This is a genomic window from Streptomyces deccanensis (genome assembly GCF_022385335.1).
Classification (GTDB): Bacteria; Actinomycetota; Actinomycetes; order Streptomycetales; family Streptomycetaceae; genus Streptomyces; species Streptomyces deccanensis.
The window spans coordinates 4,344,071-4,400,359 of the sequence record NZ_CP092431.1 but is presented as its reverse complement, the minus strand read 5'-3'; the positions used below and the strand labels follow the sequence as shown (position 1 = coordinate 4,400,359).

The 56,289-nt window shown below is 71.0% G+C and carries 53 protein-coding genes, 2 tRNA genes and 2 pseudogenes (2 of these 57 only partly in view); 32 read left to right on the top strand and 25 right to left on the bottom strand.

Annotation, left to right across the window (positions count from 1 at the left end; all coding sequences use genetic code 11):
• A protein-coding gene (locus tag L3078_RS19545) for a hypothetical protein (protein WP_239755183.1) crosses the window boundary here: on the top strand, positions 1–287 show its 3' portion. 64 nt of this gene lie to the left of the window's left edge; 287 of the gene's 351 nt are visible here — the last part of the coding sequence; its start codon lies off the left edge, out of view; the stop codon is at positions 285–287.
• A 109-nt stretch (positions 288–396) separates the two neighbouring features.
• Here the strand turns inward: L3078_RS19545 and L3078_RS19540 are convergent, their stop codons facing one another.
• On the bottom strand, positions 397–747 hold the full coding sequence (locus L3078_RS19540) for a helix-turn-helix domain-containing protein (RefSeq protein ID WP_239755182.1): 351 nt from the start codon (positions 745–747) through the stop codon (positions 397–399).
• Between the two features lie 945 nt (positions 748–1,692).
• Positions 1,693–1,896 (bottom strand): cold-shock protein, encoded by a 204-nt coding sequence (locus L3078_RS19535; RefSeq protein ID WP_028799214.1) that lies wholly within the window; start codon positions 1,894–1,896, stop codon positions 1,693–1,695.
• Between the two features lie 762 nt (positions 1,897–2,658).
• Here L3078_RS19535 and L3078_RS19530 point away from each other — a divergent pair.
• The 4 genes and pseudogenes from L3078_RS19530 to L3078_RS19515 all read left to right on the top strand — a co-directional run.
• A complete protein-coding gene (locus tag L3078_RS19530; RefSeq protein ID WP_239755181.1) occupies positions 2,659–3,681 on the top strand; it encodes a DNA-directed RNA polymerase subunit alpha in 1,023 nt (340 codons plus the stop codon).
• Positions 3,682–3,853: 172 nt separating this feature from the next.
• Entirely contained in the window at positions 3,854–4,135 is a 282-nt protein-coding gene (locus L3078_RS19525) for a DUF6959 family protein (RefSeq protein ID WP_239755180.1), read from the top strand.
• A 63-nt stretch (positions 4,136–4,198) separates the two neighbouring features.
• Complete coding sequence (locus L3078_RS19520; RefSeq protein ID WP_239755179.1) at positions 4,199–4,954, top strand: formylglycine-generating enzyme family protein; 756 nt, start codon at positions 4,199–4,201, stop codon at positions 4,952–4,954.
• Between the two features lie 40 nt (positions 4,955–4,994).
• Positions 4,995–5,258: pseudogene (locus L3078_RS19515) on the top strand (DUF234 domain-containing protein); the annotation flags it as partial.
• 165 nt (positions 5,259–5,423) lie between these two features.
• Here L3078_RS19515 and L3078_RS19510 read toward each other — a convergent pair.
• Positions 5,424–5,496: transfer RNA gene (locus tag L3078_RS19510), tRNA-Arg, on the bottom strand.
• 209 nt (positions 5,497–5,705) lie between these two features.
• Here L3078_RS19510 and L3078_RS19505 point away from each other — a divergent pair.
• The 3 genes from L3078_RS19505 to L3078_RS19495 all read left to right on the top strand — a co-directional run bounded on the left by L3078_RS19505 (position 5,706) and on the right by L3078_RS19495 (position 8,524).
• Entirely contained in the window at positions 5,706–6,815 is a 1,110-nt protein-coding gene (locus tag L3078_RS19505) for an ABC transporter ATP-binding protein (protein ID WP_239755175.1), read from the top strand.
• Positions 6,816–6,950: 135 nt separating this feature from the next.
• Positions 6,951–7,685 carry an ABC transporter permease gene (locus L3078_RS19500; RefSeq protein ID WP_239760384.1) on the top strand — a complete coding sequence of 245 codons (735 nt, stop codon included), beginning with the start codon at positions 6,951–6,953 and terminating at the stop codon, positions 7,683–7,685.
• Positions 7,686–7,687: 2 nt separating this feature from the next.
• A complete protein-coding gene (locus L3078_RS19495) occupies positions 7,688–8,524 on the top strand; it encodes an ABC transporter permease (protein WP_239755173.1) in 837 nt (278 codons plus the stop codon).
• A gap of 64 nt (positions 8,525–8,588) precedes the next feature.
• On the opposite strand, the gene L3078_RS19490 is transcribed toward L3078_RS19495, so the two are convergent.
• From L3078_RS19490 to L3078_RS19480, 3 genes are all read right to left on the bottom strand, one after another.
• The gene (locus tag L3078_RS19490; protein ID WP_239755172.1) at positions 8,589–9,329 is read right to left on the bottom strand and encodes a TetR/AcrR family transcriptional regulator; all 741 of its coding nucleotides are present in this window, start codon (positions 9,327–9,329) and stop codon (positions 8,589–8,591) included.
• Between the two features lie 122 nt (positions 9,330–9,451).
• Positions 9,452–11,188, bottom strand: coding sequence for an IclR family transcriptional regulator domain-containing protein (locus L3078_RS19485; protein WP_239755171.1), 1,737 nt, complete (start codon positions 11,186–11,188; stop codon positions 9,452–9,454).
• Positions 11,189–11,597: 409 nt separating this feature from the next.
• The gene (locus L3078_RS19480; RefSeq protein WP_239755170.1) at positions 11,598–12,929 is read right to left on the bottom strand and encodes a M6 family metalloprotease domain-containing protein; all 1,332 of its coding nucleotides are present in this window, start codon (positions 12,927–12,929) and stop codon (positions 11,598–11,600) included.
• Positions 12,930–13,221: 292 nt separating this feature from the next.
• Between L3078_RS19480 and L3078_RS19475 the strand changes: the two genes are divergently transcribed.
• Positions 13,222–13,881 carry a TetR/AcrR family transcriptional regulator gene (locus tag L3078_RS19475; RefSeq protein ID WP_239755169.1) on the top strand — a complete coding sequence of 220 codons (660 nt, stop codon included), beginning with the start codon at positions 13,222–13,224 and terminating at the stop codon, positions 13,879–13,881.
• 130 nt (positions 13,882–14,011) lie between these two features.
• Entirely contained in the window at positions 14,012–15,562 is a 1,551-nt protein-coding gene (locus tag L3078_RS19470; protein ID WP_239755168.1) for an MFS transporter, read from the top strand.
• 219 nt (positions 15,563–15,781) lie between these two features.
• Here the strand turns inward: L3078_RS19470 and L3078_RS19465 are convergent, their stop codons facing one another.
• Positions 15,782–16,288, bottom strand: a complete 507-nt coding sequence (locus tag L3078_RS19465; RefSeq protein WP_239755167.1) for a MarR family winged helix-turn-helix transcriptional regulator — start codon at positions 16,286–16,288, stop codon at positions 15,782–15,784.
• A 209-nt stretch (positions 16,289–16,497) separates the two neighbouring features.
• Between L3078_RS19465 and L3078_RS19460 the strand changes: the two genes are divergently transcribed.
• Complete coding sequence (locus L3078_RS19460) at positions 16,498–17,283, top strand: dioxygenase family protein (RefSeq protein WP_239755166.1); 786 nt, start codon at positions 16,498–16,500, stop codon at positions 17,281–17,283.
• A 113-nt stretch (positions 17,284–17,396) separates the two neighbouring features.
• Positions 17,397–17,747 (top strand): DUF1330 domain-containing protein, encoded by a 351-nt coding sequence (locus tag L3078_RS19455; protein ID WP_239755165.1) that lies wholly within the window; start codon positions 17,397–17,399, stop codon positions 17,745–17,747.
• 40 nt (positions 17,748–17,787) lie between these two features.
• Here L3078_RS19455 and L3078_RS19450 read toward each other — a convergent pair whose 3' ends face one another.
• Entirely contained in the window at positions 17,788–18,306 is a 519-nt protein-coding gene (locus L3078_RS19450; protein ID WP_239755164.1) for a GNAT family N-acetyltransferase, read from the bottom strand.
• 193 nt (positions 18,307–18,499) lie between these two features.
• On the opposite strand from L3078_RS19450, the gene L3078_RS19445 reads away from it, so the two are divergent.
• On the top strand, positions 18,500–19,498 hold the full coding sequence (locus tag L3078_RS19445; RefSeq protein WP_239755163.1) for a sigma-70 family RNA polymerase sigma factor: 999 nt from the start codon (positions 18,500–18,502) through the stop codon (positions 19,496–19,498).
• 661 nt (positions 19,499–20,159) lie between these two features.
• Here the strand turns inward: L3078_RS19445 and L3078_RS19440 are convergent.
• A complete protein-coding gene (locus L3078_RS19440; RefSeq protein ID WP_239755162.1) occupies positions 20,160–21,134 on the bottom strand; it encodes a helix-turn-helix transcriptional regulator in 975 nt (324 codons plus the stop codon).
• 62 nt (positions 21,135–21,196) lie between these two features.
• Between L3078_RS19440 and L3078_RS19435 the strand changes: the two genes are divergently transcribed.
• From L3078_RS19435 to L3078_RS19415, 5 genes are all read left to right on the top strand, one after another.
• Positions 21,197–22,807 carry an MFS transporter gene (locus L3078_RS19435; RefSeq protein ID WP_239755161.1) on the top strand — a complete coding sequence of 537 codons (1,611 nt, stop codon included), beginning with the start codon at positions 21,197–21,199 and terminating at the stop codon, positions 22,805–22,807.
• 195 nt (positions 22,808–23,002) lie between these two features.
• A complete protein-coding gene (locus L3078_RS19430; RefSeq protein WP_239755160.1) occupies positions 23,003–23,827 on the top strand; it encodes a DeoR/GlpR family DNA-binding transcription regulator in 825 nt (274 codons plus the stop codon).
• The gene (gene pfkB, locus L3078_RS19425) at positions 23,824–24,771 is read left to right on the top strand and encodes a 1-phosphofructokinase (protein WP_239755159.1); all 948 of its coding nucleotides are present in this window, start codon (positions 23,824–23,826) and stop codon (positions 24,769–24,771) included. The genes L3078_RS19430 and pfkB overlap by 4 nt, the downstream gene beginning before the upstream one ends.
• A 352-nt stretch (positions 24,772–25,123) precedes the next feature.
• Positions 25,124–27,220, top strand: coding sequence for a PTS fructose transporter subunit IIABC (locus L3078_RS19420; RefSeq protein WP_239755158.1), 2,097 nt, complete (start codon positions 25,124–25,126; stop codon positions 27,218–27,220).
• A gap of 179 nt (positions 27,221–27,399) precedes the next feature.
• Positions 27,400–27,678, top strand: coding sequence for a hypothetical protein (locus L3078_RS19415; RefSeq protein WP_239755157.1), 279 nt, complete (start codon positions 27,400–27,402; stop codon positions 27,676–27,678).
• Positions 27,679–27,733: 55 nt separating this feature from the next.
• On the opposite strand, the gene L3078_RS19410 is transcribed toward L3078_RS19415, so the two are convergent.
• The 5 genes and pseudogenes from L3078_RS19410 to L3078_RS19390 all read right to left on the bottom strand — a co-directional run bounded on the left by L3078_RS19410 (position 27,734) and on the right by L3078_RS19390 (position 32,901).
• The gene (locus L3078_RS19410; RefSeq protein ID WP_239755156.1) at positions 27,734–28,492 is read right to left on the bottom strand and encodes a DUF6227 family protein; all 759 of its coding nucleotides are present in this window, start codon (positions 28,490–28,492) and stop codon (positions 27,734–27,736) included.
• A gap of 157 nt (positions 28,493–28,649) precedes the next feature.
• Positions 28,650–29,867, bottom strand: a complete 1,218-nt coding sequence (locus tag L3078_RS19405; RefSeq protein WP_239760383.1) for a L,D-transpeptidase — start codon at positions 29,865–29,867, stop codon at positions 28,650–28,652.
• A gap of 110 nt (positions 29,868–29,977) precedes the next feature.
• Positions 29,978–30,499 (bottom strand): annotated as a pseudogene (locus L3078_RS19400) (hypothetical protein).
• 103 nt (positions 30,500–30,602) lie between these two features.
• Positions 30,603–31,634 (bottom strand): P1 family peptidase, encoded by a 1,032-nt coding sequence (locus L3078_RS19395; protein WP_239755155.1) that lies wholly within the window; start codon positions 31,632–31,634, stop codon positions 30,603–30,605.
• Positions 31,624–32,901, bottom strand: coding sequence for a low temperature requirement protein A (locus L3078_RS19390; protein ID WP_239755154.1), 1,278 nt, complete (start codon positions 32,899–32,901; stop codon positions 31,624–31,626). The genes L3078_RS19395 and L3078_RS19390 overlap by 11 nt, the downstream gene beginning before the upstream one ends.
• Before the next feature lie 163 nt (positions 32,902–33,064).
• Here L3078_RS19390 and L3078_RS19385 point away from each other — a divergent pair, with 163 nt between their 5' ends.
• Positions 33,065–33,259: a hypothetical protein gene (locus tag L3078_RS19385; RefSeq protein WP_239755153.1), complete on the top strand. Its 195-nt coding sequence runs from the start codon at positions 33,065–33,067 to the stop codon at positions 33,257–33,259.
• Positions 33,260–33,347: 88 nt separating this feature from the next.
• Here L3078_RS19385 and mscL read toward each other — a convergent pair whose 3' ends face one another.
• The 6 genes from mscL to L3078_RS19355 form a co-directional block, all read right to left on the bottom strand.
• Positions 33,348–33,824: a large conductance mechanosensitive channel protein MscL gene (gene mscL, locus L3078_RS19380; protein WP_239755152.1), complete on the bottom strand. Its 477-nt coding sequence runs from the start codon at positions 33,822–33,824 to the stop codon at positions 33,348–33,350.
• Positions 33,825–33,953: 129 nt separating this feature from the next.
• Positions 33,954–34,571 (bottom strand): hypothetical protein, encoded by a 618-nt coding sequence (locus L3078_RS19375; protein ID WP_239755151.1) that lies wholly within the window; start codon positions 34,569–34,571, stop codon positions 33,954–33,956.
• Positions 34,572–34,734: 163 nt separating this feature from the next.
• Positions 34,735–35,577 carry an S-methyl-5'-thioadenosine phosphorylase gene (locus L3078_RS19370; RefSeq protein ID WP_239755150.1) on the bottom strand — a complete coding sequence of 281 codons (843 nt, stop codon included), beginning with the start codon at positions 35,575–35,577 and terminating at the stop codon, positions 34,735–34,737.
• Between the two features lie 247 nt (positions 35,578–35,824).
• Positions 35,825–36,160 (bottom strand): FmdB family zinc ribbon protein, encoded by a 336-nt coding sequence (locus tag L3078_RS19365; protein WP_239755149.1) that lies wholly within the window; start codon positions 36,158–36,160, stop codon positions 35,825–35,827.
• Between the two features lie 69 nt (positions 36,161–36,229).
• The gene (locus tag L3078_RS19360) at positions 36,230–37,555 is read right to left on the bottom strand and encodes an MFS transporter (RefSeq protein ID WP_420864076.1); all 1,326 of its coding nucleotides are present in this window, start codon (positions 37,553–37,555) and stop codon (positions 36,230–36,232) included.
• 294 nt (positions 37,556–37,849) lie between these two features.
• On the bottom strand, positions 37,850–39,427 hold the full coding sequence (locus L3078_RS19355) for a potassium/proton antiporter (RefSeq protein WP_239755147.1): 1,578 nt from the start codon (positions 39,425–39,427) through the stop codon (positions 37,850–37,852).
• A gap of 262 nt (positions 39,428–39,689) precedes the next feature.
• On the opposite strand from L3078_RS19355, the gene L3078_RS19350 reads away from it, so the two are divergent.
• Positions 39,690–42,482, top strand: coding sequence for a penicillin acylase family protein (locus L3078_RS19350; protein ID WP_239755145.1), 2,793 nt, complete (start codon positions 39,690–39,692; stop codon positions 42,480–42,482).
• Positions 42,483–42,543: 61 nt separating this feature from the next.
• Here L3078_RS19350 and L3078_RS19345 read toward each other — a convergent pair whose 3' ends face one another.
• Positions 42,544–43,149 (bottom strand): 5-formyltetrahydrofolate cyclo-ligase, encoded by a 606-nt coding sequence (locus L3078_RS19345; RefSeq protein WP_239755144.1) that lies wholly within the window; start codon positions 43,147–43,149, stop codon positions 42,544–42,546.
• A 103-nt stretch (positions 43,150–43,252) separates the two neighbouring features.
• Between L3078_RS19345 and galU the strand changes: the two genes are divergently transcribed.
• From galU to L3078_RS19310, 7 genes are all read left to right on the top strand, one after another.
• Positions 43,253–44,155 carry a UTP--glucose-1-phosphate uridylyltransferase GalU gene (galU, locus tag L3078_RS19340; protein ID WP_239755143.1) on the top strand — a complete coding sequence of 301 codons (903 nt, stop codon included), beginning with the start codon at positions 43,253–43,255 and terminating at the stop codon, positions 44,153–44,155.
• A 5-nt stretch (positions 44,156–44,160) separates the two neighbouring features.
• A complete protein-coding gene (gene glp / locus L3078_RS19335; protein WP_239755142.1) occupies positions 44,161–45,483 on the top strand; it encodes a molybdotransferase-like divisome protein Glp in 1,323 nt (440 codons plus the stop codon).
• An 84-nt stretch (positions 45,484–45,567) separates the two neighbouring features.
• Positions 45,568–46,050: a cyclic pyranopterin monophosphate synthase MoaC gene (moaC, locus tag L3078_RS19330; protein WP_033531924.1), complete on the top strand. Its 483-nt coding sequence runs from the start codon at positions 45,568–45,570 to the stop codon at positions 46,048–46,050.
• The gene (locus tag L3078_RS19325) at positions 46,047–46,616 is read left to right on the top strand and encodes a MogA/MoaB family molybdenum cofactor biosynthesis protein (RefSeq protein WP_239755141.1); all 570 of its coding nucleotides are present in this window, start codon (positions 46,047–46,049) and stop codon (positions 46,614–46,616) included. The genes moaC and L3078_RS19325 overlap by 4 nt, the downstream gene beginning before the upstream one ends.
• 20 nt (positions 46,617–46,636) lie before the next feature.
• Positions 46,637–47,272, top strand: coding sequence for a GNAT family N-acetyltransferase (locus L3078_RS19320; protein WP_239755140.1), 636 nt, complete (start codon positions 46,637–46,639; stop codon positions 47,270–47,272).
• Positions 47,273–47,496: 224 nt separating this feature from the next.
• On the top strand, positions 47,497–48,834 hold the full coding sequence (gene sepX, locus L3078_RS19315; RefSeq protein ID WP_239755139.1) for a divisome protein SepX/GlpR: 1,338 nt from the start codon (positions 47,497–47,499) through the stop codon (positions 48,832–48,834).
• A 137-nt stretch (positions 48,835–48,971) separates the two neighbouring features.
• Positions 48,972–49,045 (top strand) — tRNA-Ala (locus L3078_RS19310).
• A 53-nt stretch (positions 49,046–49,098) separates the two neighbouring features.
• Here the strand turns inward: L3078_RS19310 and L3078_RS19305 are convergent.
• Both L3078_RS19305 and L3078_RS19300 read right to left on the bottom strand, forming a co-directional pair.
• Positions 49,099–49,488: a hypothetical protein gene (locus tag L3078_RS19305; RefSeq protein WP_239755138.1), complete on the bottom strand. Its 390-nt coding sequence runs from the start codon at positions 49,486–49,488 to the stop codon at positions 49,099–49,101.
• Positions 49,489–49,544: 56 nt separating this feature from the next.
• The gene (locus L3078_RS19300) at positions 49,545–50,027 is read right to left on the bottom strand and encodes a GNAT family N-acetyltransferase (RefSeq protein WP_239760381.1); all 483 of its coding nucleotides are present in this window, start codon (positions 50,025–50,027) and stop codon (positions 49,545–49,547) included.
• A 114-nt stretch (positions 50,028–50,141) separates the two neighbouring features.
• On the opposite strand from L3078_RS19300, the gene L3078_RS19295 reads away from it, so the two are divergent.
• Entirely contained in the window at positions 50,142–50,945 is an 804-nt protein-coding gene (locus L3078_RS19295; protein ID WP_239755137.1) for an exodeoxyribonuclease III, read from the top strand.
• Between the two features lie 35 nt (positions 50,946–50,980).
• On the opposite strand, the gene L3078_RS19290 is transcribed toward L3078_RS19295, so the two are convergent.
• A complete protein-coding gene (locus L3078_RS19290) occupies positions 50,981–51,625 on the bottom strand; it encodes a MerR family transcriptional regulator (protein ID WP_239760380.1) in 645 nt (214 codons plus the stop codon).
• 225 nt (positions 51,626–51,850) lie between these two features.
• Here L3078_RS19290 and L3078_RS19285 point away from each other — a divergent pair, with 225 nt between their 5' ends.
• From L3078_RS19285 to L3078_RS19270, 4 genes are all read left to right on the top strand, one after another.
• Complete coding sequence (locus L3078_RS19285) at positions 51,851–53,434, top strand: flavin-containing monooxygenase (RefSeq protein WP_239755135.1); 1,584 nt, start codon at positions 51,851–51,853, stop codon at positions 53,432–53,434.
• Positions 53,431–54,366 carry an alpha/beta fold hydrolase gene (locus tag L3078_RS19280; protein WP_239755133.1) on the top strand — a complete coding sequence of 312 codons (936 nt, stop codon included), beginning with the start codon at positions 53,431–53,433 and terminating at the stop codon, positions 54,364–54,366. Before L3078_RS19285 ends, L3078_RS19280 begins: the two co-directional genes overlap by 4 nt.
• Positions 54,363–55,259, top strand: a complete 897-nt coding sequence (locus L3078_RS19275; RefSeq protein ID WP_239755132.1) for an SDR family oxidoreductase — start codon at positions 54,363–54,365, stop codon at positions 55,257–55,259. Before L3078_RS19280 ends, L3078_RS19275 begins: the two co-directional genes overlap by 4 nt.
• Before the next feature lie 121 nt (positions 55,260–55,380).
• Entirely contained in the window at positions 55,381–55,701 is a 321-nt protein-coding gene (locus L3078_RS19270; RefSeq protein ID WP_239755130.1) for a hypothetical protein, read from the top strand.
• A 142-nt stretch (positions 55,702–55,843) separates the two neighbouring features.
• Here the strand turns inward: L3078_RS19270 and L3078_RS19265 are convergent, their stop codons facing one another.
• Positions 55,844–56,289, bottom strand: partial view of a S41 family peptidase gene (locus L3078_RS19265; RefSeq protein WP_239755129.1) — the end only. The gene runs 2,917 nt beyond the window's last position; only the last 446 of its 3,363 coding nucleotides appear in the window; its start codon lies off the right edge, out of view; its stop codon occupies positions 55,844–55,846.

The window sequence follows — 56,289 nt, the reverse complement described above, 5'->3', positions numbered from 1 at the left end:
AACCGGACAGATGGGGCCTGCGGGGTGACCCCCACCTGTGGCGGGCCATGCGCGACCACCTGTCGCACACCGAGATCCCGCCCTCGCCGGACGCCGCCATCGCCCTGCTGCGGGCGACGTTCGACGAGCTCACGGCCCTCGACCGCGCCGAGGCCGAGGCTTCGTCCGTCTACCGGGAGGCGTACGCCCACGGCGGGATGTCCAGCGGCATGATCGACCTCGACACCTGGCGCACACGCCTGCTGCCCCTGCTCACGGAGCGAGCGCAGGCCCTGCTCGGCGAGTGAGCGCGGCCGCGCCGCAGGCCGGACACTCGTGTCGGCGAGGCCGGCGTCGGGCCGACCGTGATCGCGACGCCGGCGGGACGACCTCGGCTGTCCGCGCCAGGCAAGGCGATCAGCTCGATGCGGGGCCCGAACTCTCGGACGCTTCGCTCGCGACCCGACGGTACTCGGCGTTGATGCGCTGAGCCTCCTCGAGCTGGTCCTCGAGGATGATGATGCGGCACGCGGCCTCGATCGGGGTTCCCCGGTCGACGAGCTCGCGGGCGCGAGCGGCGATCCGCAGTTGGTAGCGGGAGTACCGGCGATGTCCGCCCTCCGAGCGCAGCGGAGTGATCAGACGAGCCTCACCGATGGCTCGGAGGAAGGCCGGCGTGGTGCCGAGCATCTCGGCGGCCCGGCCCATGGTGTACGCGGGGTAGTCGTCGTCTTCCAGACGATTACTCAGTGGGGTATCTGCTGCCATGTCACCTCGTTGTTGCAACGCGTCGAGGGGCCCTGGCGCCGTACGGCACCAGGGCCCCGAAGGAAATGAAACACCATCTGTCGGCACTCGTGCTCTGCCGACCTTCTGTTTCCGCTACCCGGCCCGACTGGGGCAGGGGTGCGGGGATCGCGGCTGCGTGACCGGGGACCACCATCCATTCCGGGGTCTTGCGCGGTACCCGGACCGAGAGCTTCCCGGCCGGGCGATCCTGATGGCGTCTGCTCCTCCGTCCTTTCTCTTGACCTCTTGCTGAGCGGGAACTGCGGTACTGCTCGGTGATGCTCTTCAGCAGCCCCTCGTCCTGCGGGCTGCCCAGTGCGGCTCTCAGCCCCGTCACCGTCCTGCGAACACCATGGCTTCGGGACTCCAGAACCGCACCGACCTGCGAAATCACTCCTACTGCTACCCGCCAGTTCGTGTCTGCCGGGTCTCGCTCGACCGTGTCAACGAGAAGAAGACTAACCATGCCGGGAGCCAATGTCTACTCTGGCAAGAGTAGATTTTGCCGCGCGGGAGCGGGAGGTCTCCGGTGGCCACGGACGAGGGTACGCAGCGGACAACGGCCTCCCGGGCGGCAGCACCGTCGATGCCCGGACCCGCTGCTGCTGCCGTTGCCTGCGGTCCGGCGGGCTGGAGCGCGACCGAGGAGGGCTGCCGCGTCAATGGCGGCAGCTACTCCTTCCGTGAGCCGGCCAACGGATTCGCCTGGCCGGATGGACGTCAAGCCCGCGTGTCTGCCGTACTGACTCCCTGATCGAAAGACTCGTTTCCGCAGAGTCGGAAATTCCCGCAGCGGATGAGTGGACCGGGACTCGCGAGACCGATCTCAAAGACGATGTGTGCTGCGCCCGGAAAAACAACGAGCTGGGGCCCGCACCTCAAAGGTGCGGGCCCCAGCTGGGAAGTACGCGTCTTGCGCGGGTGTCAGGCGGGAACGATGTTCTCGGCCGTCGGGCCCTTCTGGCCCTGCGCGATGTCGAAGGACACCTTCTGGCCTTCCAGCAGCTCACGGAAGCCCTGGGTGGCGATGTTCGAGTAGTGGGCGAAGACGTCGGCGCCGCCGCCGTCCTGCTCGATGAAGCCGAAGCCCTTTTCCGCGTTGAACCACTTCACGGTGCCAGTAGCCATGTTTTTTCTCCTTCGGAGACGGTGTCAGGAATTCGCCCTGTGCGAATTCCGTGTCGCCGTGATGATTACCCCGTCGGAAATGAACCTTCTGGCAACCACACCTGCAACTGAGATCGACAGTAGCACGGTGCGACCGACCGTGCGCGATCAATGATTTCACCCCGCTTGAAATTCGAGGAATACTCACCGCGCCCCGCACCCTATTTCTCATGTCGCAAACACAGATATTGCCCTCCGGGGGACCGTCGTTTCCTGTCGTGCGCTTCCCCCCGACCCCCGTGACCTCCGCCGAAGGGACTCGCGCCACCGCCACCGTCGCCGCCGGATCGCACCGTGCCGAACGCGCCGAGACTCCACCCTCGCGACGAAGGTCACATCCCTGCCGAGGCCCCGTACGGGGCGTCGGTCGCCCTGGGCGTTGCCCGCGCGGACCGACGGTTTGCCCTCCATGCCGTACCTTCTGGGAGCGGTGGCGTTGAGCACATATGCGCCCACCATCCGAAAGACCCTGAAGCACCCTGAAGCACCCTGAAGCACCCGGAGCATCGGGAACGTCCGGCACCGGGCGCCTATGTGCTTCGCATACGCCCGTTTCCACATCCGAGTCATCCGAGGCAGTACCGGCGGCGTGCGTCGGCCCGGTCTCGGAGGCCCGGCCCCGATACAGAGGGGCGGTTCGGCCTCGTGGTAGGCCGAACCACCCTTACGTTTGGTGTACACGGCGTCACATAGCGGGCGCCGAACCATTGGAGGCAATACCTCGTGCTGATCGCTCAGCGTCCCTCGTTGACCGAAGAGGTCGTCGACGAGTTCCGCTCCCGGTTCGTGATCGAGCCGCTGGAGCCGGGCTTCGGCTACACCCTCGGCAACTCCCTGCGTCGTACGCTCCTGTCGTCGATCCCCGGTGCGGCTGTCACCAGCATCCGCGTCGACGGTGTCCTGCACGAGTTCACCACCGTGCCGGGTGTCAAGGAGGACGTCACCGACCTGATCCTCAACATCAAGCAGCTGGTCGTCTCCTCGGAGCACGACGAGCCGGTCGTGATGTACCTGCGCAAGCAGGGTCCGGGTCTGGTCACCGCCGCCGACATCGCGCCGCCGGCCGGTGTCGAGGTGCACAACCCCGACCTGGTCCTGGCCACGCTCAACGGCAAGGGCAAGCTGGAGATGGAGCTGACGGTCGAGCGTGGCCGCGGTTATGTCTCCGCCGTGCAGAACAAGCAGGTCGGTCAGGAGATCGGGCGTATCCCGGTCGACTCGATCTACTCGCCGGTGCTGAAGGTCACGTACAAGGTCGAGGCCACGCGTGTCGAGCAGCGCACCGACTTCGACAAGCTGATCGTCGACGTCGAGACCAAGCAGGCGATGCGTCCGCGTGACGCCATGGCGTCGGCCGGTAAGACGCTGGTCGAGCTGTTCGGTCTCGCCCGCGAGCTGAACGTCGACGCCGAGGGCATCGACATGGGCCCGTCCCCCACGGACGCCGCCCTCGCCGCCGACCTGGCGCTGCCGATCGAGGAGCTGGAGCTCACGGTCCGCTCCTACAACTGCCTCAAGCGTGAGGGCGTCCACTTCGTGGGTGAGCTTCTGGCGCGTTCCGAGGCGGACCTGCTCGACATCCGCAACTTCGGTGCGAAGTCGATCGACGAGGTCAAGGCGAAGCTGGCCGGCATGGGCCTGGCCCTCAAGGACAGCCCGCCCGGGTTCGACCCGACCACCGCGGCGGACGCGTTCGGCGCGGACGACAACGGGGACGCGGGCTTCATGGAGACCGAGCGCTACTGAACCGCACACCGGTTCGACGTGTCGCCCGTACTCCCGGCACCTGACTCAGCCGATCAGGGCAGCGGCCCCGTGCGCATTGCCCGGGGCCGCCACCCCGCTGACCCACCATGCCAACCGTGCCCCCGGCAGGATGCGAACCCGCGCCACCTGCCTCAGGGGGTTGAATGGCCCGATGGAGCGCATTGAGGCGGAGCGTATTGAGGCCGAGCTGTTCACAGATGGTGGCAACGACGCCGTGGTGCGCCTGCCCGGCAGACGGTTCCCCGGGGTCCTGGTGCAGGGCGACTCTCTTCGCATCCTCCGCAGCGACGTGGCCGAGGTGGCGGAGGCATGCGAGCGAGGCGACGTGGACGAAGCCCGGGACGTCGCCGGCCTCCTTCTGGCGAACCTGGACGCTCTGCTCGCGCGGTACGAGGCAGCGTTGAGCGACCACGGGATTCCGCGGCCGTACTGAGCTGGGCTGCCTTCCCGGTCCTCCTCCCTCGTCCCCGATGCCCGGCTGCTAGCGTCCGGCAGCATGTGGGCTCAAGAGATCGTGGCCGGTCGACCGGCGTGGCGGCACACCCCGTCCGGAGTGGTCTTCCGGGCTGTCCCCGGTGGGACGTTCCTGATGGGCCTGTCGGACGCGGAACTGGACGCGGTGCGTGCCATTGAGCAGTCCGACGAGGCCGATGACGACCTCGAAGCGTTCTTCGCCGGTGCCGTCCAGGCCCGGCCGGTACGAGAAGTGCGGGTCGAGCCGTTCTTGATCGCCCGACATCCGCTCACGGTGGCGCAAGCACGGCACTGGCTGCCCGAGTACGAGGACAGCTTCGCCGAAGCGGACTCGAACACGGCCCGCTTCGAGGACGACCTGGACGACCTGCTCGGGGTGTTGCCCTTCCGGCTGCCCAGCGAGGCGGAGTGGGAGTACGCGGCCCGGGCAGGGACGACCACTCTGACCTTCCGCGGGGACGGGAAGCCGGACGAGAACGACATACTCGACGACTTCGCCGACGACGAGCGCACCGCGGCGGCTGAGAACGCCTTCGGGCTGGCGGCGATGGGATCGGCGAACGAGATCTGCGCGGACGTGTGGATCCCGCACTACAAGGACGCGCCGGCCGACGCCCGCCCCCGCACCGGCGACGGACCGCGGGTGGTGCGCGGAGGCGGCGGCGACCTCTCTCCATGGCAGGGCTGCGACGAGTGGCTCCTGTTGCTCTCCGCCACCCGCGACGAGACCCAGGACTTCACCGCGGTCCGCCCGGCCGCGCCCATGCCAACCAGGTAGAGAATGGCGGACCGTGCTGGGCCACGGAATGGAGGGCTGATTGACGCTGCGGCGCATCCGCGAGAACTGGACCGGCTGGCGTGGCAGGGCCGTTGAACCTCTGGTGCGCGAGGCGCTGACACGACTGCTGCCCGACGCGAACCTACCCGCCGCTCCCGCCATCGGTGGTTACTGGACCCGTACCAACGATGTGGAGATCGACGTCGTGGGAGCGGACCGCGCACCGATCGCCAAGGAGCTGTTGTTCGTCGGCTCGGTGAAGTGGCTCGGCCCGGCGGAACTCCTCGCAGCGTGGTCCTCCTGAGCACGCCGGGAGACCTGTCAGGCCGGGAGCGTACGGCCTGCCGGCCGAACCAGGGTCGCTCTCGGGGATGTCCTTCCACTCACGCAAACGGCCCCGGACAACGAGTCCGAGGCCGAACAGAACGCTCCCTGGGAAGAAACCCCAGGAGAGCGGCGTCATGCGCTGTGCCCCCGGCAGGATTCGAACCTGCGACACCGGCTTTAGGAGAGCCGTGCTCTATCCCCTGAGCTACGAAGGCTAGGTGCCCGGTCAGTGTAGCGGGTGGTGGGCGGGTGGGGTGTGGGCGTTCGGGGTGGGTGGGGTGGGTAGGTCGGGGCCGGGGGGAAATCGGTTTCCCGAGGCTGGGTGGGGGCCTAGCATGCCGCAGTCGTTCCGAATGGTGTTCGGGATGCCGGACGCGAGGGTCGGGCGACACGTCGAGCGGGTGTGTGAAGGGGAGTGGTGCCGTTGTCTGCGGTGATCGAGGCGCGTGGGCTGTCCAAGGTGTTCCGGACGACCGTGCGGCAACCCGGTTTCGCGGGGGCGCTCAGGTCGCTCGTCAGTCCGCGGCGCGTGGACAAGGTCGCGGTCCGGGACGTCGACTTCAGCGTCGGCAGAGGGGAGTTGCTCGCACTGCTCGGCCCCAACGGCGCCGGCAAGTCCACCACCATCAAGATGCTCACCGGCATCCTCACGCCCACCTCGGGCGAGGCCCTCGTCGCCGGGGTCGTCCCGCACCAGGACCGGGAGCGCAACGCCCACAACATCGGGGCCGTGTTCGGGCAGCGGACGCAGTTGTGGTGGGACCTGCCCGCCCGGGAGTCGTTCGAGATCCTGCGCGACATCTACGGGGTGCCCGAAGGGCAGTTCCGGGAGCGGATGGAGGAGTTCGACGGGCTGCTCGAACTCTCCGAGTTCTGGGACACCCGCGTCCGGCATCTGTCCCTCGGGCAGCGAGTGCGCTGCGACCTCGCCGCCTCGCTGCTGCACGATCCACCCGTCGTCTTCCTCGACGAACCCACCATCGGCATGGACGTGGTGGTGAAGGAGCAGGTACGGCGGTTCCTGCGGCACCAGGTCGAGGAGCGCGACCGTACCGTCCTGCTCACCACGCACGACATGACCGAGGTGGAACGCCTCGCCGAGCGCGTCGTGCTCATCAACCACGGCCGGATCGTCCTCGACGGCTCCCTCCAGGAGATCCGGCGGCGCTTCGGCGGCACCTGGCAGGTCCGGGCCACACTCGCCGATCCCGCCGACGTCGAGGCCGTCGAGCAGGGGGAAGGGGGCGGCGGCCCCGTTCCGTTGCCCGGGTTCGCCGGTATCGGTGTGCTGCGGCGGGAAGGGCCGCGGGTCGTCTTCGGACCGGTCGGGGAGGACGCGCCCACCGTCCACGACGCCCTCAAGGTGATCATCGGGCGGTTCAGGGTCGCGGACCTCTCACTGGAGGAGAACGACCTGGAGGACGTCATGCGCGCCGCCTATCTCAGCGACGTACCGCCTCAGGAGGCCCAGCACCTGGCCACCACCGTCCCCTCCACCAACTCCGACTCCACCTCCACCCCCCAGGGCGGCTGAACCATGGCCGCCACCTCCCCTTCCGCTCCCACCCCCACCTCCTCCACCACACCCGGCACGTTCACCGCCGCCCTCTCCCGCGCCCGTCGCGTCTCCTGGATCACCCCGCGCGGTGAACTGCTCGCCCCGCCCCGGATGACCGCCACCGCCGTACGGCTGTTCGTCCAGGTCTGCCTGGTCGTCTACCTCTGGCGCGGGCTGTACGCGAACACCGAGTCCAGCGCCGGGCTGGACGAGACGCAGGCCGTCGGCTACGCCGTACTCGCCGTGCTCGCCAACCGCATCCGCGGCCTCGACCGCAGCGCGGGCCGCGACATGGTGATCCAGCATCTGCGCTTCGGCACGATCGTCTACTGGTACCTGCGGCCGATGAGACCCCGGCGCTACTACGCGCTGCGCGCCCTCGGCGACCAGCTCTACGGCTTCGGCTGGGTGTTCACCGGATACCTGCTGTGCCTCGCCGTCGGAGTCGTCCCCCCGCCCGCCTCCCCCTCGGTGGCCGGGGTGTTCGCCGTCAGCATGCTGCTCGGACAACTCGTCCTCTACTACGTGATGATGCTGGTCGACCTGATGTGCTTCTGGACCCTGCGCAACGAGGCGGCCCTGCTGATCCTCGTCTTCGCGCAGAACCTGCTCTCCGGTGTGTACGCCCCGCTCTGGTACTTCCCGGACTGGTTCATCACGCTCAGCGCGTTCCTGCCGTTCCAGGCGACGCTCGGCGTACCGCTCTCCATCTACGTCGGCCGCATCGGCCTCGGCGACGCTTTCGGGCAGATGGTGATCCAGGCCGTCTGGATCGTGCTGCTCGCGCTGCTCACCCGCCGGCTCTGGGACCTGGCCGGCCGACGCGTCGTGTCCCAGGGAGGCTGACCATGACGACTCCGCACCACACCGTCCCCCATGGGCCGGCCCACGCCTGGCGCGTCGTCTGGCGGATCACCAAGCTCAACTTCAAGGCTCGTCTCGAATTTCGGGGCGAGTTCCTGATGAACGTCTCCGTCGGCGCGATCTGGCAGGTCTCGATCGTCGTCTTCGCCTCCGTCCTGCTCACCCGGTTCCCAGGACTCGGCGGCTGGTCCAGCTCCGACGTGCTGCTCATCGCCAGCATGCGCATGCTCGCCCACGGGTTGTACGTGCTGTTCCTCGGCCGGGTCCAGTACATGAACGTCCTGGTCCAGGAAGGAATCGTCGACCCCTGCCTGATCCGCCCGATGCCGGTCTACCGCCAGGTCCAGCTGGCGTTCTTCCCGGTCAACGCCCTCGGTGACCTGGTCGTCGCGGCCGGTCTGTTCGTCGCCGCCCTGCAACGCAGTTCGCTCGACTGGACGGCGGGCCGGATCGCCTACGTGGTGGCCGGGGTCCTCGGCGGCATGCTGGTGGAGGCCGCGCTCTTCACGGCCCTGGCCGCCGCCGCGTTCCACTTCCCGGCCACGTCGTACTGGAGCCAGTGGCTGGAGGAGCTGATGGGCACCTTCGGCAGCTACCCGCTGAGCATCCTCCCGAAGGCCGCGTCCGCCGCGTTCACCTTCGTCGTACCGCTCGCGTTCATCGCCTACTTCCCGGCCGGCGTACTGACCGGCCACGGAGACGCGATGGGCGTACCGGAGGCGCTCGCGTTCGCCTCGCCCTTCATCGGCCTCACCGCGTTCGTCCTGTCACGGCTGCTGTGGAACTGGAGTCTCAGCAAGTACACGGGCGTCAACGGGTAGGGAGGGGGCGGGAGTTGGGGAAGGGGTGTCGGCGGGCGGCGCCGGCCGAGGGTGGTCCCCGGTGTCACTTCAGTCGCGTCGCCAGGCCGTCCAGCACCCGGTCGAGGCCGTACTGGAACCCTTCCTCCCGGGCCGCCCGGGGATCCGTGCCGCGCTGTTCGGCGTACCCCTCGCGCAGCAGCGGATAGTCCTGGGCGGCCTCCTCGGCGGCGGGCCACAGCTGTTCGACCATGCTCTGCTCGTCCTGGCCGCTGCGGGCCAGGACGTTGAGCCAGGCGGCCTCGGTGGTGGCCGTGCCGGTGACGTACGCGACGACCGTGGTGAGCGCCCGGTCGGCCTCGTCGGCCGGGAACCCGGCGGTCGTCAGCAGCCTCAGCATGGCCTCGGAGACCCGCATCCAGTTCGGACCGAGATAGGACATGCCCAACTCGCCGAGCACCGAGGCGAGCCACGGGTGGCGCAGGATCGTGGTACGCAGGTTGTGGGCGCAACTCGCCGTGTCGGTACGCCAGTTCGCCGGGTCCGGGGTGCCGGTCACCTCGATCTCGCCGTAGATCTCGTCGACGGCCAGCTCCAGCAGCTCGTCCTTGTTGGCGACGTGGCGGTAGAGGGAGGTCGCGCCGGCCCCGAGGCGGGCGCCGAGCTTGCGCATGCTCAGCGCGTCGATGCCCTCCTCGTCGAGCAGCCGCAGCGCCTCGGCGACGATCTGCTCCCGGCTCAGCGCGGGCTGCTCCCGCCCGGTCCGGGGCCGGGTCCAGACCGACTGGAACCCCTCCTGCTTCCTGACCGGCTTCTCGGCTGCCATGGGGTCGCGTCTCCTTGCTTCCTGTGTCTGCTCGGCGGCCGACCACCGACCGCCGACTGCCGACCGCTGTGCGCTGTCCGCGTACGGCTGACGCGGCCAGCGTACGGTGTTCGCGGTGGGACTCAGACCTCCGGTACGCGCCGGAACATCCCCGCCACCGCGAGCTCCCCCTCGATCCGCCCCACCGCCGCCCGCAGCTCGGGCAGCACCTCCGCCACGCACTCCTCGACCGACCGCCGACTGCTGTGCATCGCGACGTTCACCGCGGCGACGACCCGTCCGCCCCGCTCCCGCACGGGTACGGCGATGGACCGCAGCCCCTCCTCCAACTCCCCGTCGACCAGGGCGTATCCGGCGCCCCGCACCCCTTCCAGGAGGGTCAGCAGCTCCCGCCGGTCGGTGACCGTGTACGGGGTCAGCGGGGCGAGAGGCTCCGGCAGGGGGACCTCGGGGAGCAGATCGGCGAGCATCACCCGACCCAGGGACGTCGCGTACGCCGGCAGCCGCGTCCCGAGGGTGATGTTGACGCTCATGATGCGGCTGGTGGCGACCCGCGCCGTGTACTGCACCTCCTCCGCGCCCCCGGTGAGGACCGCGAGGGACGCCGAGTCGTGGACGCGCGCGGAGAGTTCGGCCAGGTGCGGCGCGGCGATCGCGGGGAGGGGCAGCATCGACAGGGGCGGGAAGCCCAGGCCCAGCACCCGGGGGGTCAGGCGGAAGACCCGGTCGTACGACTCGACGTACCCGAGGTGTTCGAGGGTGATCAGCGCGCGCCGGGCCGTCGCCCGGGCGAGCCCGGTGGCCTGCGCGACCTCGGTGAGGGTGAGTGCGGCCCGGCCCTCGCCGAACGAGGTGATCACGGTGAGCCCCCGGGCCAGCGACTCTACGAACTCCCGGCCCAGCTCCTGCTTGGACGCACCCGTCCAGGCGGCGAGCCCGAGGGCCCCCGACCCCTCCGTCAGCTCGCCCGACCCGGTCAGCTCCCTCGACCGGGGCAGTCTCGCCGGTCGGGGAGGTTCCGTCGATCTGGGGAGTCTCGTCGACTCCCGCAGCTCCCGTTCCATCTCCGCCACCGTCGCCCGCAGCCGGGGCAGCAGCGTCGAGCGCAGTGAATCCGTGGTGTGCCGGCTCGTGTGGCTGACGACGCTCGCCACACACGCGACCCGGCCCGTACGCGGATCCCGTACGGGTACGGACACCGCGACCAGCCCCGGTTCGATCAACTGGTCGTCCAGCGCCCACCCCTGGGCGCCCGCCTCAGCCGTACGGTCCTCGAAGTCGTCGTAGGCACCGCCTCGCGGGGGGACCGCCGGGAAGCCGCGGCCCTCGGGGTCGGCCGTGCGGCGGGCGCGCCACCGGGCCCAGTCGGCCGGCTCCCACTCGGTGGCGAACAGCGGGCCAGGTGCGGTGCGTTCGGCCGGGAGGAGGTCGCCGATGCGGAAGCTGAGGGACATCGCGCGGCGGCGGGTGGCCTGGTGGATGAAGCGGACGCCGTCCTGGTCGCGGACCGCCAGGGACACGGACTCGTCGAGTTCGTCGGCGAGGGCGTCCGCGTGGGCGTCCAGGAGGCGGGGGAGGCGGATGGCGGCGAGATAGGCGTTGCCCAGCTCCATCAGCCGGGGGGCGAGGACGGCGTCACGGCCGTCCAGCCGTACGTAGCCCATGCGGGCCAGCGTCGCCGTGATCCGGTCCACGGTGGAACGTGCGAGGCCGGTCGCCTTCTCCAGCGCACTCGGGCTCAGCGTTCCGTCCGCTTCGGTGAGCCGGCGCAGCACGGTGATCCCCCGCATCAGGGGTGCGACGGCTTCGGCGGGCGCGGGCGCGGAGGCGGCGGCCGCGCCGGGGGCGTTCGGGAGCATGGGTTCACGGTAATGCGGCCTGGCTGCGCCGCTACGCCGGGCGCCTGATAGCTCGGGGGTTCGGGTGCGTTGGCGGGTGCGGGTGCGTGGGGCTTCTCGCGCAGTTCCCCGCGCCCCTGAAAAGCGGGGGCTGCGCCCCGCGCTTTTCAGGCCCGCAGGACCGTGGTCTTTCAGGCCCGCAGGACCGTGGTCTTTCAGGCCCGCAGGACCGTGGTCTTTCAGGCCCGCAGGACCGTGGTCTTTCAGGCCCGCAGGACCGTGGTCTGTCAGGCCCGCGGGGCCCTGGTCTTTCAGGCCCGCAGGGCCTGGTCTTTTAGGGGCGCGGGGAACTGCGCGAGCAACCCCCACCCACCCGCACCCGAAAACGCACCCCAACCACCCAACCACCCACCCCGCCGCCCCCAACCCGTCACCTCCGACTCACCACCACCCGATGGTTCCCCCCGACATCCACCCCCGCCACAGCGATCTCCACCCCCGCCCGCGCGTCCTTGAACGTCTCGCCGACGGCGAGCGGCGCGTCGGAGAGCTCCGCGTGGACGTTGGGGCTGCGCGTGCACCCCCCGCTGTCCCGCCGCGCATCGTGGACCTTGATCGGCCCGTTCCCGGTGTCGACGGCCGCGTCGACCCGGTAGACGAGCACCCCCGGCCGGCACACCACCGCGTCGTTGCCCGCCCGCGTCCGCAACTCCGCCACGTACGCCGTACGGGAACTGAGCGGCACGACGATCAGCTTCGCCCCGCCCTCGGAGGCGAGCGGCGTCAGCAGGTACTCCGCCGAACCGACGTGCGCCACACACGCCACCTGCGTCTCGTCGAGCCACCCGAGCTTCCACTTGTGCCAGCCCAGCAGATCGTTGTCGACGCCCCAGTCCTCGCTCATGATGTCCCAGTGCCCCACCGCGCCCCCGCCCTCGTGGGTGTAGAGGTCGGGAAGGCCGAAGGCATGGCCGTTCTCGTGAGGGAGGACCCGGTACCCGGTCTCCCCGTACGAGCCCGAGCCGTCGTCCTGGCGGCTGTAGACGAAGGACGCGTTGGAGACCGGCACACCGTCCGCGACCGGCGCCTCCCGGTTGCCCGCGAACGTCACCGACAGGACGGTGTCGAGGGCGGAGGGCCCCGCGTTCGGCGTGACGAGGACGTTGACGAGGTCGTACGACCGGAAGTCCACGAGTGGATCGGCGGCCCGCACCATGTCCTGGACCAGCCGGCGGTAGCCGGGGTCGAAGGGGGCGCCGCGCTCTATGTCGTAGGAGCGGAAGGACCTCGGCATCCGCAGCCACTCGGTGAGCGGGGCCTCGGGACGGTAGTCGATACGGCCGTACGAACTCGTCCTGAACCATTTCTGGGTCTGCGGCGCGAACTCCGCGAAGCGGTCCATCGCGCTGCCCTCACCGGGGGCGTCGGAGAAGTCGATCATCAGGTTGAGGGCGCGGACCGTGCCGGTGGAGCGGGAGTAGCCGGGCGGGGTCGGGATGCCCTCGGACATCTGGGTGCCGAGCGGGCCGCGGATCATGCAGGGGCCGAGCGCCGAACCGCGGACCACGGCGGTGGCCCCCGCGGCCGTCGCCTTGTCCTTCGCCATCAGGCGCCCGGCGCCTGCGGAGGTGCTGACCGCGAGCGTGAGGGCGGTGACGGACGCGAGCGCGACGAGCCGGCGCGGACGCATCCGGCGCGCACGGGTCCGCCGGGGGCGTATCCGGCGCGGAGGTATCCCGCTTCTGCGGAACGGCTGCTGCATGCCCGCGCCCTTCGCTCCACGGCAGCCGTCCGGTGACAAGGCTGCGCCCTCTCGATCACCCTGGGTCGGCCGGTGCGTGGGCGCGCGCTGGAAGGGCCGAACGTGGGGTGCGCTCCGGTGGCCCCCACCTTCAGCCCCGATGTGACCCAGGTCACGCGAAAAGTCTTCGGTGCGGGGAAATAACCGGGGATCGTTTCCCCGTTTAACCCTTCGTCCGAGCGAAACGGGGACTCCATCCCCGGATCGTCACCGGGCGCCCCCCACACCACTGGATCAGGCAGAGGAGTACGCCGTGGAGAGCACCACCGCCACCGCCGTGCGTCGCAAGGTGCCTCGCCCTCGGGCGGACGCCCTGCGCAACCGGGAGCGGATCGTCACCGCCGCCCGGGAGATGTTCGTGGAGTTCGGCCCCGAGGTGCCGCTCGACGAGATCGCCCGCCGGGCCGGTGTCGGCAACGCCACGCTGTACCGCAACTTCCCGGACCGTGAGGCACTGGTCCGTGAGGTCGTCTGCTCGGTCATGGACCGTACGGCCCTCGCGGCGGAGACCGCGCTCACCGAGACCGGTGACGCGTTCGAGGCGCTCTCGCGCTTCGTGCACACCTCGGCCGACGAACGGGTCAGCGCGCTCTGCCCGATGATCCAGAGCTCGTTCGACAAGCACCACCCCGACCTCGAGGCGGCGCGTGAGCGCCTGGAGGAGCAGGTCGAAGGGATCATGCGGCGCGCCCGGGACGCCGGGCAGCTGCGCTCCGACGTGGGTGTCGGCGACCTGATGATCGCCGTCAGCCAGCTCAGCAGGCCACCGGCCGGCACCCAGTGCGCGGGCGTCGACCGCTTCGTCCACCGCCATCTGCAACTGCTCCTGGACGGGATGCGCGCCCCGGCTCCCTCCGAACTGCCCGGCGCACCCGTGACCGTGGAGGACCTCCGGAGGCCGTGCCCGTCCTGACCACCAGGCAAGACCTGAACTGACCCATCGATCTTCCGGCTGTCGACGACGACAGACCGCTACTTCTCGACGCCCGTTTCACCGCCCGATACCGATCTTTCCGTCACGAAGTCCCGAAGTGGGTACCCCCATGTCCGAAACAGTCGGCACAACCAAGACGACCAAGACAACCGAGACCGGCGACGCGCACGCCAACCGCTGGAAAGCGCTCGTCTTCATCGCCCTCGCCCAGCTGATGGTCGTGCTCGACGCGACCATCGTGAACATCGCCCTCCCCTCCGCCCAGCAGGACCTGGGGATATCCGACGGCAACCGTCAGTGGGTCATCACCGCGTACGCCCTGGCCTTCGGCGGTCTGCTGCTCTTCGGCGGCCGTATCTCCGACATCTGGGGCCGTAAGCGCACCTTCGTCACCGGTCTGATCGGCTTCGCCGGCGCCTCCGCACTGGGCGGCGCGGCCACCGGTGAGGCGATGATGCTGGGCGCCCGCGCCCTCCAGGGCGTCTTCGGCGCGCTGCTCGCGCCCGCCGCGCTCTCCCTCCTCGCGGTGATGTTCACCGACGCCAAGGAGCGCGCCAAGGCGTTCGGCATCTACGGTGCCATCGCCGGTGGCGGCGGCGCCGTGGGCCTGATCCTCGGCGGCTTCCTCACCGAGTACCTGGACTGGCGCTGGACGTTCTTCGTCAACATCCCGTTCGCGGTGATCGCCGCGGTCGGCGCGTACCTGGTCATCCGTGAGCCGGAGGGCGGCCGCAACCGCTCCCCGCTCGACATCCCCGGCGTGGTCCTGTCCACCCTGGGTCTGGTCTCCCTGGTCTACGGCTTCACGCGGGCCGAGTCCGACGGGTGGGGCGACTCGATGACGATCACCCTGTTCGTCGCCTCGGCGGTGCTGCTCGCGGCCTTCGTGTTCGTCGAGTCCAAGGTGAAGGCCCCGCTGCTGCCCCTGCGCGTGCTCCTGGAGCGCAACCGCGGCGGTGTCTACCTCTCGCTCGGCCTCGCGATCATCGCGATGTTCGGCCTGTTCCTCTTCCTGACCTACTACCTGCAGATCGTGAAGGGGTACTCCCCGGTCAAGACGGGCTTCGCCTTCCTGCCCATGATCGCGGGCATGATCATCGGCTCGACCCAGATCGGCACCCGCCTGATGACCCGGGTCGCGCCGCGCCTGCTGATGGCCCCGGGCTTCCTGGTCGCCGGTCTCGGCATGCTCCTGCTGACCCAGATGGAGGTCGGCTCCTCGTACACCACCCTGCTCCTGCCGGCCCAGCTGCTGCTCGGCCTCGGTATGGGTACGGCGTTCATGCCGGCGATGTCCCTGGCGACCTACGGGGTCGAACCGCGTGACGCGGGCGTGGCCTCCGCCATGGTCAACACCTCGCAGCAGGTCGGCGGCGCCATCGGTACGGCCCTGCTGAACACGATCGCCGCCTCGGCCACCACGTCCTACATCGCGGACCACATCGGCTCGGCCACCTCGAAGCCGGCCGCCCAGCTGGTCCAGCTGGAGGGCATGGTCAACGGCTACACCAACGCCATCTGGTTCGCCGTGGCCATCCTCGTGGCCTCCGCCGCCATCGCCTTCACCCTCATCACGACGGGCAAGCCCGACATGACGGCGGCCTCGGCCGACGGCGAGGACGCGTCGAACGAGGTCAAGGTCCCGGTGATCGCCCACTGACCAGGGCACGGGAACGCGACGGGCACCGATGACGGAGCGGGGTGGAGCAGGGGCCGCAGCCCTTGCCCCACCCCGCGCCCCGTCAGGGGCGCGGGGAACGGCGCGACCAGCCCCCACTCACCGGCACGCCCCTCACGCGCACGTGCACGCCCCTCACGCGCACGCCACTCCACTCACCTGCACGCCCTCACGCGCGCATCTCCACCACGGAAAGACCCCCTACCGCAGCCAAGGCAGGTCCGCGCCCGCCTCCGTCGGCTGAAGTCCCTCCGCGACGATCTCCATGATCTCGCCGAGGGCTTTCTGCTGTTCCGATGACAACCGGTCGAACAGCGCCTGCCGCACCGCCGACACATGCCCCGGCGCGCTCTTCGAGAGCATCTCGAACCCGCCGTCCGTGAGGACCGCGAACTGCCCCCGCTTGTCCACGGGGCAGTTCTCGCGCCGCACCCACCCGTTCTTCTCCAGCCGGGCCACGGCGTGCGACAGGCGCGACCGCGTGATCTTCGTCTGCATCGCCAGCTCGGTCATCCGCAGCCTCCGCTGCGGTGCGTCGGACAGCACCACGAGCAGGTGGTAGTAGAGGTGCGGCATGCCCGCGTCGCGCTGCAACTGACGGTCGAGATGGTCTTCGAGCAGGGTCTTGGCGTGCACGTAGGCGAGCCAGGTGCGCTGCTCCTCGTCGGTGAGCCAGCGGGGTTCTTCGTCGGCGGATGCGGTCTTCATACCCCCACTGTACGAGGCTCCTCCTTGAAATTTGAACTATAGAGATGTAAGGTGAAACAAGAAATATTGAGACTTCAACTACTGGGGAGTTGGGAGAGGTCTCAAGCGCCCGGAGCGCCGGGCGCGACCAAGGAGACAAGAAGCGACCGCCGGGCCCACCGAGGCGTGTGTGTCGCGTGCGTCGCGCATGTGTTGAGGGAGTCACCCCTATGTCCGCCGCCACCGCCGAGCGCATGCCCGCCCTGTACCTGAGCCACGGGGCCCCACCGCTCGCCGACGACCCGATCTGGCCCGGCGAACTCGCCGCCTGGGCCGCGACCCTGCCCCGCCCCAAGGCGGTCCTCATGGTCTCCGCCCACTGGGAGGAGGCCCCCCTCGCCCTCGGCGCGGTCGACACCGTCCCCCTGGTCTACGACTTCTGGGGCTTCCCCGAGCACTACTACCAGGTCCAGTACGGCGCCCCGGGCGCCCCCGCGCTGGCGGCCTCGGTCCGCAAGCTGCTCCAGGCCCCCGGCACCCCCGTCCAGGACATCCCGGACCGGGGCCTCGACCACGGCGCGTACGTCCCCCTCGTCGAGATGTACCCCGACGCCGACATACCGGTCCTGCAGATCTCCATGCCGACCCTGGACCCGCTGAAGCTGATGGACGTCGGCCGCAAACTCGCCCCCCTCCGTGACGAGGGCGTGCTGATCATCGGCTCCGGCTTCTTCACCCACAACCTGGCGGCCCTCCGTCAGCCCGGTGTACCCACCTGGTCCGCCGAGTTCGACGACTGGGGCCACCGCGCCCTGGAGACCCGCGACTGGGACGCCCTCCTGGACTTCCTCCACAAGTCCCCGGCCGGACAGCTGGCCCACCCCCGCACCGAGCACTTCGCCCCCCTCTTCGTCACGATGGGCGCGGCCGAGGCCGCCGGCGAACTCGACGCCCAGAAGTCGGTGATCGACGGCTTCTGGATGGGCCTCGCGAAGCGCTCGGTGCAGTTCGGCTGACCCCATGGGCGTGCGCACGGGCCGGGGTCGCTTACCTGACAGGTCATCGACCCGGGCCCGTACCCCTGTCAGGCTCGAAGGCGTCGATCGTCGGAACCGACCGGAGGACGCCCATGCCCGCCTACGCCATCGCCCACCTGAAGGACGCCGCCCCGCACCCGGAGATCGCCGAGTACATCGAACGCATCCCCGCCACTTTCGAGCCGTACGGCGGCCGCTTCCTCGTGCACGTCACCCCGCACGAGGTGAAGGAGGGGAGCTGGCCCGGAGCCGTCGTGGTGATCGGCTTCCCCGGTATCGCGGAGGCGCGCGCCTGGTGGGACTCACCCGCCTACCAGGAGATCGCCCCGCTCCGCACACGCCACATCCAGGGCGACATCATCCTGGTCGACGGGGTACCTGAGGGCTATGACCCACGCACCACCGCGAAGACCATGAGGGAGGCCCTGGCCGCCGAGCAGTGACACCCGAGCGAGCCTGGGGACCACGGGGACCCCGCGGACCTCACAGTTCCCTCTCGTACCAGGCCACGTCCCAGTACCGCCCGAACTTCCGCCCGACCTCGCGATAGGTGCCGACATGCTGGAACCCGAAGCGCTCGTGCAGCCGGGTCGACGGCATGTTCGGCTGGGTGATGCCGGCGTAGGCGCGATGGACGTCCTCGTCGGCGAGCGCCTCGAACAGCGCCTTGTAGAGCAGCGTGCCCACGCCCCGGCCGCCCGCGTCCGGGGCGAGGTACACCGACACCTCCACCGAGGTGTCGTACGCCGCCTTCGGGCGAAACGCGCTGCTCGTGGCGTATCCAAGAATCCGCTGTGAACCCGTCTCGACGGCAACCATCAGACGATGCCGTCCGTCTTCAAGGTGGGAGAGCAGCCAAGGGCGGCGCTCTTCCGGAGTGAAGACAGCGGTATCGAATGTGATGGGCGTCTCACGGACGTAGTGGTTGTAGAGGTCGGTGAGGGCGACGAGGTCGGTCTCGACTCCTGGTCTGACCTGCACCTCTAGGGACTCCGCTGACATCACGCCTCCTCCTGCGGCGGCACAGGGTACTGCAAGATCAGAAAAATAGTGGGACGGGTTGGGAATTCTGTCCTGATTCCAGTCGTTGTTTCCTTCGGAAGCAGGGCACTCGGGAGAGTGTCCGAGCGGCCGCATCACGACCTACGTAGGAACAGACACGACCCTGCCAGCCCACCATCGCAAGGGAGCACGCATGGCAACCCGTGCCGTCGCCGCTCGTCGTTCGTCCGCCTCCGGCCGGACCGACGCGGCTCGCAGCGTTCGCGCCTCTGGCGGCGAGATCGCCGACCGCGACCTGGTCGGCATGTACCTCGACGAGATCGCGCGTACACCGCTGCTCGACGCCGCCAAGGAAGTCGAGCTGTCCCAGATCATCGAGGCGGGTGTGTTCGCGCAGCAGATCCTCGACGGCGAGGAGGAGGCCAGGGCGGACGCCACCCGTGAGGAGCTCGAAGCCCTCGTCGCCGACAGCGAGCGGGCCAAGGACATCTTCATCCGATCGAACCTGCGCCTCGTCGTGGCCGTCGCCCGGCGTTACCCGCGCAGTGGCCTGCCCCTGCTCGACCTGATCCAGGAGGGGAACGCCGGCCTGGTCCGAGCGGTGGAGAAGTTCGACTACCGCAAGGGCTTCAAGTTCTCGACGTACGCCACCTGGTGGATCCGTCAGGCCATCACCCGTTCGATAGCGGACCAGTCGCGCACCATCCGCCTCCCCGTCCACCTCGTCGAGGAGCTGGGCCGGATCCGCCGTGTGCAGCGCGAGTTCAACCGCGAGCACGGGCGCGACCCGGAGCCCGCCGAGATCGCCGCCGAGCTCGGTTCCAACGCGGACCGCGTCAGCGACGTCCTCGACTGGGCCCGCGACCCGGTCTCGCTGAACATGTCGGTGGACGACGACGGCGACACCCAGTTCGGCGACCTGCTGGAGGACACCTCCGCGGTATCGCCCGAGCAGTCCGTGCTGACGCTGCTGCGCAGCGAGGAGCTGGACAGCCTCATCGGGCGCCTCGACCAGCGCACCGCGTCCATCATCAAGATGCGGTACGGCATCGAGGACGGCCGCGAGCGCACGCTCACCGAGGTCGGCAAGGAGCACGGTCTCACCCGGGAGCGGATCCGCCAGATCGAGAAGCACGCCCTGCTCGAACTGAAGAAGCTCGCCCGCGACACCGGCTTCGACGCCGCCGCCTGATCCCGGCGGCCGGAGCACCGCCCGGGCCCGAACACCGACCAGGGCCCCGTAACGGCCCGCCCCCCTGGGGCCGCCACGGGGCCCGGCCCGGTCCAGTCCACGGCCGTACGCGCCGGTCCCGTCCACCGCCGTAGGCGGCCCACGCCTTGGCCGTACGCCGTGCGTCCCTGGGTGCACGTTGGCCATCCTTGGCTGTACGCCGACCGTCCCTGGCCGTGGGGCGGGCAAACCTTGACCGTGCGTCAGTCACACCCTCGGTGGGACTCTGTCGCCGATTGGCCGTAGGACGCCGCTACTTGGCCGTACTACGCCGCTTCAACTCCCCGTTCCCGGGGCACAAGACTTCCGGGCCCACGACTTCACCGGCCCGGAGCCTCAGGCCCGGGACCCGGAGTTCGACCGCCACGACCGCAGTTTTCCGAAGCCGAGTCCCGACGCTCTCCCCCCAGCGCCGGGACTCTCCCAGAGCCGGGCTTCGGCGCCTCCCCCCTGGCGCCGAAGCCCGGCTCGATGTCCGCCCTCGGCCGCCAGGAACGCCGACGGGCCACCCCGGACCTGAACCCCGGGGTGACCCGAACGGCAGATTGTGCCACAGAGTCCCTCTGCGCCGGTGGCCCGGCGATGGCCGTCCCCGCACGTCAGAGGCGTCGTCACGGGTGGCTCACCCGTCGGCGTCCCCCGCCGCCCGCGTCAGCCGAGCCCCCAACTCCCTTATGTATCCGACCAGTTCCGGCGGCTGATGCACCGTGAAATCGCAGTCGACCACCGAGAGCCGGACCGCCAGCCACTCCACGGAGTCACCGACGGAGGCCCGCAACCGGCAGCTGTGTTCGTCGACGGGCTCGGGCGTTCCGACCCAGCGGGGCAGCCGGGCCGCGATGAACTCGGCCGGTGCGGCGAAGGTGACGTCGAACTCGTACGTCTCCTGCCGCCGGTACATCGACTGCTTCAGATACTCCTCCGCGCTCCCCGTCGGCAGCTCGCGCGGCGCGAACCGGGCGCCCGTGGCGAAGGGTTCGTCGACCCGGTCCACCCGGAAGGTCCGCCAGTCGGCGCGGTCGAGGTCGTACGCGACGAGATACCAGCGGCGTCCGGTCGAGACGAGCCGGTACGGCTCGCAGTGGCGGCGCGAGTCCGTGCCGTCGCCGGAGCGGTAGGCGAAACGCAACCGCTCGGTCCCCGCCACCGCCGAAGCCATCACGGTCAGCGTCTCGGGTGTGACCGTCGCCCCGTCACCGCTGGTCAGGGGAGTGGTTGCGGCCTGCAGGGTGGAGACCCGGTGGCGCAGCCGCGACGGCAGCACCTGCTCCAGCTTGGCCAGCGCCCGTACGGACGCCTCGTCCACCCCCTCCACCGCGTGTCCGGCCCCGGCCCGCAGCCCCACCGCGATCGCCACGGCCTCCTCGTCGTCCAGGACGAGCGGGGGCATGGCCTTGCCCGCGACCAGCCGATAGCCGCCGTCGGCCCCCATCGTCGCCTGCACCGGGTAGCCGAGCTCCCGCAGTCGGTCGATGTCCCGCCGCACGGTCCGCCGCGAGACGCCGAGCCGTTCGGAGAGTTCACCCCCGGGCCACTCGCGGGGTGTCTGGAGGAGGGAGAGGAGCTGGAGGAGCCGCGCCGGAGTGTCCGTAGTCATGCTTCCGAGCATGCCGGAGAAGTAGGACACGATCCGACCTACTCGCCCTCTACTTTCCCTACATGACCTCGACAACGAGCGCCCTGAAGGGGCGCGGGGAACTGCGCGATCAGCCACAGACCACCCGCACGGAACCACCGGCAGAAGCCCCGACCGCGCTCGACGCGCCCCCCGGCGGAGCCGATCGCCGACGCTGGACGGCCCTCGCCATCGTCATGACGGCCGCCTTCATGGACCTCGTCGACGTCACCATCGTCAACATCGCGATCCCCTCCATCCAGCGGGGCGAAGGGGCCACGTTCAGCCAGATCCAGTGGATCACCGCCGGCTACGCCCTCGCCTTCGCCGCGGGCCTCGTCACCGGCGGCCGGCTCGGCGACATCCACGGTCGGCGCCGGATCTTCCTCCTCGGCATCGGCGGCTTCACCCTCGCCTCCGCGCTGTGCGGTCTCGCCGCGAACCCGGAGATGCTGGTGGCGGCCAGGATCGCGCAGGGCGCGACCGCCGCGCTGATGGTGCCCCAGGTGCTGTCGATCGTGCACGCGACCTTCCCGGCACACGAACGCGGCAAGGTGTTCGGGCTGTTCGGCGCGATCGTGGGGCTCGGCGCGGTCTCGGGCCCGCTGCTGGGCGCCCTGCTCATCGAATGGAACCCGCTCGGCCTCGAATGGCGCGCGATCTTCCTGATCAACCTCCCGGTCGGCGTCGCGGGACTGATCCTCGGCCGCCGATTCATCACCGAGTCCAAGGCCCCCCACGCCCTGAGGCTGGACCTCGTCGGCGTCGCACTCGTCACCGGCGGACTGCTGATGCTGCTCTACCCCCTCACCCGGGGCCACGAGACGGGCTGGCCGCTGTGGGGCCACGTCTCGATGGCGGGTTCGCTCGTCGTGTTCGCGGCGCTGGTGGCGTACGAGCGGCGCAAGGCGGCGCGCGACGGATCCCCGCTGATCGAACTGTCCCTGTTCCGGGTCAAGAGCTTCGCCGCCGGTATCGCCGTCCAGACCGTCTTCGGGATCGCCCTCGGCGTCTTCTTCCTCGTCTGGACCCTCTACCTCCAGACCGGCCTGGGCTGGAGCGTCCTGAAGGCGGGCCTCACCGGCATCCCGTTCTCCGTCGCCGTCTCGGTCGCCGCCGGGGTGTCGGTCCAGAAGCTCGTCCCGCGCTTCGGCCGCAAGGTCCTCCAGGCGGGCGCGCTGCTGATGGCGGCCGGTGTGCTCCTCTACCTGGTGGAGTCCGAACGGTACGGCCTCGCCATCACCCCCTGGCAGATGGCGCTCCCGCTGGTCGTGATGGGCGCGGGCATGGGGCTCATCGTCGCCCCGCTGACCGACGCGATCCTCTCCGGGGTGCCGCGCGAGCACGCCGGTTCCGCGTCCGGGCTGATCAGCACGGTCCAGCAGATGGGCAACGCCCTCGGGCTCGGCCTGGTCGCCGTGGTCTTCTTCGGCGTCATGGACGACCGGCTCGCCCCGGCCGACATCGGCCCCGCCTTCGTCGACGCCTTCGAGCACGCGCTCGGCTGGGTGGCCGCGGTCCTGATCGCGATCTTCCTGCTGATGTTCGCCCTGCCGGCACGTTCCACGGCGGGCGCGGGCGCGGGCGCGGGCGAGGGCTCGGGCGAGGACGCGCACGAGGGCGCCGGTGAGCGGGCAGCCGTGGCCGCTGATTGACGCCGATCGACGCCGCCGCCGACCGGTGGGAGTGGGCCCCGCACCTTTCCATGGTGCGGGGCCCCGTCGTGTCCCCCACGCCCGATCATGTCCGAGTCGGCCCGAGTGTTGCCCGAACCTGTTTACTTTCTGGACATCCGGGCGTAGCCTCCGAGCGAAACCACAGAATCGGGCATCGGTCGGAGGCGAACGGACATGTACGCACCGGAGCGGCAGCAGGAGATCCTCCGGCTCGCCCGTGACGGCGGCCGGGTGGACGTGGTGTCGCTGGCGGAGGAGTTCCAGGTCACGGCCGAGACGATCCGCCGCGACCTGAAGGCCCTCGACCGCGCCGGCCTCGTCCAGCGGGTGCACGGCGGCGCGATCCCCGCCGGCCGGCTGGACTTCGAGCCCGACCTCGCCGAACGCGAGGGCACCGCGGCCGACCAGAAGGACCGCATCGCCCAGGCGGCCCTCGCCGAACTCCCGAACGACGGCACGGTCGTCCTCGACGCCGGTACGACGATCGCGCGCCTCGCCGCCGCCATCCCGCTGGAGGCCACGCTCACCGCGGTCACGCACAGCCTGCCGATCGCCGCCCGCCTCGCCGACCACCCCGGCATCCAGCTCCACCTCGTCGGCGGCCGCGTCCGCCACCGCACCCGCGCCGCCGTCGACGCCTGGGCGCTGCGGGCCTACGGCGAGATCCGCGCCGACGTCCTCTTCGTGGCCGCCAACGGCTTCTCCACCGACCACGGTCTGACCACCCCCGACCTCGCCGAGGCCGCCGTGAAGCGGGCGGCCGTGACCGCCGCCCGGCGCGTGGTGCTCCTCGCCGACTCCTCCAAGCACGGCCAGGAACACTTCGCCCGCTTCGGCGACCTGAGCGACGTGGACCTGCTGATCACCGACACCGGCCTGAGCCCCGAGGACGCGCTCGCCATCGAACGCGAGGGCACCGAAGTGCTACGCGTCCCCGCCACCGAGCCCCACGGCGGAGCCGGCTCCGGTACCAACGGCCGGAACGGCCAGCGCTCATGATCCTCACCGTCACCCCCAACCCCTCCCTCGACCGCACCTACGAGGTCCCCTCCCTCGACCGCGGCGAGGTCATCCGGGCCACCGGCGAACGCATGGACCCCGGCGGCAAGGGCGTCAACGTCTCCCGGGCGGTCGCCGCCGCGGGGCGCCGGACCGTGGCCGTGCTGCCGCTCGGCGGCGCGCCGGGCGCCCTGGTCGCGGACCTGCTCGACGCCCAGGGCATCGAGGTCGCCCGTGTGGCGGTGGCCGGGGCGACCCGCTCCAACATCGCCCTCGCCGAGGCCGACGGAGTCCTGACGAAGATCAACGCGCCCGGCCCCGAACTCTCGGCCGCCGAGCGGGAACTCCTCCTGGAGACCGTCCGCGCCCAGTCCGCCGACGCCTCCTGGATCGCCTGCTGCGGCAGCCTCCCGCGCGGCCTCGCCCCCTCCTGGTATGCCGAACTCGTCGCCCGCGCCCACGCCGCCGGCGCCCGCATCGTCCTGGACACCTCCGGCCCGGCCCTCCTCGCCGCGCTCCGCGAACGCCCCGACGTCGTCAAGCCCAACGCCGAGGAACTCGCCGAAGCCGTGGGCCGCCCCCTCACCACCGTCGGCGACGCCGTCAAGGCCGCCGAGGAACTCCGCGAGATGGGCGCCGCCGCGGTCCTGGCCAGCCTCGGCGCCGACGGGCAACTCCTCGTCAACGCCTCCGGCGCCTGGTTCGGCACCGCCCGCGTCGACACCGTCCGCAGCAACGTCGGCGCCGGCGACTCCTCCCTCGCCGGCTTCCTCATCGCCGGCGGTCGCGGCCCCGAAGCCCTCGCCTCAGCCGTCGCCCACGGCGCGGCCGCCGTCCAACTCCCGGGCAGCGTCATGCCCACCCCCGCCGACCTGGACCCCGCAGCGGTGACGGTGACCTCGGAGGTACCGACGGACCGGGCGCTGAGGGAGCCGGTGTCATGAGGGCGGGTGGTGGCGAGCAATCGCGAACGAACCTTCGTTTTCGGCGTCCTGGGCCGGGCGCCCGAGTCAGCGGTGTGGCGCGGGGGCTGGGTCGGGCCCGAGGCGTTGGCTTCGGTGGAGGCCCGCGAACGAACCTTCGTTTTCGGCGTACCGGGCTCGGCTCCCGGTGGCGACCCGCGAACGAACCTTCGTTTTGCGATATCCGTCGTCTCACCGCGTTATCCGTCGTCTCACCCCGGCCCCTGCCCGTTCCCCCTCCCCGGTCGGGCCCCGTGGCCCACGCCCCCCACACATCCGTCCCCACCCCCGCCCACCACAGCCCCCGGGCGATACGCGTGCGAAGGAGCCCGCGATGAGCGAGATGATCACCGCGGACCTGGTCGACCTCGACCTGTCCGCCGATACGAAGGAAGCGGCGGCGCGTGCCCTCGCCGAGCGCATGGTGGCGAAGGGCCGGGTCACCGACCTGGACGGCTTCCTGGCCGACGTGGCCGCACGTGAGGCGCAGATGCCCACCGGCCTCGACGGCGGCATCGGCATCCCCCACTGCCGCAGCGAGCACGTCACCGAGCCGACCCTCGCCTTCGGCCGCAGCGCGGCCGGCGTCGACTTCGGCGCACCCGACGGCCCCGCCGACCTGATCTTCCTGATCGCCGCCCCGGCGGGCGCGGACGACGCGCACCTGACGATCCTCTCCTCCCTCGCCCGCCAGCTGATGAACACCGAGTTCACGGACGCGCTGCGCGCCGTGGACGACGCGGCCCGCGCCGCCGCCCTCATCCGGGGCGACGACGCGACCGAGGGCACCCAAGACTCCGCGGCGGCGTCGGGCGGAACGGCCTCCCCCGACGCCGCCGCGGTCAGCACGACCCCGGCGACCCCGGCCCCGGCGACCTCGACTGCGCCCGCCCCGGCCCCGGCGGCGCCCGAAGCGGCGGCCCCCGCCGAGGCCCGCCCCTTCCGTATCGTCGCCGTCACCTCCTGCCCCACCGGCATCGCGCACACGTACATGGCCGCCGAGTCGCTGGAGAACGCTGGCCGGGACGCCGGTGACGTCGAGATCGTCGTCGAGACGCAGGGTTCCGCCGGCTTCACCCGCCTCGACCCGGCCGTCATCGCCGCCGCCGACGGCGTGATCTTCGCCCACGACGTGCCCGTACGGGAGAAGGACCGGTTCGCCGGGAAGCCCACCGTCGACGTCGGCGTCAAGGCCGGCATCAACCGCCCCGCCGCACTCATCGCCGAGGTCAGGGACAAGGCCGAGCGCGGCGAGGTCACAGCGGCGGCCCGCCCCGGCGGCACCCCCGTCGACCGCGCGGGCGACTCCGGCGACGGCTACGGCACCAAGCTGCGCAAGTGGCTGATGTCCGGCGTGAGCTACATGGTCCCGTTCGTCGCCGCGGGCGGCCTCCTCATCGCCCTCGGCTTCGCGATCGGCGGCTGGGAGATCAACAGCGCCAAGCCGGTCACCGAGCACTTCGACTGGCTGCAGGTCGACAGCTGGGCGGCCCTGCTGTTCCAGATCGGCGCCGTGGCCTTCGGCTTCCTGATCCCCGTCCTCGCCGGTTACATCGCGTACGGCATGGCGGACCGGCCCGGCCTCGTGCCCGGCTTCGTCGGCGGCATGATCGCCGCCAACATCAACGCCGGTTTCCTCGGTGGCCTCGTCGCCGGTCTGATCGCCGGCGGGGTCGTCATGGGTATCCAGCGGATCAAGATCCCGCCGGTGCTGCGCGGCATCATGCCCGTCGTCGTGATCCCGCTGATCTCCTCGATGATCGTCGGCTTCCTGATGCTGGTGGTGATCGGCAAGCCCATCGCCGAGGCCCAGAAGGGCATGACGGACTGGCTGAGCGGCCTCTCCGGCAGCAACGCGATCCTCCTCGGCGTCCTCCTCGGCCTGATGATGTGCTTCGACCTCGGCGGCCCCGTCAACAAGGTCGCCTACGCCTTCGCCACCGCCGGTATCGCCGTGCAGGACCCCAGCGACTCCGCGATGAAGATCATGGCGGCGGTCATGGCGGCCGGCATGGTCCCGCCGCTGGGCATGGCCCTCGCCACCACGATCCGCAAGAAGCTGTTCACCACCGCCGAGCGGGAGAACGGCAAGGCGGCCTGGGTGCTCGGTGCCTCGTTCATCTCCGAGGGCGCGATCCCGTTCGCCGCCGCCGACCCGCTGCGCGTGATCCCCGCCTCCATGGCGGGCGGCGCGGTCACCGGCGCGCTGGCCATGGCCTTCGGTTCGACCCTGCGCGCCCCGCACGGCGGCATCTGGGTCACCCCGCTGATCGGCAAGCCGTTCCTCTACCTGCTCGCCATCGCGATCGGTACGGCGGTCACGGCCGGCCTGGTCATCGTCCTGAAGGGCATGCGCAAGACCCAGCCGGGCGCGGCCCCGCAGTCCGCCCCCGCCGCCACGGCGGAGACGAAGGAGCCGGTCGCGGCCTGAACCCGGGACCGTACGACGGCCGCGGCCCCCTCCCGCGTGAGGGGGCCGCGGCCGTTCGCGTTTTCCGCCCCGTGCGCCCCTTTGGGCGCCTTTACAGCCCGTGTGACGTGTAAGCCGTACCTGCGAGATACGTCACGGTCCGGGCTCAAAGTCCCATCCGGTGGTGTCTACTGGACGGCATGCCTGAGCACGTGTCGATACTCCAGCTGTTGGGCGGGGCCGCCCTCGCTCTCGCGGCGGTCATCTGGGTCGCCGTGCTCGTACGGGTGCTGCGCCGCGACCAGGAGGCCCACCGCGCCCGCTTCGCCGACCTGGCCCCCCGACGCGGCCGACGACTGCGCGGCCTGCCCCATCAGCGCCGCAAGGGCCCCCACGTCGAACACGTGGAGCTGACCCCGGCGGAACAGGACGCCTTCGCGTTCCTGGCCCGCCAGTTCAGCGACGACCGCCTGGCCTGAGCGCACCGCTCCCAGGAGGCCGGCCCGGTCGGCTGACCGAGCGTGGCCCGGTCGGCTAACCGAGCGTCCCCGCGCGTCGCTCCATCGCGTCCCGTGCCGCGTCCTCCGACGCGTACACCTCGCACATGTGGCGACCGTCCGGTGTGGCCGTGTGCTCGACCTCCCAGAGGGAGATCTCCTGCCCGTCGGTGAGCAGGAAAGCGTGCTCGTAGAGCGAGAAGCTGAGGCCCGGCCGACCCCGGCGCGCGGGACGGTGCGGACGGCCGAAGGCCTGGGTGATCTCGTGCGCGAACGCCGTTCGCAGCAGCAGCGTGGCCAGCTCGTCCCCGGGAGGGTCCGGGTTCTCCGCGCGCCGCAGCAGCCGACGGGCGTGATCCGCCGAGTCGTCCGGCACGTACTCGTGGCGCGGCTCGGGGAACGCCGCCAGCTCCACCGTGACGGGCAGCTCGAAGTCGGGGGCGTCCGGCGGCAGCGGCAGCCGCGCGGTGGCGGCCCGCAGCTCCTCGTCGTCCGTGTACACCTCGTGCTGGGTGTCGCTGCCGGGCACCGTGTTGTGCACCAGCTCCCACAGGGTGACGGCGGAGCCGTCGGCCAGCAGCCAGGTGTGCCGGTACGTCGCCCGGTGCAGCCCCGAACTGTAGTGCGCGGAGTGCAGCGAGCTGTCGTGCGCGAGGGCGCAGTCGAGCTGCCGTATCGTCTCGTCGGGCAGCTCGAAGGAGTTCAGGGCGCGGCCGAGGAGTCGCGCGAGGTGCTCCTCAGGAGACTCGGGCGACTCGGGTGGCTCGTACGCTGCCGTCTCGTACGGAACGCTCAAGGTTTCTCCCGGCGTTGCTGCATGTCACCTTGTGGGTGCATACCGTAGCCCCTCGGTCGGACATCATGTCCGGGAACCGAGAAAACGTACGCTCCTAAAACGCCGGAGCCGCGCGGTTGGTTCCCGCGCGGCTCGACGAACTACCGGAACGACGTGGTCAGATGGCGTCGCCCGCCTTCCACTCGCTCCACGACATGTTCCAGCCGTTGAGGCCGTTGTCCGGCGCGACCGTCTTGTCGGGGGAGTTCTTCACGGTCACCACGTCACCGATCAGCGAGTTGTCGAAGAACCACTTGCCGTTCGTGGCGCTGTTCGCGCCCTGGGCGTCCGCGAGACCGACGCAGCCGTGGCTGGTGCCCTGCCGGCCGAAGGGCGGGTTGCCCCTGCTGTACCAGTAGTTGCCGTGGACGAAGGTGCCCGACGTCGTCAGCCGCATCGCGTTCGGCACGTCCGCGATGTCGTACTCACCGCCGAAGCCCACCGTCGACCCGTTCATCCGCGTCTGCCGGAACTTCTCCGAGATCACCATCTGCCCGTTGTACGTCGGGGTCGAGGCGCTGCCCGCCGAGATCGGCACCGTCTTGATCGTCTTTCCGTCCCGCACGACCGTCATGGTCTGCGTGTTCACGTCCACCGTGGACACCTGCGACCGGCCGACCGTGAAGGTGACGGTCTTGTCCTGCACCCCGTACAGGCCGTTCGCGCCCTCCACGCCGTCCAGGTCGATCTTCATCGTGACCTTGGACCCGGCCTTCCAGTACTCCTCGGGCCGGAAGTCGAGCCGCTGCTCCCCGAACCAGTGCCCCACCACCTCCTGCCCGCTGCTCGACGTCACCGTGATGTGCGACTGCACGGCCTTGCGGTCCGTGATCGCCTTGTCGAAGGTGAACGACACCGGCATCCCCACCCCGACCGTGGTGCCGTTGTCCGGTGTGTAGGTGCCGATGAAGCTGTTGGCCGTCGACACGGTCGTGAAGATGGAGTTGGCGGCCGACGTCTTGCCGTCGGCGTTCTTCGCGGTCGCCGAGATCCGGTACTTCGTACCCCGCTCCAACTGCTCCTTCGGCTTCCAGGACCGCCCGTCCGCGGCTATCTCGCCCGCCACGGCCGCGCCGCCCTCCGCGACGGTCATCTTCACCTCGGTCAGCTTGCCGCCGCTGACCTTCACCCCGGTCGAGTTGATGGACGCGCCCGTCGAACCGTCCTTCGCCGAGATCGTGATCCGCGCCGCCGTGTCCTCGGCCGAAGTCCCCTTGCCACCGCTCTTGTTGTCGGCCTGGGCGTCCCCGCCACAGCCGGTGAGGGTCAGCGCACCGACCACCAGCACGGCACAGGTCCCCAGTGCCCGCCGTACAGCAATCTTCGGCCTTGTCACGATCTGCTCCAGCTTCTTCGCTTCTAGGCGATCCACGTCATCCGCTCCGGTACGTGGACATAGAGCGACCGGCAGCCGAGCGGGTTCCCCCACCCCTGGCCTCAGCACAATCACGTGACAGAACCGGGACAATCCCCTTCCAGGCCTCGCCGCACCCAACAGCCGCACCCCACGGCCTCAACTACCGGCTTCTCGACCCTCGGGGGGCCTCCCCTCCCGTAGTCACCCTCCGGATCCATCAAGACCGGCTTGCCCAAGCATCGCCCGATCTCCCGCAAGAAGCCGCAGAACACATCAAGCCGTTCCTGGCCCTGCAACTCCCGCAGGTCGACGTCGAAGTCGATGACCTCGTCGTCAAGGAAGCAGAAGATCGCCAGAACATTGGGAGTCGGCCAGACCCGCAGGTCCGCGCACTCAGCGTCCGCCGGGCGGGACAGCACGGCCTCCGCCCGGGGCACCGGCAACACCGTCTCGCCTTCGGATTACTGGCACTTTCACCCCCTCGCCTCGACAAGATCAAGAACCGCCTGCCAGTCCTCCACCGAACAATCCGGGACCCGCACGTCCGGCAGCGACCCCATCAGGTCCGGGTCGAAGAAACAGCTCACGTCCTCCCACAGAAGATCGGCCACCCCGCCATGCTGCCCGGCTCCACGAGGCAACGCAGCTCCGTTTCCCTCGACCAAAGAGATAGGGGCACCCCCCTTCCCCCTCCTCCCTCCCGCCTCCAGCCCCTCAACCCCTCCCGTACAGCTCCCCGTACGAAGGCCATGCCCCGCCCGGGCCGGGCATCGGCTCGGCTGCTCGTGTCGCTCGTACGATCGCGCGGGTCACCAAGTCCGCTCCCGTCGCGAGGAGTTCGTTCAGGGCGAGGGGGCCGGACTCGGGTGGTAGGGGGCGGGTGCCCGTCGCCAGGGTGAACACGGTGTCTCCGTCGTTGAGCAGATGCACGGGGCGTACGGCGCGGGCGATGCCGTCATGTGCCGTGCCGGCCAGCTTCTGGGCCTGGGCGCGGGTCAGGTCGGCGTCGGTGGCGACCACCGCCAGCGTCGTGTTCATCGGGGGAGGGACGCTCTGCGCGGCGGCCTCGGCGAGCCGCCGACGCGCTCTCTCGTGCACCTCCGGCGCCGGATACGTCACCCGCCCCTGGAACAACTCCCCGTACAGCACCCCCGTCTCCGGGTCCGTCACCGATCCCGCCGCGTTGGCCACCACCAGCGCGGCCACCGTGATCCCCGAGTCCAGCACGGTGCTCGCGGTACCGATGCCGCCCTTGAGCAGCCCGACCGTCGCCCCCGTCCCGGCGCCCACGCACCCCTCCGCCACCGGGGCGCCGAGCCCGCTCGCGGCCGCCGCCTCCACCGCGGCCCGCCCGAGAGCGGCGTCCGGTCTGGCCTTGAAGTCGCCGCCTCGGCCCAGGTCGAAGACACAGGCCGCCGGAACGACCGGCACCACGTGCGCCGGGTCCGGGCCGACCCGTACGCCCCGCCCGCGCTCCTCCAGCCAGGCCATCACACCCGACGCGGCGTCCAGCCCGTACGCGCTGCCCCCGGTCAGCACCACCGCCTCGACCTTCTGCACCAGGTTGCGCGGATCCAACGCGTCCGTCTCCTTGGTGCCGGGCCCGCCGCCGCGCACGTCCACGGCAGCGACCGCGCCGCCCTCCGGAGCCAGCACGACCGTCGTACCGGTCAGCCATCCCCCGCCGATCCGCGTGGCGTGCCCGACCCGCAGACCGGGCACATCGGTCAACGCGTCAACTGCCATGGGTGTCTCGGGAGTTGTCCGCCTGCGTCGGTTGCCCTGCCGTGTGGGCGTGCGGGGTGCCGGGTCCACGGGCGGTGAATGCCACGCCGATCGCGACCGTCACGGCGGTGACGACACCCGCCGCCGGCACCGCCCAGTGCCCGAGGAACGTGCACGCCACCACGGCCAGCGCGGCGAGCGGCAGCACGGTCTGCTGCGCCGTGCCCACCTTGTAGTGCCGGGCGTGCAGCGCCCACACCGAGATCAGGTACAGGGCCGTCGGCAGCGTCACCGCCGAGGACGCGGCCAGGGTGGAGATGTGCGCCTTGTGCACGGTCTCCTCCACCGCGACCTCCAGCCCGGCGCCGATCGCGGCGGCCGACGCGAAGATCAGGTAGTGGCCGTATCCCCACAGGAAGCTCTCCTTGCTGGAGCGCAGATGACCGTGGATCGGAACGCTGAAGTAGATCCACCACGCCGAGAAGACGATCAGCAGTCCGCCCACCGAGATGGGCAGCAGTTCCGCCAACGCGTCGTTCTCGTCCGCCGCCGACTTCACCGCGACCGTGGCCGCCAGGATCGTCTCGCCCAGCACGATGATGGTGAACAGGCCGTACCGCTCGGCGATGTGGTGCGGATGCCAGGACGTCTGGAAGCCCTTCTCCGCGTACAGCGGGACGGACAGCTCGGCGAGCGCCATCACCAGGAACAGCCACGGTCTGGCCGGCTCCGGCAGGACCAGCAGTCCCAGCCAGCCGATCTGGCACAGCGCCACACCCTTCGCGTACCGCAGGGCCGTGACCCGCTCCGCGTCCGTCGCGGTCCGCGCGGCCCGCAGCCACTGCGCGGTCATCGACAGCCGCATGATCACGTAGCCGAGCACGACCAGCAGCCAGTCGTGGTCCTCGAAGGCCCGGCCGACCCCGGCGGCGAGCACCAGCACGCCCGCTATCTGGACGAGGGTCACCAGCCGGTAGGGCACGTCGTCGTTGTCGTACGCCGAGGCGAACCAGGTGAAGTTCATCCAGGCCCACCAGATCGCGAAGAAGACCATCGCGTAGTTCAGGATGCCCTCGGCGGCGTGCGCCTCCGCGACCGCGTGGACCAGCTGGACGCCCGCCTGGGCGACGGCCACGACGAAGCACAGGTCGAAGAAGAGCTCCAGCGGCGAGGCGACCCGGTGTTCCTCCCCGCGGCCCCGTGCGACCAGCCTGCGCACCGGCGCCCTTCCCGCACCGGAGGAGGGGACGGGAGCCGAGGGAGGCTGGGGCGTGGAACTGGGCGTCATGGGGCCAAGCACACCAGAAAACCCGGTGGAATTCTCGCTCAGGTGTTCACCAGTGCCGGGGCGGAGCGAGGGTGTGCGCGGACGGGCCCGGAGTGGGTGCGGAGAGGCCGGGGGAGGGCCCGGCGCCGGAGGCCGTCCGTGTGCGGGGCCGTACTCTGGAGACATGAGTACCGCTCCCGCCCCCGGTTCCGAACCGCGTGACCCCAAGGCCGCGCTGGTCTTCGACGACCCGCTCAGCCGGCCCTCGTCCGACGACACGGACCACGGGTGGGGCGAGCGGTCCGGCGAAGGCGACGGCGGTGACAGCGCGGCCGACCTGAGGCGCTTCCTCGACGAGAAGCCGCCCCACCACATCTGACCCCGCCGACCGAAGCCTCCGATCCGTCGACCCCGCACGCCGAAGGCCATGGGACGTCGGCCTCGCTCGCCGCGGCTCCCCGGCTTCGCTACGTGCGGTCGTGGCCCGAGCCGCGCTGGGCCACCAGGGCGTCGCGGATCTCCTTCAGGACCTCCAGCTCGCTCACCTCGATGACCTCGTGCGTGCCCTCCTTCGCCTTGCGGCGGGCCTCCACGCGGGCCAGGTACTTGGCCATGGGGAGCACCATCAGGAAGTAGACGACGGCCGCGGTGATGAGGAACGTGAGCGTCGCGTTCAGCACCGTGCCCCAGAGGATCGCGACGCCGTCGGTGACCGTCCCGTCCGCCGCCACCGTGCAGGGGTCCTTCAGGCACCACCGGTACTGGTCGAGGTTCTTCGTGCCGAACGCCCCCACCAGGGGGCTGATGACCCCCTTCACCACCGAGTTGACGATGTTGGTGAAGGCCGCGCCGATGACCACGGCGACGGCCAGGTCGACGACGTTCCCCCGCGTCAGGAAGGCCTTGAAGCCCTCCCAGACGCTCGGCTCCTTGTTCTCGCTCACCACGAGACCTCTCTGCGCTGGTTGTGGAACAAACGACTCCGCAACCTACGTCAGGCCCGGGCCCAGGTGTCCAACTGGGTCCCTCCAACGTGGGACTTGACGGGCCGGGCCCGGCGGTGGGACGGGCGGTCACCACAGTGTCACCGCCAGCCGGGACGTGGCGCCCGCCCCTGCCAGCCGGGCCGCCGTGTGGCGGGGCACGGTCAGGACGACCAGGGCTCCGCTCTCGGCCGTGTCGGCGGTGGGCACGTCGGAGACACGGGCACCCCGGGCGACGACCCTCGCTGCACCGCCCGTCGCGGACTCCTCGGCCGCGATCACGTCGACCCGGTCGCCCGGGCGCAGCAGCCGTACCGTCGCGCCGTCGGCGATGCGCACCGGGGCGGTCACCGTCCCCACGGTGGTGGGGCGTTCGGGGACCGGGTCGGCCACGGGGTGGCCCCTGACCCGTTCTGCCTCCCCCGGGCCCGCCCCCGTCACCAGCAGGGCGGCGGCGGTCACCGCCAGACCCGCGGCCATGGCCCGCCGCCGGCAGCGGGCGAGACGGCGGAGCCGATGCGCTCCGCCGCGTACCCGTAGCGGGGCGAAGTGCGGGACCTCGCAGGTGGGAGGGGCATCGGAACCGGGTGGGCCGGCGGCCCAGGAGGGGCGACGGGCGGATGTGGGGGAGGGCGAGTACGCGGACGTCGATGAGGCCGAGGCCGAGGTCGGGGACGTGGATGGGGCCGTGGGCGAGGAAAGGGACATGGGGTCACCACCTGCTGTGTGAGATCGGCTTGCGGTCCCACGATGCGGCTTCGCGCCGACGCCCGCTGAGGCCTGTGGACCACCCGCCGGTTGTGGAAAACCTCGCCACCCGAACGAGGAGTTCCGCCCCTGCCGGCGGCCCCCAACCCCGGCCCTCAGCCCGTCACGGCAGCGTGAACCCGGGATCCATCCCGCCCAGCGCCTTCGTGCACAGGCAGTCGCGGTCGTCGTTCGACGGCAGGGCGGCGACCGCCTCGAAGAGGACGCCCCGGAGACGGTCGATGTTGGCGGCGAAGACCTGGAGGACTTCCTCGTGCGAGACGCCCTCGCCGGTCTCGGCGCCGGCGTCGAGGTCGGTCACGAGGGTCAGGGAGGTGTAGCAGAGCTCCAGCTCGCGGGCGAGGATGGCCTCCGGATGGCCGGTCATGCCGACCACGGACCAGCCCTGGGCCTGGTGCCACAGGGACTCGGCCCGGGTGGAGAAGCGGGGGCCCTCGACCACGACGAGGGTGCCGCCGTCCACCGGTTCCCAGTCACGTCGGCGCGCCGCCTTCAGGGCGGCCTCGCGGCCGACGGGGCAGTAGGGGTCGGCGAGCGAGACATGGACGACGTTCGGGACGGCGCCGCCGGGCAGGGGGAGGCCGTCGAAGTAGGTCTGCGTGCGGGACTTCGTACGGTCCACGAGCTGGTCCGGGACGAGGAGCGTGCCCGGTCCGTACTCGGGCCGCAGACCACCCACCGCGCACGGGCCGAGCACCTGGCGCGCCCCGACGGAGCGCAGTGCCCACAGGTTGGCGCGGTAGTTGATGCGGTGCGGCGGCAGATGGTGGGCGCGGCCGTGGCGCGGGAGGAAGGCGACACGGCGCCCGGCGATCTCGCCGAGGAAGAGGGAGTCGCTCGGCGGCCCGTAGGGGGTGTCGACCTGTATCTCCGTCACGTCGTCGAGGAAGGAGTAGAACCCCGATCCGCCGATGACGCCGATCTCCGCGTGTTCCGTGTTCACCATGCCCGCACCCTAACCGGGCCCCGAAACGCCGAGGACCCCGCCGGTGGTCGTACGACGACCGGCGGGGTCCTGGACGAGAAACACGCACGCGGCGGCAGTACCCACGGCGCGAAGCCGGTGCCACTCGCCGAATCGCCCAGCAGCGTAAGCGCTATGCGGCGACCGGGCCACGCGGCGACCGGGCCACGCGGCGACCAGGCCACGCGGCGACCGCGCCACGCAGCGCCCCCGCCAAGCAGCGCCCCCGCTACGCCGCCGACGTGCTGCTGGCGGCGGAAGAGCCCGAGGACGCCGACTTCGACTCGGAGGACGACGAGGACGACTTCGTGTCCGACGAGGACGACGAGGACTTCGCATCCGACGAGGAGGAGGACTTCGACGTGGCCGGGCTGCTGCTCGACGACGAGCCACGGCTGTCGTTCCGGTAGAAACCGGAGCCCTTGAAGACGATGCCGACCGCGGAGAACACCTTCTTGAGGCGGCCATTGCAGCTGGGGCACTCGGTCAGGGCGTCGTCGGTGAACTTCTGCACCGCTTCGAGGCCCTCACCGCATTCGGTGCACTGGTACTGGTACGTCGGCACTGGTCTTCCTCCTGGCACTCTCACTCGATGAGTGCTAACGACAGTCCATAGTGACCTATTCCCCGGGGATCAGTCCACTGTCACCGGCACTCGGTGACCGACGACACGCGCGACGGTGCGGCTGCGCGGGCTGCCCATCAGGCGCGTACGCAGCGCGAACAGGGTCGCCAGGGCCAGTGCCGTACCGGCCGCCGGCACCAGGAAACCGGCGCCGGTCCACAGCCGGTCCTCCAGCTGACCGGCGGCCGTGACGGCGGCCGCCTGGCCGAGCGCGACCGCGCCGGTCAGCCAGGTGAAGGCCTCCGTACGGGCGCCGGACGGGACCAGGGAGTCGACCAGCGTGTAGCCGGTGATCAGGGCGGGGGCGATGCACATGCCGACCAGGAGGCCGAGCGCGGCGAGGACGAGCACGGAGTCGGCGGTCCACAGGGCGGAGGCGACCAGCGCGAGAGCCGTGTAGCCGATCACCAGGCGCCGCTGCGGGGCCGCCTTCCAGGCGATCGCGCCGCAGACGATGCCGGAGAGCATGTTGCCGGCGGCGAACACGCCGTACAGGACGCCGTTCAGGCCGGGCTCGCCGATCGACTCGGAGAAGGCGGCGAGGGAGACCTGCATGCCGCCGAAGACGGAGCCGATGCCCAGGAAGGTGACGATCAGGACGCGCACCCCGGGGACGGACAGGGCGGAAACGCGCTCCACGCGCGCGTGGGCGACGGGGAGGACCCGCGGCTGCGTGGCGCGTTGCGCGGCGAACAGCAGGCCGCCGATCAGGGTGAGCGCGGCCTCGGTGAGCAGGCCGGCGGCCGGGTGCACGGCGGTGCACAGCGCGGTCGCGAGCAGCGGGCCGAGGACGAAGGTCAGCTCGTCGGTGACGGACTCGAAGGCGGCGGCGGTGCTCATCAGCGGTGAGTCCTGGAGCTTGACGCCCCAGCGGGCCCGCACCATGGGGCCGATCTGCGGCACCGAGGCGCCCGTGGGCACGGCGGCGGCGAAGAGCGCCCACAGGGGGGCGTCCATCAGGGCCAGCGCGGTGAGGGAGAGGCCGGCCGCGCCGTGGACGAGGACGCCGGGGATCAGGACGGCCCGCTGGCCGTGCCGGTCGGCGAGTCGGCCGCTCCAGGGGGCGAACAGGGCCATGGAGACGCCGGTCGCGGCGGCCACGGCGCCGGCCGCGCCGTACGAGCCGGTGGTGTGCTGGACGAGCAGCACGATGGAGAGCGTCAGCATCGCGAACGGCTGGCGGGCCGCGAAGCCGGGCAGGAGGAACGTCCACGCGCCACGGGTGCGCAGCAGCTGCCCGTAGCCCGGGCGGGACGCCTTGGAGGTGTGCGAGGTGTTCGAACGGCTGGAGCCGCCGGAACCGTTGGAGCTGTTCGAGGTGACCGTGGACGCCACGGCCGTGCCTTTCCGCCGCCTGGTAGCGCGCCCGTGCGGGGGGCGCCGAGAGCTGTCCTCTTGCGCCACTGCGGTAGATGCCGGGCCCACGGAAGGGGCGTGACGGCCGCCATACGGTCGCGCCAGCTCTGCGTCAGACAGAGTTGGTCCGATCAAGTGCGCCTTCATCGTACAGGGGGAACGGCCTGGTCACCTGTGAAAGTGAGCACCATGACCGGCCGTACCCCCCTTTCCGGGGGGTGTGAACGGTGCGAAACCTGCCCGTAACGACGACGGCGTCCGCGCCCTCCGGCCTCAGCGCCGCGAACCCCCGTCGCCGCCCCCGTTGCCCGTCCCCAGCCAGTCGGCCAGCTTGCCGCCCTGGCCGACGGCTCTGAGGCGGCGCTCCGCCTGGTCGCGGACGGGGTCGGTGGCGACGACGAGGAGTTCGTCGCCGCGTCGCAGGACCGTGGTCGGCAGGGGCACGAAGGACTTGCCGTCGCGGACGACGAGGGTGACGGCGGCGCCGGCGGGCAGCCGCAGTTCGTTGACCTCGACGCCGTGCATGCGGGACTTCTCGGGGATGGCGACGGACAGCAGGTGGCCGCGCAGCCGCTCCAGGGGCGCCGATTCGATGCCGAGGTCGGCCGCCTCGTCGCCGGAGCCGCCGAGGCGCAGCTTGCGGGCCAGCCAGGGCAGCGTCGGCCCCTGGACGAGGGTGTAGACGACGACGAGCACGAAGACGATGTTGAAGATCGTGCGGCTGCCCTCGACGCCGCTCACCATGGGGATCGTCGCCAGGATGATGGGCACCGCGCCGCGCAGCCCGGCCCAGGAGAGCAGGGCCTGCTCGCGCCACGGCACCCGGAACGGCACCAGCGCGACGACGACGCTCAAGGGGCGCGCCACCATGGTCAGCACCAGGCCGATGACGAGCGCGGGCCAGATGTCGTCGCCCATCTCGTGCGGTGTGACCAGCAGTCCGAGCAGGACGAACATGCCGATCTGGGCGATCCAGCCGACGCCCTCGGCGAAGCCCCGGGTGGCCGGCCAGTGGGGCAGCTTGGCGTTGCCGAGGACCATGGAGGCCAGGTAGACGGCGAGGAAGCCGCTGCCGTGGGCCAGGGCGCCGGCGGCGTAGGCGGTGACGGCGATGGCCATGACGGCGATCGGGTAGAGGCCGGAGGCGGGCAGTGCCACATGCCTGAGGCCCCAGGAGCCCAGCCAGCCCACGGCGAGGCCGATGGCGGCGCCGATCGCGAGTTCCAGCACTATCTCGCCGATCAGGACGTACCAGTGCTCGACCGGTCCGGCCATGGAGAGCGAGGCGACGAGGATGACCACCGGGGCGTCGTTGAAGCCGGACTCGGCCTCCAGGGTGCCCGTCACGCGCGCGGGGAGGGGGATCCTGCGCAGCACGGAGAAGACGGCCGCCGCGTCCGTGGAGGACACGACCGCGCCGATGATGAGTGCCTGCCGCCACTCCAGCCCGATCAGATAGTGCGCGCCCGCGGCCGTGACGCCGACGCTCGTCGCGACACCGACCAGCGCCAGTGAGGTGGCGGCCCGCAGGGCCGGCTCGATCTCCTTCCACTTCGTGCCGAGGCCGCCCTCCGCCAGGATCACGACGAGGGCCGCGTAGCCGATGACCTGGGTCAGTTCGGCGTTGTCGAAGTGGATGTCGCCGATGCCGTCCTGGCCCATGGCGATGCCGATGCCCAGGTACACGAGCAGGCTGGGGAGCCCGCTGCGCGACGAGATCCGGACCGCGGCGACCGCGACGAGAAGGACGAGCGAGCAGACGAGCAGGAGCTGGTTGAGATCGTGGACAGTCAGCGGGCCGTACCTTTCTTGCCGAACCGCACGTGGTTCCGAGTGTGGGATGCCGAGCACCGGATGTGGGCACGCGCGCGGGTGGGCATGCGAAGCCGATCACGGAAACCGTGCGATCGCGGTTACGTCAGTGCAAGTACTTCGTTACCTTACCTAACTCTTGACGATTTCTTGACGCTTGCGAGGGCAAGATCGAACAGTCGTCCGCGCCAGTTCCCGACTCCGCGTCAAGTCGTGTCGGACCCTGCGCCTATGGTTGCTCCAGCGTTCAGTACAAAGCACAGCCCGACCTGCCGCTCGTGTTAGGACAGCAAGGACAGCGATGCCCACCGACACCACCCCCTCCGGCCAGCAGTCCGGCAAGTCCGGCAGGAAGAAGGGGCGCAAAGTCCGTCTTCTCCTGATCGTCCTGGTCCTGGCCATCATCGGTGGCGTCGGCTACGGGGCGTTCTGGTCCGTCTCCACCGTGCGCGCCTCCTTCCCGCAGACCAAGGGTTCGATAACCCTGGACGGTCTGACGGGACCGGTCGACGTCAAGCGCGACGGGTACGGGATCCCGCAGATCTACGCCTCCTCCGACGAGGACCTGTTCATGGCGCAGGGCTACGTCCAGGCGCAGGACCGGTTCTACGAGATGGACGTCCGCCGCCACATGACGGCCGGCCGCCTCTCGGAGATGTTCGGCGAGGGCCAGGTCGACAACGACGAGTTCCTGCGCACCCTCGGCTGGCACCGGATCGCCGAGGAGGAGTACAAGAAGACGCTCTCGGCCGAGACGAAGAAGTACCTCGACGCGTACGCCAAGGGGGTCAACGCCTACCTGGCCGGCAAGGACGGCGACGAGATCTCCGTCGAGTACGCGGCCCTAGGCTTCGCGAACGACTACAAGCCCGAGGAGTGGACCCCGGTCGACTCGATCGCCTGGCTGAAGGCGATGGCCTGGGACCTGCGCGGCAACATGCAGGACGAGATCGACCGCGCCCTGATGACCAGCCGCCTCGGCCCCAAGCAGATCGCCGACCTGTACCCGCAGTACCCGTACAGCCGCAACGGGACGATCGTGCGGGAAGGCCAGTACGACGAGCTGACCAAGACCTGGTCGGACGGGTCGGGTTCGACGCAGAACGCCGACGGCTCCACGCAGGGCACCGGCGGCTCCACGCAGGGCACCGGGGGCACCGGGACGGGCACGGGCACCGCCGGCACGTCCACCGACTCCGGAGACCTCCAGACGCAGCTGGACGGCCTCTACAACGTCCTGGAGGACCTGCCCGAGGCCGTCGGTGTGAACGGCAACGGCATCGGCTCCAACTCCTGGGTCGTCTCCGGCGACCACACCATCACCGGCAAGCCGCTGCTGGCCAACGACCCGCACCTGTCGGCGTCGCTGCCCTCGGTCTGGTACCAGATGGGCCTGCACTGCAAGTCCGTCTCGGCGAAGTGCCAGTACGACGTCTCCGGCTACACCTTCTCCGGCATGCCCGGCGTGGTCATCGGCCACAACGCCGACATCGCCTGGGGCATGACCAACTCCGGCGTCGACGTCACCGACCTCTACCTGGAGAAGCTCACCGGCGACGGCTACCAGTACGGCTCGAAGGTCCTGCCGTTCGACACCCGCGAGGAGACCATCGAGGTCGCCGGCGGCACGTCCAAGACGATCGTCGTCCGCACCACCAACAACGGCCCCCTGCTCTCCGACCGCAACGACGAACTCGTCCAGGTCGGCAAGAAGGCCACGGTCGACCAGGACGCCCCCGACCGCGGCGACGGCTACGGCATCGCCCTGCGCTGGACCGCGCTCGACCCCGGCACCTCCATGGACGCCGTCTTCGCCATGAACCGGGCCAAGGGCTGGGACGACTTCCGCGAGGCCGCCGCCCTGTTCGACGTCCCCTCGCAGAACCTGATCTACGCCGACACCGAGGGCCACATCGGCTACCAGCTGCCCGGCAGGATCCCCACCCGGGGCAAGGGCGACGGCTCGCTGCCCGCGCCGGGCTGGGACCCGCGGTACCGCTGGACCGGCTACATCGACGAGGACGAACTGCCCTACGAGTACGACCCGGAGCGCGGCTACATCGTCACCGCCAACCAGGCCGTCGTCGACATGAAGTACCCGTACACCCTCACCACGGACTTCGGCTACGGCACGCGCGCGCAGCGGATCACCAGCCTGATCGAGTCCAAGATCAAGGGTGGCGGCAAGATCTCCACCGACGACATGCGGCAGATGCAGATGGACAACAGCAGCGAGATCGCCAAGCTGCTGGTGCCGCTGCTGCTCAAGATCGACGTCGGCGACAAGCACGTCCGCGAGGCGCAGAAGCTTCTGGAGGGCTGGGACTACACCCAGGACGCCGACTCGGCGGCCGCCGCGTACTTCAACTCGGTCTGGCGCAACATCCTCAAGCTCGCCTTCGGCGACAAGCTGCCCAAGGAACTGCGCGTCGAGGGCCAGTGCCTGTCGGTCGAGCCGGTCGACACCACCGGGCCCGCCGACGAGGACCGGGAGGTGCGCGAGTGCGGCAGGCGCGACGCGGACCAGGCGCAGCCGGACGGCGGCGACCGCTGGTTCGAGGTGGTGCGCCGGCTCGTCGACGACCAGGACAGCGCCTGGTGGTCCACGCCGAAGATGCGCAACCTGAAGGCCGCCGACACCCGGGACGAGCTGTTCCAGCGGGCCATGCGGGACGCCCGCTGGGAGCTGACCGCCAAGCTCGGCAAGGACATCGACAGCTGGAGCTGGGGCCGGCTGCACCGCCTGTTCCTGAAGAACCAGACCCTCGGCACCGAGGGCCCCGGTTTCCTGCAGTACATGCTCAACCGCGGCCCCTGGAAGCTCGGTGGCGGCGAGGCCACGGTCAACGCCACCGGCTGGAACGCGGCAGGCGGCTACGAGGTCGTCTGGGTGCCCTCGATGCGGATGGTGGTGAACCTCGGGGACCTCGACAAGTCCAAGTGGATCAACCTCACCGGCGCCTCCGGGCACGCGTACAACGCGCACTACACCGACCAGACCGACAAGTGGGTCAAGGGGGAGCTGCTGACGTGGTCGTTCTCGGACAAGGCGGTCGAGGACGGCACGAGCGACACGCTGCTGCTCAAACCGTGACGCCCGGCTGAACACGGAAAGCGGCCTCCACGCACGCGTGGAGGCCGCTTTCATGTCCGGATCACCGGAACCGTCGTACCCCCGACGGCGTCACCACCGCGTGCACCGGGCGGTCGTGCGGCTCCTCCGGGACGCGGTCCAGCACCTCCGTGTCGTAGAGGAGCACCGCCAGCGCCGGGTCGGCGCCCGCGCGGTCCAGGCGGGCCAGGACGCGGTCGTAGGAGCCGCCGCCCCGGCCGAGGCGCATCCCGCGCGCGTCGACCGCCAGGCCCGGCAGCAGGACGACGTCGGTGGTGGTCACGGCGTCCGGGCCGAGCCGCTCGCCCGCGGGTTCGAGGAGTTCCATGCGGCCGCCGTGCCGCACGCGCGCGAGGGAGGCCTCTCCCGCGTAGACGCCCCAGTCGAGGTCGTTGTCGGGCAGCAGCACCGGGAGCAGGACGCGCACGCCCCGCGCGCGGAGTGCGTCGAGGAGCGCGAGGGTGCCCGGTTCGCTCCCCACGGACACGTACGCCGCGACCGTGCGCGCGTGCGCCAGTTCGGGCAGATCGAGGGCCCGGTCCGCAAGGGCGGCCGTCGTTTTCCGGACGTCATCCGGCGTCAACCCGTTCCTCACCAGGAGGAGCTCTCGTCGCAACATTCGCTTGGAAAGCTCCGGTTCAGGTCCCATCCGGCTCACAGGTGACTCCAGTATTCTTCGTAATCGGCTCATATGAGAACGAATTCATCGGAGCCACAGATTCCCCACAAAGGCACCGGATATGGTTCCGCCCATGAGTGAGGCGAACCCCAGGATCAGCAAGGCTGTCATTCCCGCGGCGGGTCTGGGAACCCGGTTCCTGCCGGCCACCAAGGCGACTCCCAAGGAGATGCTGCCGGTGGTGGACAAGCCGGCGATCCAGTACGTGGTGGAGGAGGCCGCGGCGGCGGGACTCGACGACGTCCTGATGATCACCGGCCGCAACAAGCGCCCCCTCGAGGACCACTTCGACCGCAACCACGAGCTGGAGTCCGCCCTCCAGAAGAAGAACGACGCCCACCGGCTCGCCAAGGTCCAGGAGTCCAGCGACCTCGCGACCATCCACTACGTCCGCCAGGGCGACCCCAAGGGCCTCGGCCACGCCGTGCTGTGCGCCGCCCCGCACGTCGGCGACGAACCCTTCGCGGTCCTCCTCGGCGACGACCTGATCGACCCCCGCGACCCCCTCCTGCAGCGCATGGTCGAGGTGCAGGAGTGCAACGGCGGCAGCGTCATCGCCCTCATGGAGGTCGCGCCGGAGCAGATCCACCTCTACGGCTGCGCGGCCGTGGAGGCCACCGAGGACGGCGACGTCGTCAAGGTCACGGGCATGGTCGAGAAGCCGGACCCGGCCGACGCCCCGTCGAACTACGCGATCATCGGCCGCTATGTCCTCGCCCCGCAGATCTTCGACGTCCTGCGGCAGACCGAGCCCGGCCGCGGCGGCGAGATCCAGCTCACCGACGCCCTCCAGCAGCTCGCCGCGGACGAGAAGGTCGGCGGCCCCGTGCACGGCGTCGTCTTCAAGGGCCGCCGCTATGACACCGGGGACCGTGGCGACTACCTGCGTGCCATTGTCAGACTCGCGTGCGAACGTGAAGACCTGGGCCCGGACTTCCGGACCTGGCTTCGCAGTTACGTAGCCGAGGAGATGTAGCCGAATTGAGCACCGCCGCGACCCGCACCACCGGCCGGGACCACCTCTGGTCGGTGACCGAGCACCTGGAGGACATCCTCGCCACCGTGCGCCCCCTGGAACCCATCGAGCTGCAACTCCTCGACGCCCAGGGCTGCGTCCTGGTCGAGGACGTCACGGTGCCGGTGTCACTGCCGCCGTTCGACAACAGCTCCATGGACGGGTACGCGGTGCGGGTCGCGGACGTGGCGGGCGCGAGCGAGGAGTTCCCCGCCGTGCTCACGGTGATCGGCGACGTCGCGGCGGGCCAGACCGAACAGCCCCGGGTGGGCCCCGGCGAGGCCGCCCGCATCATGACCGGCGCCCCCCTGCCGCCCGGCGCGGAGGCGGTGGTCCCGGTCGAGTGGACCGACGGCGGCCTCGGCGAGGGACCCGTCTCCGGGATGCGCGCCCGCAGCGCGAGCCCCGAGGGCGCCACCGGCCAGGTCGCCGTGCACCGCGCCGCCGAGGCACGCGCGCACGTGCGCGCGGAGGGCAGCGACGTCAAGGCCGGCGAACGCGCCCTGGCGGCGGGCACGATCCTCGGCCCGCCCCAGATCGGCCTGCTCGCCGCCATCGGCCGCGCCTCCGTACGCGTACGCCCGCGCCCGCGCGTGGTGGTGCTCTCCACCGGCAGCGAACTGATCCCGCCGGGCGACACCCTGGCCTCCGGCCAGATCTACGACTCCAACAGCTTCGCCCTCACCGCCGCCGCCCGGGACGCGGGCGCCATCGCCTACCGCGTCGGGGCCGTCGCCGACGACGCCGAGACCCTCCGCTCCACCATCGACGACCAGTTGGTCCGCGCCGACCTGGTGGTCACCACCGGCGGCGTCAGCGTCGGCGCGTACGACGTCGTCAAGGAGGCCCTGGAGTCCGTCGGCGACGAGGACGAGGAGGGCGCCGGCATCGACTTCCGCAAGCTCGCCATGCAGCCCGGCAAGCCCCAGGGCTTCGGCACCATCGGCCCCGACCACACCCCGCTCCTCGCCCTCCCCGGCAACCCGGTGTCGTCGTACGTCTCCTTCGAACTCTTCGTCCGGCCCGCCATCCGCACCCTGATGGGCCTCGACGACGTCCACCGGCCGACCACCACGGCGACCCTGCGGGCCCCCAAGGCGCTGACCTCGCCCGCGGGCCGCCGGCAGTACCTGCGCGGGACGTACACCGACGGCGAGGTCACCCCCGTGGGCGGCGCCGGATCGCACCTCGTCGCCGCCCTCGCGCACGCCGACGCGCTCATCGTGATCCCCGAGGACACCGAGTCCGTCGAGCCCGGTACGGAGGTCGAGGTCGTCCTGCTCGGCTGAAGCATCGAGGGTGGCGTACCGTGTCGCGCACAACACACCGCGCGCCGCACCGCGACGGGCCCCGACCGGGAGCGCCACACCACCATGAGTACGCCGCAGGACCGACTGACCCACATCGACGAGGCGGGCGCAGCCCGCATGGTCGACGTCTCCGGGAAGGACGTGACCGCGCGCACCGCCCGCGCCAGCGGCCGGGTCCTGGTCTCGCCGGCGGTGGTGGAACTGCTGCGCGGCGAGGGGGTGCCCAAGGGCGACGCCCTCGCCACCGCGCGCATCGCCGGGATCATGGGCGCCAAGCGCACCCCCGACCTGATCCCGCTCTGCCACCCGCTGGCGGTCTCGGGCGTCAAGGTCGACCTGGCGGTCGCGGACGACGCCGTCGAGATCCGCGCGACCGTGAAGACCACCGACCGTACGGGCGTCGAGATGGAGGCCCTCACCGCGGTCTCCGTGGCCGCCCTCACCGTGATCGACATGGTCAAGGCGGTCGACAAGGGCGCGGTCATCACGGACGTCCGTGTCGAGGAGAAGACGGGCGGCAAGTCGGGCGACTGGAGCCGGGCATGACCCCGCCCACCGGGGACACCGGCCCCGAGCGGTACCGCGCGCTGGTCGTGACCGCCTCAAACCGTGCCTCCGCCGGTGTCTACGAGGACCGGGGCGGACCCCTGATCGCCGAGGGCCTCCGGGCGTTCGGCTTCGCCGTCGACGGCCCGCAGGTCGTGCCCGACGGCGACCCGGTGGAAGCCGCGCTGCGGGCGGGTGTGGACGCCGGGTACGACGTGATCGTCACGACCGGCGGCACAGGCATCTCGCCCACCGACCGCACCCCCGAGGCCACCCGCGCCGTCCTCGACCACGAGGTGCCCGGCATCCCCGAGGCGATCAGGGCGTACGGCCGGGACAAGGTCCCCACGGCCGCGCTCTCCCGAGGCCTCGCCGGCGTCGCGCGCGGCACGCTGATCGTCAACCTGCCGGGCTCGACCGGCGGCGTACGGGACGGCCTGGCCGTCCTGGGACCCCTGTTGACCCACGCGGTGGACCAGATCAGCGGCGGGGACCACCAGAGGCCGGCCCCCGGCGGCTCCCCGGCCGAGGAGGACCCCTCCAGACCCCGTGGGGGTGCGAGCTGAACAGCCCATCCTGGCCCGTGGTGCTGGTGGACGGCGAGGTCGTCCTCCGGCCCATAAGGATGCGCGACCAGCGGGCCTGGCGCGAGGTCAACCGGCGCAACCGGGACTGGCTGCGGCCCTGGGAAGCGACCATTCCGCCGCCGACGCCCAGCGGGCCCATCGCGCACCGGCCGACGTACCGTCAGATGGTCCGCCATCTGCGGGCGGAGGCGAACGCGGGCCGGATGCTGCCGTTCGTGATCGAGTACCAGGGGCGGCTGGTCGGGCAGTTGACGGTCGCCGGGATCACCTGGGGCTCCATGTGCTCCGGCCACGTCGGCTACTGGGTCGACGAATCGGTGGCCGGGCGGGGCGTGATGCCGACGGCGGTCGCGCTCGTCGTCGACCACTGCTTCCGGACCGTCGGACTGCACCGCATCGAGGTCTGTATTCGCCCCGAGAATCGGCCCAGCCGACGGGTCGTGGAGAAACTCGGATTCCGCGAGGAAGGCCTTCGTCCACGATATCTTCACATCGACGGCGCCTGGCGCGACCATCTCGTCTTCGCGCTCACCGCCGAAGAGGTGCCCGAGGGTCTGCTCGGCCGCTGGCAGCGGGAACGGGCACGGAACGCGCGGAACGCGGGATCCGACGCCGGCAAGCCCGGCCAGCCCTAATAAATGAAATATGTGTTCGAAAAAGAGGGCACGGATGTACGGCCGACTGCCGGGCGAACGACCGGGTTGAACGAGTCGGTGCGTTCTCGGCACGTTAATTTCGCGCTCTCGGCGGCCCGCTGATCGGATCGGTCACAAAAAAAGCTCGAAATATCAGCCAGATCGTGCGACACACCGGCTCAATTGGCGGATGGCCTCACGCAAACCCCTCTACCGTGTGAGGCGTGAGCAGCAGCGGCCTCATCTACGCAGTCATCGTCGGGGCCTGGGCCGCCTACTTGGTGCCGATGTGGCTCCGTAGGCAGGACGAGCTGAACGAAGCCCGTCCGACGGAACGCTTCAGCACCGCCATCCGGCTGCTTTCCGGCCGGGCGGGGATGGAGCGCCGTTACGCCAGGGACCTGCGGGCGCGCTCCACCGACGAGGGGGAGCCCAGCGCCGAACCGGACGACGTCACCGACTCGGTGGACGTCCGGGCCTTCGCCATGCCCCCGCACCGGGAGCACACGAAGGCACAACTGCCCCTGGAGCGGGGTGAGTCACCGCAGCAGGGCCAGCAGCAGCCACAGCACCCCGGGAAACCGGCGACACAGGCTGCCGCGCAGGCGAAGCCGGTGCCCCAGCAGGGCGGCGCGCCCGCGGCCAAGGAGGGCGCGGCCCAGCAGGGGGCGGCCCAAGTGCCCGCCCCCGCGCGGGTGAAGCGGCCGAGCGGGCAGACGGCGGGCGCACGCCGGGGTGACTCGGCGGAGGCCAAGGCGCGGGCCCAGCGCTTGAAGGTGCTCGCGCGCCGCCGGCGTACGACCGTGATGCTCTTCCTCGCCTTCTCGCTCGGCACGGTCGTCGCGGCGGTCGGCGGACTCGCCTTCCTGTGGGCGCCGGCCGTACCGGCGGTGCTGCTGAGCACCTACATCGCGCATCTGCGTCGCCAGGAGCTGAAGCGGTTCGCGTACACCATGGACCGGCGGCAGGCCGAGGTGGCGGCCCAGCGACTGCGGGAGCGGCAGCCCCAGCGGCGGCGCCCCGCGCCGGATCCGGTGGACACCGACGAACCGGAGGACGGACCCGAGAGCGAGGAGACCCGGGCCGAGCTGACCGCGCTCGCGGCCGACCGCCGCGCCCTCGTCGAGCAGACCGACCACGCCGAGTGGGTCGACCAGCAACGCGAGCGCCAGCGGCGGCCCGGCCAGGGCGACAGCTGGGACCCGGTCCCGGTGCCGCTCCCCACGTACGTCACCGCGCCGGTCGCGCCCCGGGCCACCTCCGGGGTCGACCTCGGCGCCCCGGACGCGTGGAGCTCCGCGCGCTCCAGCGCGGCCGACCCGCACGGCTCGTCGGGCGCCCCCGCGAACTCCCCGAGCGCCTCCGGGCGCGCGCCGGAGGGGGAGCGCGGTGGCGAGGAGGGCGCGGACGACACCGGTCCCGGGGAGGCGGCCGACGCACCCGACGGGGGACGTTCCGACGCCCGCCGGGCCGCGTCCGCGCGCCGCTCCCGGGAGCGGGGGCGTACGCCGCTCTTCGACCAGTACGAGGACGGCGACCGGCCGCGCGCGGCCAACGAGTGACCTTCGCGGCCTCGGATCTCCCCCTCCACTGACCAGCCGCGAGGCCGGCCGCAAGCCGCCCGGCGGCCTGCGGCCGGCCTCGCGGATACGGATTTCCGAGCAGCGCGATCGGGGTGCTAGAGTTTCACTCGTTGCAAGGGCCTGTGGCGCAGTCCGGTAGCGCACCTCGTTCGCATCGAGGGGGTCTGGGGTTCAAATCCCCACAGGTCCACGCACAGCTCAGAGCCCCCAGTGGTGAAAACCGCTGGGGGCTCTGACGTGTTGTCAGGACGAGGCGGCGGCGTTCGGCGCCGGTTCCGTGATGGCGTCGAAGTATGGCCAGCCGTTCACCTCGAGCGTATGGGCGTCCGGGTGGCGGGCCAGGTTCGGGGCGGCGGCGTCCAGGAGGCGGCGGACCGTGCCGGGCTCGTGGAGGTTGAGGTAGGTGTGGTCCGAGAGGCGGACCAGGGCGCCGGAGTCGAAGTAGCAGTTCGAGACCGCGCGGCCCTCGGACGGGCTGAAGAGCAGGACCAGGCGGCGGCCCCGGGGGCCCTCGGGGTAGAGCGACAGCTTCAGGTGGCAGTGGGAGTAGGCGACGTTGGAGCGTTGACGGACGGTCCAGTGCCAGGTGGTGTCGCCCACGACGAGACGGCGGAGGCGGGTGTTCTTCGTCACGGGCACACCGTAGGGGCCCGACACCCCGGCGGGCACCGGGATTTACCGGGCCCGCGTCAGGGGTGGAGCGGCTTCGCGAAGCACAGGCTCAGTTCGTGGAAGCGGTAGTAGCCGAACTTGGCGCAGGGCTCGTAGCCGCTGGAGGTGTAGAGGGCCACGGCCTCGGGCTGCTTGGAGCCGGTCTCCAGGACCATGCGGGTACGGCCGCGGGCGCGGGCGTCGGACTCCAGTTCGCCCAGTATGCGGCGGGCCAGACCCAGGCCCCGGGCCCCGGGTGTCACGTACATCCGCTTGATCTCGGCGTCCCCGTCCTGGTTCCCCTCGTCGTTGGCGTCCTGGGTGCGCCAGCCGCCGGTGGCGAGAGGGGTGCCGTGCTCGTCGTAGGCGATCAGGTAGAGCCCGGTCGGCGGGACGAAGTGCGCCGGGTCCATGGGGGTCGCGTCGCCCTCGTCGCCGTAGCGGACGCCGTACTCGGCCTGGACCTCGTCGTTCAGCTTGACGGCGTCGGGGTGGTCGAAGGCGACCCGGCGGATAATCATGTCAGGCATCGTACATCTATGCATGCGCATGCTCCAGGTTCGCTCTGCGGCGTCCGTCCGGTGTGATCTTCGTCGGAAACTGGACCCTGTCCAAGGTACGGGTATCGTGCCGGGGTGCTGACTGTGACCTCTGTGAATGTGAACGGGCTGCGGGCCGCCGCGAAGAAGGGCTTCGTGGAGTGGCTCGCCGGGACCTCGGCGGACGTGGTGTGCCTCCAGGAGGTGCGGGCCGAACCGGAACAGCTCCCCGAGGGGGTGCGGCAGCCCGAGGGATGGCACGTCGTGCACGCCCCGGCCGCCGCCAAGGGGCGCGCGGGGGTGTCGCTCTACAGCCGCCGTGAGCCCGACAGCGTCCGCATCGGCTTCGGATCGGCCGAGTTCGACGGCAGCGGACGGTACGTGGAGGCCGATCTGCCCGGTGTCACCGTGGCCAGCCTCTACCTTCCCTCCGGCGAGGTGGGGACCGAGCGGCAGGACGAGAAGGTCCGGTTCATGGACGAGTTCCTCGCCTATCTGAAGGAGCTGCGCGAGCGTGCCGCCGCCGACGGGCGCGAGGTGGTCGTCTGCGGCGACTGGAACATCGCCCACCAGCCGGCCGACCTCAAGAACTGGCGCGCGAACCAGAAGAACTCCGGGTTCCTGCCGGAGGAGCGGGCGTGGCTGGGGCGGGTGTTCGACGAGGCGGACGGGGCGTACGTCGATGTACTGCGCGCCCTGCACCCCGACGTCGAGGGGCCCTACACCTGGTGGTCGTACCGGGGGCGGGCCTTCGACAACGATGCAGGGTGGCGCATCGACTACCAGGTGGCCACGGCCGGGCTCGCCGGCAAGGCGGTCAAGGGCTTCGTGGAGCGGGCCGCGACCCATGCGGAGCGCTGGTCGGACCACGCGCCGGTGACGGTGGTCTACGACCTCTGACCGGCCGGAGTCCGCCGCTTTCCCCGGGGCTTCGGTCAGTGATCCCCGTCGTGCGGGTCCGTCCGGCGCAACCGCCGGTCCAGTGCCAGCGACAGTTCCGCCTCCGCCACGCTCTTTGCCAGGGGGCGCAGGCGGCGGAGGTCGTCGGGGGTGCGGCCCGGTTGGGTGAGGATGAGGTCGGTGAAGAGGGTGGCCAGGGCGTCGGCGTGTTCGCGGACGCGGCGGCCCGCGGCGAGGACGTCCGCGAGGGGGACGCCCTCGCGGACCAGTGCGGCCGAGACGTCGAGGAGGCGGCGGCTGATGTGGACGATCTCGCTCCCGTCGGTGCCGAGGTAGCCGAGGTCGAGGGCGGCGGCGAGGTTCTCCGAGGTGGCCTGGTCGCCGAAGTGGTCGGCGAGTTGCTCGGGGGTGAGGCGGACCGGCACCTCCTCGGTGGGTGCGCCGAGGCCGAGCAGGTCGCCCACGTCGCGCCCCTGGTCGAACGCCTCGGCCAGCTCCGCTATGCCGCTGAGGGTGTGGCCGCGTTCCAGCAGGGCCGCGATCGTGCGCAGCCGGGCCAGGTGGGTGTCGTCGTACCAGGCGATGCGGCCCTCGCGGCGGGGCGGGGGGATCAGTCTGCGCTCCCGGTAGAAGCGCAGGGTGCGTACGGTGATGCCGGCCGCCTCGGCCAGTTCCTCCATGCGGTACTCGTGTCGCGCGCCGTGCCGCTCGGCGTCCCGCCCGCTGTCTCGCTCGCCGTCATCTGCCACCCGCGCAGCCTATGTCGTACCGCTGGTAACTCCAGAGTGCGCGACCCCTACCCATCGGTACGGTCCTGCCCTACGCTCCCACTGCGCCAGTGATTACTGGCGCCGATACGAGGTGCGAACGCGGTGGGCGCACGCGATGAGGCGTGGAGGTACCGGATGGGCGAGCACAAGGGCGGGAACGAGGGCGCGGACCGGCCGCATGTGCGGGTGGCGGTGATCGGGTCCGGGTTCGGCGGGCTCGGTGCGGCCGTACGGCTGCGGCGCGAGGGGATCACCGACTTCGTCGTCCTGGAACGGGCCGGATCGGTCGGCGGCACCTGGCGGGACAACGACTATCCCGGCTGCGCCTGTGACGTGCCGTCGCATCTGTACTCGTTCTCGTTCGCGCCGAACTACGCCTGGCCGCGCGCCTTCTCCGGGCAGGAGCACATCCGGGCCTATCTGGAGCATGTGGCGGACACCTTCGGGCTGCGGCCGCACCTTCGGTTCGACTCCGAGGTGCTGCGCATGGCCTGGGACGCGGAGCGGCTGTGCTGGGACATCGAGACCAGCGGTGGGGCGCTCTCCGCCGACTTCGTCGTCTCCGCCACCGGGCCGCTCTCCGACCCCAAGGTGCCGACCGAGGACGAGCTGCCGGGGCTCGGCTCCTTCCCCGGGAAGGTGTTCCACTCCGCCCGCTGGGACCACGGCTACGACCTGCGCGGCAAGCGGGTCGCGATGATCGGTACGGGCGCCTCCGCGATCCAGATCGTGCCGGCGATCCAGCCCGAGGTCGGCCGGCTGACCCTCTTCCAGCGGACGCCGCCCTGGGTGCTGCCGCGTGTCGACCGGGGCATCAGCGGCGCCGAGCGGTGGCTGCACGAGCGGCTGCCGTTCACCGCCCAGGCCCGGCGCGGACTGCTGTGGGGCGTACGGGAGTTGCAGGTGCAGGCCTTCACCAAGCGGCCGAACCAGCTGGGTCTGGTGGAGCGGTTGGCGAAGCGGCACATGGCTCGGAGCGTCAGTGACCCGGAGCTGCGGGCCCGCCTCACCCCGGACTACCGCATCGGCTGCAAGCGCATCCTGCTGTCCAACACCTACTATCCGGCGCTCACCCGGCCCAACGTCGACGTGGTCGCCTCCGGGCTGGCCAAGGTCGACGGCTCCACGCTCGTCGCCGCCGACGGGACCGCCGCCGAGGTCGACGCGATCGTCTTCGGCACCGGGTTCCATGTCACCGACATGCCCATCGCCGACCGGGTCGTGGGCGCCGACGGGCGCACGCTCGCCGAGGCGTGGGCGGAGAGCGGGATGCGGTCGCTGCGCGGGGCGTCGGCCGCCGGGTTCCCCAACTGGATGACGATCATCGGGCCCAACACGGGGCTCGGGAACTCCAGCATGATCCTGATGATCGAGTCGCAGCTCAATTACATGGCCGACTTCGTACGGCAGTTGGACGTGCTGGGCGGTCGGGTGGCGCTCGATGCCCGGCCCGCCGCCGTGGACGCCTGGACCGCGCGGGTGCAGAAGCGCATGGAGCGCACGGTGTGGAACACCGGGGGCTGCACGAGCTGGTACCTCGACGCGAGCGGCCGCAACACGACCGTCTGGCCGGGCACCACCACCGAGTTCCGCAGCGCGACCCGGCGGGTCGACCTGAGCGAGTACGAGGTGGTGCGGGTCGCCCCGCCGGGTACGAGGAACAGCGGCGGGGCGACGGACACGGAGCAGGACACGGAGAAGGTGGAGGCGGGGGCGTGACCCGACTGACGCATGTGAAGCACGGGCCGTACGCACCGCCCGTGGCCGTACGGGAGTTGGCGGCCGTGTCCGCCGACGGGGCGCGGCTGCACGTCGAGGTGCACGGGCCGCAGGACGCGCCGACGGTGGTGCTCGTGCACGGCTGGACCTGCTCGACCGCGTACTGGGCCGCGCAGGTCCGCGACCTCGCCGTCGACCACCGGGTCGTCGTCTACGACCAGCGTGGGCACGGCCGCAGTCCCGCGTCCGCCGTGTGCACCGCGGACGGCCTCGCCGACGATCTGGAGGCGGTGCTCGGGGCGACGCTCGCGCCGGGCGAGAAGGCGGTGCTGGCCGGGCACTCCATGGGCGGGATGACCGTGATGGCCGCCGCCGGGCGGCCGGGCTTCCGTGAGCACGCGGCGGCGGTCCTGCTGTGCAGCACGGGCAGTTCGAAGCTGGTCGACGAGTCGCTGGTCGTGCCGCTGCGGCCGGGGCGCCTGCGCACCTGGCTCACCCGGAAGGTCCTCGGCTCACGGGCGCCGCTCGGGCCGGTCACGCCGGTCGCCCGGCGGATCCTCAAGTACGCCACGATGGGCCCCGGTTCGTCGCCGGTGATGGTGGAGGCGTGCGCGCGGATCGTGCACGCGTGCCCCGCCCGGGTGCGTCATGCCTGGTCGCACGTCCTCGACTCGCTCGATCTCGACCACGGCGTACGGGAGTTGACGGTGCCGACGGCCGTCGTCGTGGGTACGGCGGACCGGATGACCCCGCCCGTGCACGCGCGGGCGCTGGCCGCCGCGCTGCCCGACTGCGTGGGCGTGAGCGAGCTGACCGGGGTGGGACACATGGCGCCGGTGGAGGCGCCGGAAGCGGTCACCGCGCGCATACGCGAGCTGGTGGAGATGTACGTACCCGCGGGGCGGGACGAGTTGGAGGAGGCGGGCGCATGAGCAACGGCAGCACCCTGGAGGGGCGGGTCGCGGTCGTCACCGGGGCCGCGCGGGGCGTCGGGGAACTCCTCGCGCGCAAGCTCTCGGTGCGGGGGGTGAAGGTCGCGCTGGTCGGCCTCGAACCGGACGAGCTGAAGCGGGTGTCGGAGCGGCTGTACGGGGAGAGCGAGTACTGGCACGCCGACGTGACCGACCACGAGGTGATGACGCGGGTCGCGGCCGAGGTGAAGGAGCGGTTCGGGCGGGTCGACATCGTCGTCGCCAACGCGGGTGTCGCCAACAGCGGGCCGTTCGTGGACTCCGACCCCGAATCCTGGCGGCGGGTCATCGAGGTCAACCTCGTCGGATCGGCCGTCACCGGGCGGGCGTTCCTGCCGGCGCTGATCGAGAGCCGGGGGTATCTGCTGCAGATCGCCTCCCTCGCGGCGATCACCCCGGCGCCGATGATGACGGCATACTGCGCGTCCAAGTCGGGCGTCGAGGCGTACGCGCACTGTCTGCGGGCCGAGGTCGGGCACCAGGGGGTGGGCGTCGGGGTCGGGTATCTGTCCTGGACCGACACGGACATGGTGCGCGGGGCCGACAAGGACGAGGCGCTGCGGGAGTTGCGGGAGCGGCTGCCGTGGCCGGCCGGGAAGACGTATCCGCTGGGGCCGGCCGTGGACCGGCTCGTCGCGGGGATCGAGCGGCGGTCCAGTCATGTGTACGGGCAGTGGTGGCTGCGGGGGATGCAGGGCGTACGCGGGTATCTCCCGGGGCTCATCGGGACGTTCGCGCCGCGCGAGGTGCGGCGGATGGAGCCGCGGCTGCGCGGGGTGGCCAAGGGGCTGGTGGGAGCCGGTGGGGCGGCGGACGAGCGGACGCGGGGGGTGGGGGCGTCGGAGCCCCACTAGGGACTGTCGGTTCGCCCTGGCTGGGTGTCACCGAGCGTAACTGATCGACATGCGTGGGGTGTCCGTGCGTGTTTGTCTGGTCGAGGCCCGATCCCCTCACCCGAAACGGGAGTGAATCCACATGGGCATGAAGGACCAGTTCCAGGACAAGGCTGAGCAGCTGAAGCGGAAGGCCGGGCAGTCGCCCGAGGAGCGGCAGCGGGCTCAGCGGCCTGGTGAGCGCGCGTCCGAGCGTCAGCCGCAGCACGGTCAGCGCGAGCACGGCCAGCCCCAGCGCGAGCACGGGCAGCCGCAGCGCGAGCACGGGCAGCCGCAGCGCGAGCAGGGCAGGCCCCAGCGCGAGCACGGGCAGCCGGAGCGCGGTGCGCGACGGCGTGACGAGGAGTCGGAGCGCCTGATGCGGGACGAGGAAGACCGCGTCCGCCAGGACTTCGACGTGTAACTCCCGCACCCGGCCCCGTCCGTGTGCGACGCGGGGTGCCCTCCCTCACCGGAGGGTGCCCCGCGTTCTCGCGTTCCGCCGGGCCGGGCCGCCGCTCCTGGGTTCCTGGGGGCCGTTCCTGGGGGCGGGCCGCCGTTCCTTTTTACGACGTTGTTCTCGGGGGGAGTTGGGGGCGGGCCCTGTTCGGGACGTTGGTGTAGTCCGGGGGAGTTGCCGGGGGGTGGGACTTCAGGAGGTTCAGGGAGAGGGTCACCGCTGCTTCGAGTTGGGTGTTGCGGCCCTCGGCCCAGTCCAGGGGGGTGCGGAGGGTTTCCAGGTCCGGGGTGACGCCCCGGTTCTCGACGGTCCAGCCGTACGCGTCGAACCAGGCCGCGTTCATGGGCACCGTGATGACCGTGCCGTCGCCGAGCTGGTGGCGGCCGGTCATGCCGACGACGCCGCCCCAGGTGCGCTGCCCCACGACGGGGCCGAGCTGCAGCAGCTTGAACGCGGCGGTGATCATGTCGCCGTCGGAGGAGGTCGCCTCGTCGGCCAGGGCGACGACGGGACCGCGCGGGGCGCTCGACGCGTACGACACCGGCTGCGCGT

Excerpts from the sequence above, each read along its gene's own strand:
- L3078_RS19540 (WP_239755182.1), bottom strand. The coding sequence starts at position 747 with ATGGCAGCAGATACCCCACTGAGTAATCGTCTGGAAGACGACGACTAC.
- L3078_RS19535 (WP_028799214.1), bottom strand. The coding sequence starts at position 1,896 with ATGGCTACTGGCACCGTGAAGTGGTTCAACGCGGAAAAGGGCTTCGGC.
- L3078_RS19525 (WP_239755180.1), top strand. The coding sequence starts at position 3,854 with ATGGAGCGCATTGAGGCGGAGCGTATTGAGGCCGAGCTGTTCACAGAT.
- L3078_RS19520 (WP_239755179.1), top strand. The coding sequence starts at position 4,199 with ATGTGGGCTCAAGAGATCGTGGCCGGTCGACCGGCGTGGCGGCACACC.
- L3078_RS19500 (WP_239760384.1), top strand. The coding sequence starts at position 6,951 with ATGACCGCCACCGCCGTACGGCTGTTCGTCCAGGTCTGCCTGGTCGTC.
- L3078_RS19495 (WP_239755173.1), top strand. The coding sequence starts at position 7,688 with ATGACGACTCCGCACCACACCGTCCCCCATGGGCCGGCCCACGCCTGG.
- L3078_RS19490 (WP_239755172.1), bottom strand. The coding sequence starts at position 9,329 with ATGGCAGCCGAGAAGCCGGTCAGGAAGCAGGAGGGGTTCCAGTCGGTC.
- L3078_RS19485 (WP_239755171.1), bottom strand. The coding sequence starts at position 11,188 with ATGCTCCCGAACGCCCCCGGCGCGGCCGCCGCCTCCGCGCCCGCGCCC.
- L3078_RS19480 (WP_239755170.1), bottom strand. The coding sequence starts at position 12,929 with ATGCAGCAGCCGTTCCGCAGAAGCGGGATACCTCCGCGCCGGATACGC.
- L3078_RS19470 (WP_239755168.1), top strand. The coding sequence starts at position 14,012 with ATGTCCGAAACAGTCGGCACAACCAAGACGACCAAGACAACCGAGACC.
- L3078_RS19465 (WP_239755167.1), bottom strand. The coding sequence starts at position 16,288 with ATGAAGACCGCATCCGCCGACGAAGAACCCCGCTGGCTCACCGACGAG.
- L3078_RS19460 (WP_239755166.1), top strand. The coding sequence starts at position 16,498 with ATGTCCGCCGCCACCGCCGAGCGCATGCCCGCCCTGTACCTGAGCCAC.
- L3078_RS19455 (WP_239755165.1), top strand. The coding sequence starts at position 17,397 with ATGCCCGCCTACGCCATCGCCCACCTGAAGGACGCCGCCCCGCACCCG.
- L3078_RS19450 (WP_239755164.1), bottom strand. The coding sequence starts at position 18,306 with ATGTCAGCGGAGTCCCTAGAGGTGCAGGTCAGACCAGGAGTCGAGACC.
- L3078_RS19445 (WP_239755163.1), top strand. The coding sequence starts at position 18,500 with ATGGCAACCCGTGCCGTCGCCGCTCGTCGTTCGTCCGCCTCCGGCCGG.
- L3078_RS19440 (WP_239755162.1), bottom strand. The coding sequence starts at position 21,134 with ATGACTACGGACACTCCGGCGCGGCTCCTCCAGCTCCTCTCCCTCCTC.
- L3078_RS19435 (WP_239755161.1), top strand. The coding sequence starts at position 21,197 with ATGACCTCGACAACGAGCGCCCTGAAGGGGCGCGGGGAACTGCGCGAT.
- L3078_RS19430 (WP_239755160.1), top strand. The coding sequence starts at position 23,003 with ATGTACGCACCGGAGCGGCAGCAGGAGATCCTCCGGCTCGCCCGTGAC.
- pfkB (WP_239755159.1), top strand. The coding sequence starts at position 23,824 with ATGATCCTCACCGTCACCCCCAACCCCTCCCTCGACCGCACCTACGAG.
- L3078_RS19420 (WP_239755158.1), top strand. The coding sequence starts at position 25,124 with ATGAGCGAGATGATCACCGCGGACCTGGTCGACCTCGACCTGTCCGCC.
- L3078_RS19415 (WP_239755157.1), top strand. The coding sequence starts at position 27,400 with ATGCCTGAGCACGTGTCGATACTCCAGCTGTTGGGCGGGGCCGCCCTC.
- L3078_RS19395 (WP_239755155.1), bottom strand. The coding sequence starts at position 31,634 with ATGGCAGTTGACGCGTTGACCGATGTGCCCGGTCTGCGGGTCGGGCAC.
- L3078_RS19390 (WP_239755154.1), bottom strand. The coding sequence starts at position 32,901 with ATGACGCCCAGTTCCACGCCCCAGCCTCCCTCGGCTCCCGTCCCCTCC.
- L3078_RS19385 (WP_239755153.1), top strand. The coding sequence starts at position 33,065 with ATGAGTACCGCTCCCGCCCCCGGTTCCGAACCGCGTGACCCCAAGGCC.
- L3078_RS19375 (WP_239755151.1), bottom strand. The coding sequence starts at position 34,571 with ATGTCCCTTTCCTCGCCCACGGCCCCATCCACGTCCCCGACCTCGGCC.
- L3078_RS19370 (WP_239755150.1), bottom strand. The coding sequence starts at position 35,577 with ATGGTGAACACGGAACACGCGGAGATCGGCGTCATCGGCGGATCGGGG.
- L3078_RS19350 (WP_239755145.1), top strand. The coding sequence starts at position 39,690 with ATGCCCACCGACACCACCCCCTCCGGCCAGCAGTCCGGCAAGTCCGGC.
- L3078_RS19345 (WP_239755144.1), bottom strand. The coding sequence starts at position 43,149 with ATGGGACCTGAACCGGAGCTTTCCAAGCGAATGTTGCGACGAGAGCTC.
- galU (WP_239755143.1), top strand. The coding sequence starts at position 43,253 with ATGAGTGAGGCGAACCCCAGGATCAGCAAGGCTGTCATTCCCGCGGCG.
- moaC (WP_033531924.1), top strand. The coding sequence starts at position 45,568 with ATGAGTACGCCGCAGGACCGACTGACCCACATCGACGAGGCGGGCGCA.
- L3078_RS19325 (WP_239755141.1), top strand. The coding sequence starts at position 46,047 with ATGACCCCGCCCACCGGGGACACCGGCCCCGAGCGGTACCGCGCGCTG.
- L3078_RS19300 (WP_239760381.1), bottom strand. The coding sequence starts at position 50,027 with ATGATTATCCGCCGGGTCGCCTTCGACCACCCCGACGCCGTCAAGCTG.
- L3078_RS19290 (WP_239760380.1), bottom strand. The coding sequence starts at position 51,625 with ATGGAGGAACTGGCCGAGGCGGCCGGCATCACCGTACGCACCCTGCGC.
- L3078_RS19285 (WP_239755135.1), top strand. The coding sequence starts at position 51,851 with ATGGGCGAGCACAAGGGCGGGAACGAGGGCGCGGACCGGCCGCATGTG.
- L3078_RS19275 (WP_239755132.1), top strand. The coding sequence starts at position 54,363 with ATGAGCAACGGCAGCACCCTGGAGGGGCGGGTCGCGGTCGTCACCGGG.
- L3078_RS19270 (WP_239755130.1), top strand. The coding sequence starts at position 55,381 with ATGGGCATGAAGGACCAGTTCCAGGACAAGGCTGAGCAGCTGAAGCGG.